The 55212-nt window shown below is 70.7% G+C and carries 56 protein-coding genes, 1 tRNA gene and 1 riboswitch (1 of these 58 cut by a window edge); of the genes, 27 read left to right on the forward strand and 30 right to left on the reverse strand.

Annotation, left to right across the window (positions count from 1 at the left end):
* The 9 genes from ACSHV8_RS34995 to ACSHV8_RS35035 form a co-directional block, all read right to left on the reverse strand.
* Positions 1–1240, reverse strand: the 5' portion of a protein-coding gene (locus ACSHV8_RS34995) for an ATP-dependent DNA ligase (protein WP_436522880.1). It extends 305 nt beyond the left edge of the window; only the first 1240 of its 1545 coding nucleotides appear in the window; the start codon lies at positions 1238–1240; the stop codon falls past the left edge of the window.
* An 890-nt stretch (positions 1241–2130) separates the two neighbouring features.
* A complete protein-coding gene (locus tag ACSHV8_RS35000; protein WP_436537056.1) occupies positions 2131–2328 on the reverse strand; it encodes a hypothetical protein in 198 nt (65 codons plus the stop codon).
* Positions 2329–2471: 143 nt separating this feature from the next.
* On the reverse strand, positions 2472–3950 hold the full coding sequence (locus ACSHV8_RS35005; protein ID WP_436522882.1) for an FAD-dependent monooxygenase: 1479 nt from the start codon (positions 3948–3950) through the stop codon (positions 2472–2474).
* 18 nt (positions 3951–3968) lie between these two features.
* Positions 3969–5315, reverse strand: coding sequence for a dipeptidase (locus ACSHV8_RS35010; protein ID WP_436537058.1), 1347 nt, complete (start codon positions 5313–5315; stop codon positions 3969–3971).
* Between the two features lie 19 nt (positions 5316–5334).
* Positions 5335–6414, reverse strand: a complete 1080-nt coding sequence (locus ACSHV8_RS35015; protein ID WP_436522884.1) for a M48 family metallopeptidase — start codon at positions 6412–6414, stop codon at positions 5335–5337.
* Positions 6415–6592: 178 nt separating this feature from the next.
* The gene (locus ACSHV8_RS35020; protein WP_436522886.1) at positions 6593–8119 is read right to left on the reverse strand and encodes a cobyric acid synthase; all 1527 of its coding nucleotides are present in this window, start codon (positions 8117–8119) and stop codon (positions 6593–6595) included.
* A 49-nt stretch (positions 8120–8168) separates the two neighbouring features.
* On the reverse strand, positions 8169–9155 hold the full coding sequence (locus ACSHV8_RS35025; protein ID WP_436522888.1) for a cobalamin biosynthesis protein: 987 nt from the start codon (positions 9153–9155) through the stop codon (positions 8169–8171).
* A gap of 5 nt (positions 9156–9160) precedes the next feature.
* A complete protein-coding gene (locus tag ACSHV8_RS35030; protein ID WP_436537060.1) occupies positions 9161–9619 on the reverse strand; it encodes a hypothetical protein in 459 nt (152 codons plus the stop codon).
* A gap of 317 nt (positions 9620–9936) precedes the next feature.
* Complete coding sequence (locus ACSHV8_RS35035; RefSeq protein WP_436537062.1) at positions 9937–10533, reverse strand: single-stranded DNA-binding protein; 597 nt, start codon at positions 10531–10533, stop codon at positions 9937–9939.
* Between the two features lie 222 nt (positions 10534–10755).
* Here ACSHV8_RS35035 and ACSHV8_RS35040 point away from each other — a divergent pair, with 222 nt between their 5' ends.
* The 4 genes from ACSHV8_RS35040 (at position 10756) to ACSHV8_RS35055 (ending at position 12724) form a co-directional block, all read left to right on the forward strand.
* Positions 10756–11835 carry an alpha/beta hydrolase gene (locus ACSHV8_RS35040; protein WP_436522890.1) on the forward strand — a complete coding sequence of 360 codons (1080 nt, stop codon included), beginning with the start codon at positions 10756–10758 and terminating at the stop codon, positions 11833–11835.
* A 13-nt stretch (positions 11836–11848) separates the two neighbouring features.
* Positions 11849–11924, forward strand: a tRNA-Arg gene (locus ACSHV8_RS35045).
* A gap of 114 nt (positions 11925–12038) precedes the next feature.
* Positions 12039–12413: a type II toxin-antitoxin system RelE/ParE family toxin gene (locus ACSHV8_RS35050; RefSeq protein WP_436522892.1), complete on the forward strand. Its 375-nt coding sequence runs from the start codon at positions 12039–12041 to the stop codon at positions 12411–12413.
* A gap of 20 nt (positions 12414–12433) precedes the next feature.
* The gene (locus tag ACSHV8_RS35055) at positions 12434–12724 is read left to right on the forward strand and encodes a helix-turn-helix domain-containing protein (protein ID WP_436522894.1); all 291 of its coding nucleotides are present in this window, start codon (positions 12434–12436) and stop codon (positions 12722–12724) included.
* Between the two features lie 74 nt (positions 12725–12798).
* On the opposite strand, the gene ACSHV8_RS35060 is transcribed toward ACSHV8_RS35055, so the two are convergent.
* The 5 genes from ACSHV8_RS35060 to ACSHV8_RS35080 are packed head-to-tail and all read right to left on the reverse strand — an operon-like array spanning position 12799 to position 16876.
* Complete coding sequence (locus tag ACSHV8_RS35060) at positions 12799–13992, reverse strand: ABC transporter permease (RefSeq protein WP_436522896.1); 1194 nt, start codon at positions 13990–13992, stop codon at positions 12799–12801.
* Position 13993: 1 nt separating this feature from the next.
* Positions 13994–14701: an ABC transporter ATP-binding protein gene (locus ACSHV8_RS35065; protein ID WP_436522899.1), complete on the reverse strand. Its 708-nt coding sequence runs from the start codon at positions 14699–14701 to the stop codon at positions 13994–13996.
* Positions 14698–15756 carry an efflux RND transporter periplasmic adaptor subunit gene (locus ACSHV8_RS35070; protein ID WP_436522901.1) on the reverse strand — a complete coding sequence of 353 codons (1059 nt, stop codon included), beginning with the start codon at positions 15754–15756 and terminating at the stop codon, positions 14698–14700. The genes ACSHV8_RS35065 and ACSHV8_RS35070 overlap by 4 nt, the downstream gene beginning before the upstream one ends.
* Entirely contained in the window at positions 15753–16316 is a 564-nt protein-coding gene (locus ACSHV8_RS35075) for a hypothetical protein (protein ID WP_436522903.1), read from the reverse strand. The genes ACSHV8_RS35070 and ACSHV8_RS35075 overlap by 4 nt, the downstream gene beginning before the upstream one ends.
* The gene (locus tag ACSHV8_RS35080; RefSeq protein ID WP_436522905.1) at positions 16313–16876 is read right to left on the reverse strand and encodes a hypothetical protein; all 564 of its coding nucleotides are present in this window, start codon (positions 16874–16876) and stop codon (positions 16313–16315) included. The genes ACSHV8_RS35075 and ACSHV8_RS35080 overlap by 4 nt, the downstream gene beginning before the upstream one ends.
* 125 nt (positions 16877–17001) lie before the next feature.
* Between ACSHV8_RS35080 and ACSHV8_RS35085 the strand changes: the two genes are divergently transcribed.
* Genes ACSHV8_RS35085 through ACSHV8_RS35095 form a run of 3 tightly spaced genes read left to right on the forward strand, consistent with a single transcriptional unit; the run spans position 17002 to position 19419 of the window.
* Complete coding sequence (locus tag ACSHV8_RS35085) at positions 17002–17658, forward strand: response regulator transcription factor (RefSeq protein WP_436522907.1); 657 nt, start codon at positions 17002–17004, stop codon at positions 17656–17658.
* A complete protein-coding gene (locus ACSHV8_RS35090) occupies positions 17655–18773 on the forward strand; it encodes a sensor histidine kinase (RefSeq protein WP_436522909.1) in 1119 nt (372 codons plus the stop codon). Before ACSHV8_RS35085 ends, ACSHV8_RS35090 begins: the two co-directional genes overlap by 4 nt.
* 10 nt (positions 18774–18783) lie before the next feature.
* A complete protein-coding gene (locus ACSHV8_RS35095; protein WP_436522911.1) occupies positions 18784–19419 on the forward strand; it encodes a dihydrofolate reductase family protein in 636 nt (211 codons plus the stop codon).
* Between the two features lie 174 nt (positions 19420–19593).
* Here the strand turns inward: ACSHV8_RS35095 and ACSHV8_RS35100 are convergent, their stop codons facing one another.
* Together ACSHV8_RS35100 and ACSHV8_RS35105 are read right to left on the reverse strand one after the other, a co-directional pair.
* Positions 19594–20475, reverse strand: coding sequence for a DMT family transporter (locus ACSHV8_RS35100; RefSeq protein WP_436522913.1), 882 nt, complete (start codon positions 20473–20475; stop codon positions 19594–19596).
* 83 nt (positions 20476–20558) lie between these two features.
* The gene (locus ACSHV8_RS35105) at positions 20559–20759 is read right to left on the reverse strand and encodes a hypothetical protein (protein ID WP_436522915.1); all 201 of its coding nucleotides are present in this window, start codon (positions 20757–20759) and stop codon (positions 20559–20561) included.
* Positions 20760–21296: 537 nt separating this feature from the next.
* Between ACSHV8_RS35105 and serA the strand changes: the two genes are divergently transcribed.
* Positions 21297–22514 (forward strand): phosphoglycerate dehydrogenase, encoded by a 1218-nt coding sequence (serA, locus tag ACSHV8_RS35110; protein ID WP_436522917.1) that lies wholly within the window; start codon positions 21297–21299, stop codon positions 22512–22514.
* Positions 22515–22554: 40 nt separating this feature from the next.
* On the opposite strand, the gene ACSHV8_RS35115 is transcribed toward serA, so the two are convergent.
* Positions 22555–23979, reverse strand: coding sequence for a hypothetical protein (locus tag ACSHV8_RS35115; RefSeq protein WP_436522919.1), 1425 nt, complete (start codon positions 23977–23979; stop codon positions 22555–22557).
* A 168-nt stretch (positions 23980–24147) separates the two neighbouring features.
* Positions 24148–24807, reverse strand: a complete 660-nt coding sequence (locus ACSHV8_RS35120) for a response regulator (protein ID WP_436522921.1) — start codon at positions 24805–24807, stop codon at positions 24148–24150.
* A 216-nt stretch (positions 24808–25023) separates the two neighbouring features.
* On the opposite strand from ACSHV8_RS35120, the gene ACSHV8_RS35125 reads away from it, so the two are divergent.
* The 5 genes from ACSHV8_RS35125 to ACSHV8_RS35145 all read left to right on the forward strand — a co-directional run bounded on the left by ACSHV8_RS35125 (position 25024) and on the right by ACSHV8_RS35145 (position 29310).
* The gene (locus ACSHV8_RS35125) at positions 25024–25512 is read left to right on the forward strand and encodes an AfsR/SARP family transcriptional regulator (protein WP_436522922.1); all 489 of its coding nucleotides are present in this window, start codon (positions 25024–25026) and stop codon (positions 25510–25512) included.
* 79 nt (positions 25513–25591) lie between these two features.
* Positions 25592–26191: a class I SAM-dependent methyltransferase gene (locus ACSHV8_RS35130; RefSeq protein ID WP_436522924.1), complete on the forward strand. Its 600-nt coding sequence runs from the start codon at positions 25592–25594 to the stop codon at positions 26189–26191.
* Between the two features lie 10 nt (positions 26192–26201).
* Positions 26202–26774: a MarR family winged helix-turn-helix transcriptional regulator gene (locus ACSHV8_RS35135; protein WP_436522926.1), complete on the forward strand. Its 573-nt coding sequence runs from the start codon at positions 26202–26204 to the stop codon at positions 26772–26774.
* Positions 26771–28468, forward strand: coding sequence for an MDR family MFS transporter (locus ACSHV8_RS35140; protein ID WP_436522928.1), 1698 nt, complete (start codon positions 26771–26773; stop codon positions 28466–28468). The genes ACSHV8_RS35135 and ACSHV8_RS35140 overlap by 4 nt, the downstream gene beginning before the upstream one ends.
* A gap of 539 nt (positions 28469–29007) precedes the next feature.
* On the forward strand, positions 29008–29310 hold the full coding sequence (locus ACSHV8_RS35145) for an antibiotic biosynthesis monooxygenase family protein (protein ID WP_203740019.1): 303 nt from the start codon (positions 29008–29010) through the stop codon (positions 29308–29310).
* 126 nt (positions 29311–29436) lie between these two features.
* Here the strand turns inward: ACSHV8_RS35145 and ACSHV8_RS35150 are convergent, their stop codons facing one another.
* The 3 genes from ACSHV8_RS35150 to ACSHV8_RS35160 all read right to left on the reverse strand — a co-directional run bounded on the left by ACSHV8_RS35150 (position 29437) and on the right by ACSHV8_RS35160 (position 31389).
* A complete protein-coding gene (locus tag ACSHV8_RS35150) occupies positions 29437–30276 on the reverse strand; it encodes an ANTAR domain-containing protein (protein ID WP_436522931.1) in 840 nt (279 codons plus the stop codon).
* 314 nt (positions 30277–30590) lie between these two features.
* Complete coding sequence (locus ACSHV8_RS35155) at positions 30591–31106, reverse strand: DUF1360 domain-containing protein (RefSeq protein ID WP_436522933.1); 516 nt, start codon at positions 31104–31106, stop codon at positions 30591–30593.
* A gap of 31 nt (positions 31107–31137) precedes the next feature.
* Complete coding sequence (locus tag ACSHV8_RS35160) at positions 31138–31389, reverse strand: DUF6158 family protein (RefSeq protein ID WP_436522935.1); 252 nt, start codon at positions 31387–31389, stop codon at positions 31138–31140.
* Positions 31390–31475: 86 nt separating this feature from the next.
* Here ACSHV8_RS35160 and ACSHV8_RS35165 point away from each other — a divergent pair, with 86 nt between their 5' ends.
* The 3 genes from ACSHV8_RS35165 to ACSHV8_RS35175 all read left to right on the forward strand — a co-directional run bounded on the left by ACSHV8_RS35165 (position 31476) and on the right by ACSHV8_RS35175 (position 33548).
* Positions 31476–31895: a hypothetical protein gene (locus ACSHV8_RS35165; protein ID WP_436522936.1), complete on the forward strand. Its 420-nt coding sequence runs from the start codon at positions 31476–31478 to the stop codon at positions 31893–31895.
* Between the two features lie 12 nt (positions 31896–31907).
* On the forward strand, positions 31908–32225 hold the full coding sequence (locus ACSHV8_RS35170) for a DUF3817 domain-containing protein (protein ID WP_436522938.1): 318 nt from the start codon (positions 31908–31910) through the stop codon (positions 32223–32225).
* A gap of 201 nt (positions 32226–32426) precedes the next feature.
* Positions 32427–32562: riboswitch (cyclic di-AMP (ydaO/yuaA leader) on the forward strand.
* Between the two features lie 14 nt (positions 32563–32576).
* On the forward strand, positions 32577–33548 hold the full coding sequence (locus ACSHV8_RS35175) for an NlpC/P60 family protein (protein WP_436522940.1): 972 nt from the start codon (positions 32577–32579) through the stop codon (positions 33546–33548).
* A gap of 85 nt (positions 33549–33633) precedes the next feature.
* Here ACSHV8_RS35175 and ACSHV8_RS35180 read toward each other — a convergent pair whose 3' ends face one another.
* A complete protein-coding gene (locus ACSHV8_RS35180) occupies positions 33634–34635 on the reverse strand; it encodes a sigma-70 family RNA polymerase sigma factor (RefSeq protein ID WP_436522942.1) in 1002 nt (333 codons plus the stop codon).
* 559 nt (positions 34636–35194) lie between these two features.
* Here ACSHV8_RS35180 and ACSHV8_RS35185 point away from each other — a divergent pair.
* On the forward strand, positions 35195–35878 hold the full coding sequence (locus ACSHV8_RS35185) for an SDR family NAD(P)-dependent oxidoreductase (protein WP_436522944.1): 684 nt from the start codon (positions 35195–35197) through the stop codon (positions 35876–35878).
* A 5-nt stretch (positions 35879–35883) separates the two neighbouring features.
* Here the strand turns inward: ACSHV8_RS35185 and ACSHV8_RS35190 are convergent, their stop codons facing one another.
* Positions 35884–36591 (reverse strand): dTMP kinase, encoded by a 708-nt coding sequence (locus ACSHV8_RS35190; RefSeq protein ID WP_436522946.1) that lies wholly within the window; start codon positions 36589–36591, stop codon positions 35884–35886.
* Positions 36592–36736: 145 nt separating this feature from the next.
* Here ACSHV8_RS35190 and ACSHV8_RS35195 point away from each other — a divergent pair, with 145 nt between their 5' ends.
* The 7 genes from ACSHV8_RS35195 (at position 36737) to ACSHV8_RS35225 (ending at position 42253) form a co-directional block, all read left to right on the forward strand.
* A complete protein-coding gene (locus tag ACSHV8_RS35195) occupies positions 36737–37306 on the forward strand; it encodes a nucleotidyltransferase (protein ID WP_436522948.1) in 570 nt (189 codons plus the stop codon).
* A 9-nt stretch (positions 37307–37315) separates the two neighbouring features.
* Positions 37316–37564, forward strand: a complete 249-nt coding sequence (locus ACSHV8_RS35200) for a hypothetical protein (RefSeq protein ID WP_436522950.1) — start codon at positions 37316–37318, stop codon at positions 37562–37564.
* Positions 37561–38313 carry a metallophosphoesterase family protein gene (locus tag ACSHV8_RS35205; protein WP_436522952.1) on the forward strand — a complete coding sequence of 251 codons (753 nt, stop codon included), beginning with the start codon at positions 37561–37563 and terminating at the stop codon, positions 38311–38313. The genes ACSHV8_RS35200 and ACSHV8_RS35205 overlap by 4 nt, the downstream gene beginning before the upstream one ends.
* Positions 38314–38360: 47 nt before the next feature.
* A complete protein-coding gene (locus ACSHV8_RS35210) occupies positions 38361–38504 on the forward strand; it encodes a GPGG-motif small membrane protein (protein ID WP_014688232.1) in 144 nt (47 codons plus the stop codon).
* Between the two features lie 173 nt (positions 38505–38677).
* Positions 38678–39859, forward strand: coding sequence for an MHYT domain-containing protein (locus ACSHV8_RS35215; protein ID WP_436522955.1), 1182 nt, complete (start codon positions 38678–38680; stop codon positions 39857–39859).
* Between the two features lie 42 nt (positions 39860–39901).
* Entirely contained in the window at positions 39902–40621 is a 720-nt protein-coding gene (locus tag ACSHV8_RS35220; protein ID WP_436522957.1) for an HD domain-containing protein, read from the forward strand.
* A 27-nt stretch (positions 40622–40648) separates the two neighbouring features.
* Positions 40649–42253 (forward strand): glycoside hydrolase family 13 protein, encoded by a 1605-nt coding sequence (locus ACSHV8_RS35225; RefSeq protein WP_436522959.1) that lies wholly within the window; start codon positions 40649–40651, stop codon positions 42251–42253.
* Here ACSHV8_RS35225 and ACSHV8_RS35230 read toward each other — a convergent pair.
* A complete protein-coding gene (locus tag ACSHV8_RS35230; RefSeq protein ID WP_436537064.1) occupies positions 42167–43627 on the reverse strand; it encodes an MFS transporter in 1461 nt (486 codons plus the stop codon). The genes ACSHV8_RS35225 and ACSHV8_RS35230 overlap by 87 nt on opposite strands.
* 83 nt (positions 43628–43710) lie before the next feature.
* Here ACSHV8_RS35230 and ACSHV8_RS35235 point away from each other — a divergent pair, with 83 nt between their 5' ends.
* Positions 43711–44865, forward strand: a complete 1155-nt coding sequence (locus ACSHV8_RS35235; RefSeq protein ID WP_436522961.1) for a glycosyltransferase — start codon at positions 43711–43713, stop codon at positions 44863–44865.
* Between the two features lie 70 nt (positions 44866–44935).
* On the opposite strand, the gene ACSHV8_RS35240 is transcribed toward ACSHV8_RS35235, so the two are convergent.
* The 4 genes from ACSHV8_RS35240 to xylA form a co-directional block, all read right to left on the reverse strand.
* Complete coding sequence (locus ACSHV8_RS35240; protein WP_436522963.1) at positions 44936–46375, reverse strand: RICIN domain-containing protein; 1440 nt, start codon at positions 46373–46375, stop codon at positions 44936–44938.
* A 3-nt stretch (positions 46376–46378) separates the two neighbouring features.
* Positions 46379–47794, reverse strand: coding sequence for a pectinesterase family protein (locus ACSHV8_RS35245; RefSeq protein ID WP_436522965.1), 1416 nt, complete (start codon positions 47792–47794; stop codon positions 46379–46381).
* Positions 47795–47939: 145 nt separating this feature from the next.
* Positions 47940–49340, reverse strand: a complete 1401-nt coding sequence (xylB, locus tag ACSHV8_RS35250) for a xylulokinase (RefSeq protein ID WP_436522967.1) — start codon at positions 49338–49340, stop codon at positions 47940–47942.
* A gap of 2 nt (positions 49341–49342) precedes the next feature.
* Positions 49343–50527, reverse strand: coding sequence for a xylose isomerase (xylA, locus tag ACSHV8_RS35255; protein WP_436522969.1), 1185 nt, complete (start codon positions 50525–50527; stop codon positions 49343–49345).
* A gap of 86 nt (positions 50528–50613) precedes the next feature.
* Here xylA and ACSHV8_RS35260 point away from each other — a divergent pair, with 86 nt between their 5' ends.
* Positions 50614–51732, forward strand: a complete 1119-nt coding sequence (locus ACSHV8_RS35260) for an ROK family protein (RefSeq protein WP_436522971.1) — start codon at positions 50614–50616, stop codon at positions 51730–51732.
* Positions 51733–51847: 115 nt separating this feature from the next.
* Here ACSHV8_RS35260 and ACSHV8_RS35265 read toward each other — a convergent pair whose 3' ends face one another.
* Both ACSHV8_RS35265 and ACSHV8_RS35270 read right to left on the reverse strand, forming a co-directional pair.
* On the reverse strand, positions 51848–53341 hold the full coding sequence (locus tag ACSHV8_RS35265; protein ID WP_436522973.1) for a VWA domain-containing protein: 1494 nt from the start codon (positions 53339–53341) through the stop codon (positions 51848–51850).
* Between the two features lie 467 nt (positions 53342–53808).
* Positions 53809–54867 carry a lactonase family protein gene (locus ACSHV8_RS35270; RefSeq protein ID WP_436522975.1) on the reverse strand — a complete coding sequence of 353 codons (1059 nt, stop codon included), beginning with the start codon at positions 54865–54867 and terminating at the stop codon, positions 53809–53811.
* A gap of 118 nt (positions 54868–54985) precedes the next feature.
* On the opposite strand from ACSHV8_RS35270, the gene ACSHV8_RS35275 reads away from it, so the two are divergent.
* Complete coding sequence (locus tag ACSHV8_RS35275) at positions 54986–55183, forward strand: hypothetical protein (RefSeq protein ID WP_436522977.1); 198 nt, start codon at positions 54986–54988, stop codon at positions 55181–55183.
* The last annotated feature ends 29 nt before the right edge of the window (positions 55184–55212 follow it).

Consider the following 55212-nt stretch of genomic DNA (forward strand, 5'->3'; position numbering starts at 1 on the left):
CCAGATGCAGGTTCGACAGCCAGCCGTGGCGCCGGCCGTGCCCCCACTCGACGGCCAGCACGACCAGGTCCAGGGTGTGGCGGGGTTTCACCTTGACCCAGGCCGAACCGCGACGGCCCACGTCGTACACCGCCTCGGGCGCCTTGATCACCACGCCCTCCTGCCCGGCGGCGATCGCGGCGGCGAACACCGCGGCGGCCTGCTCCTCGGTCTCCACCGTCTCGCGCCCGACGATCAGCCCGGACGGCAGCGCCTCGGCCAGGGCCGCCCAGCGCACCCGACCCGGTTCGTCGAGGAGATCCGTGCCGTCCAGATGAAGAAGATCGAAGAAGTACGGCACCAGGGCCGCCCGCTCGGCCTCCGGGCCCGCCTTCCCCCGCCCCGCCTTTCCGCGCGTCGCGGCCCGGCTCGACGTCTCCTGGAACGGGCGCGGCCGACCCCGCTCGTCCAACGCCATCGCCTCCCCGTCCAGCACCACCTCGCGCAGCGGCAGAGCCCGGACCGCGGCCACCACCCCGGGCAGCCGCTCGGTGATGTCGTCCAGACTCCGGGTGAAGACCGCCACCTCGTCCCCGGACCGGTGCACCTGGATCCGAATCCCGTCGAGCTTCGTGTCGACGACCGCGGGCGACCCGGTCGCCAGCAGCGCCGCACCGACATCGGGCGCGCTCTGCGCCAGCATCGGCGTCAACGGCGTACCCACCCTGAGATGGATCTCGGCCAGCGCCGCCGAGCCACCCCCGAGGGCGGCAACCGCCACCCGTTTCAGATCACCACAAAGAAGCAGAGCTCGGCGTACGGCCGTGACCGGCACCGCCGCAGCCACCGCCACCGCCTCGGCCAGCAGCCCGGCCTGCGCCCCCTGCCGCAACTCCCCGCCGAACAGCCCGACCAGCAGCCGCTGCTCCTCCGCGGTCGCCGCCCCGAACAGCGCCCCGAGCAACTCCCGCCGCCTCGCCTGCGACCCGGCCCCGGCCACCGCCGCGATCTCGGCGATCGCCGCATCCACCGCGCCCACCGTCAGCGTCGCCTCGGCCGCCGGCGCCGGCCGCGCCCGCAACCCGGCATAGCCCACCCCGGTCTGCCGCTGCCGCAACTCCCCGGCCAGGAACGCCGAACCGGCCGCGACCTCCCCCGGCTCAAGCCGCCTCAGCGCGTCGGCCAGCAGCTCGATCTTCGCCTTCCGCCCGCCGACGGCCCCGACCCCCGCCGAGGTAGCGGCAATCTCAACAAACCGCACCCCCACATCCTGACAGCCCTCCCCCACCCCCAGCAGCCCCCACGACCAGCCGCCCACCACCAGCTGGTGCTCACGGTCGCAAAACCCGCCCGCAACAGCCCCCACCACCAGCCGCCCACCACCAGCTGGTGCTCACGGTCGCAAAACCCGCCCGCAACAGCCCCCACCACCAGCCGCCCACCACCAGCTGGTGCTCACGGTCGCAAAACCCGCCCGCAACAGCACTCAGCACCAGCCGCCCACCACCAGCTGGTGCTCACGGTCGCAAAACCCGCCCGGAACAGCACTCAGCACCAGCCGCCCACCACCAGCTGGTGCTCACGGTCGCAAAACCCGCTCGGAACAGCACTCAGCACCAGCCGCCCACCACCAGCTGGTGCTCACGGTCGTAAAACGCGCTCGGAACAGCACTCAGCACCAGCTGGCGGCACGACGTACCGAACCGGCTGGGCGTCGATGATGACATCGCTCGGGCCGGCGCGTGCAGCGCTGGGTTCCGGCTGGTCCTGAGGGGTGCGTTGCCGGGCCCGAGGCATACCCCACCACCAGCTGCACGCTGTCGGCTGGCGTCCGGAGGTGCTCACGAGGGACGGGGCACACCCCACCACCGGCCGCGCGCGCGGCCGGCCGGCGGGCGGGTGGGGAGTTGGCGTGGTGGGAGGGCGGGGTGGGTGGGGGTTGGGGTGAGCGGGAGCAACGGCGGACGTCGCCCTGGAGGGGTGAGCGTTTTGGGCGCGCCAGCGCCCTGCTCAGCCCGGAAGGGTCCCCGCGGGAGCGACGATCTGGACCACGGCGGACATAGGCAATGAAGAATTTGATCTTGGGGTTGGTTGTGGTCGCTCCGCTGCGCGAAGCGGCCCTGATCGGGAGGAAGTAGGTCTACTTCCGGGCTAGGCGGCCAGCTGCTCGTCGATGCGGAAGCCGCGGGCTCGGACCGAGTCGGCGACGCGGGAGAGTTCGGCGTCGAGCCCGCACAGCGCCTGGGAGAGCTCGTCGAGATGGTCGGTGAGGGTGGCGTCGTCCCACCCGGAGACGTCGACGTCCCCCAGGGCTCGGACCGCGGCGCGCAGCCGTGCGATCGACTCGATCCGATCGCGTGTCCGAAGCCGATCCACGGTGGCGCGCGGCCCGGTGGACTTCACCAGGGCCACCGAGCTGTGCTGATTACCCCCACCGGTAGGAGCTGCCGTTGTCGAACGCATGTTCGAATCCTAACAGGATTGATCGTCGATCACACGGCCATCGCGTGTCGGAACTTCACCTCCGCGTCGGCCGGTTCGGCGCGCGAGGCGACGAAGCCGTCGGGGCGGACGAGATAGAAGAAACCGGGCTTGAGGTACGTCGTGGGCGCGGCCGGGAAGATGTGCACGGGCAGGCCGAGGTCGGGGGCGTCGGGGCCCTCCAGCCCGCCGTATCCGTGGATCTGCCAGTCGGCGGCACGCAGCACGCTGAAGTTTCCGCCGGTCCAGGGCAGGCGGCGGCCGACGACGGGGTCGCGACGGCCGTCCGGTGTCCGCGCGTCCGGGCCGATCGGGTAGTGGATGCGCACCTGGGACACGTATTGGAAGAGCCGTGAGCCGCCGGACGATCGGGGCAGAATCCGGGTCGCGATCGGCGCGATCACCGGGATCAGGGCGGTCCGCAGTGCCCGGGTGGTCCGTTTGTCGGTGGTGATCGCCTGGAAGAGGCGGTCGGTGGTGGCGACCAGCGTCTTCGCGACCGGGCGGCGTTCCGCCTCGTAGCGGTCCAGCCAGGAGTCGCGGCGGCGGCCGCGCAGCACGTCGGCGAGTTTGAAGGCCAGGTTGTGCGCGTCCTGCAGGCCGGTGTTCATGCCCTGCGCGCCGACCGGCGAGTGCACGTGGCCGGCGTCCCCGGCCAGGAAGAACGGGCCGTCGCGGAACGCCGCGGCGACCCGGTGATGCACCCGGTACGTCGCGAACCAGCGTGCCTCCGCGTAGGTCACCGCGAAGATCTGCCGGAGCCGCGCCCGCACCTCCTCCTCGTCGATCATGCCGTCGCCGTCCTCGTCGCGGACCAGGCCGATCAGCCGCCAGTTGCCGCGGCCGGACATCGGGAAGGCCAGCAGGAACTCGCGCCCACCGGGCCGCACGTTGACCGCGTCGGTGACCAGGCCGGCCGTCGCGGTCGCGTCGAGCACGTAGAACCGGTGCGCGTTGGTGCTGCCTTCGAAGGCGATCCGGCGGGCCTTGCGGACGGCCGAGTTCGCCCCGTCGCAGCCGACGCAGAACCGGGCGCGGACGGTGTGATTGCCGACCTTGGCCTCGATGCCCTCCTCGACCTGCGTCATCGCCGTGATCGGGGTCTCCCAGGCCACGTCGCCGCCGAGCTTGCGCAGATTGTCGTAGAGGATCTCCTCGTTGCGGCTCTGTTCGAGAACCTCCAGGAAGGGGTACGGCGTGACGCCCTTCCCGAGCGGCCCGAGCGGAACCCGGCCGAACACCCGGGCCCCGCTCCCGGGTGACATCGCCTCGGCCCGCCGGGCCGCGTCCAGCACCTCGTCGCCGATGCCGAGCTGGTCGTAGATCTCCAGGCTGCGCGCCTGCACGACCAGTGCCCGGGACTCGCGGGTCGGACCGTCCTTGCCGTCCACCACGAGCACCTGCACCCCGAGCCGGGTCAGCCAGTTGGCGAGCATCAGCCCGGTCGGGCCGGCGCCCACCACGAGGACCTCACACGTCAGCTCGGTCATCAGCGACTCCGTCCTACTTCACTTCGTCAAGGTCTCCGCAACGTTCTTGAGCAGCAGCGCCTCGGCGAGACAGACCCGCTCGAACTCGCCCAGGTGCAGGCTCTCGTTCGGGCCATGAGCGGCCGAGTGTGGGTCTTCGACACCGGTGACCAGGATCGTCGCACCGGGGAACAGTTCCTGGAAGGTGGCGATGAACGGAATTGATCCACCGACGCCCATGTCCACCGGTTCGGCCCCGTCCCAGGCCGACCGGAAAGCGGCCCGGGCGGCGTCGAAACCGGGGCCGGTGGCGTCGATCACCGACGGGTCGCCGTCGCTCTCCAGCGTCACCTCGACGTGCGCGCCCCACGGTGCGTGCTTCTCCAGGTGGGCCTTGGCCGCCGCGTAGACCGACTTCGGATCGTCGCCGGGCGCGACCCGGATGCTGACCTTGGCCTTGGCCGTGGCCTGCAGGGCGTTGGCCGCCTCCAGGGTGCGCGGCGCGTCGATGCCGAGCACCGCGATCGACGGCTTGGTCCAGATCCGGTCGGTGATCGTGCCGCGGCCGATCAGCGAGACACCGTCGAGCATCCCGGCCTCGAAACGGAACCGGTCCTCCGGGTAGTCGACGCTGGCGCCCTCGCGGCCGACCAGGCCGTCGACCGCGACCTCACCGTCGTCGTCGTGCAGCGTGCCGAGCAGCCGCACCAGGGCGGTCAGCGCGTCCGGCACCGGGCCGCCGAACATGCCGCTGTGCACGGCACTCTTCAGCACCTTGACCTCGACGAACAGGTTGACCAGGCCACGCAGCGAGGTGGTCAGCGCGGGCTGGCCGATGTCCCAGTTACCGGAGTCGGCGATGACGATCACGTCCGAGCGCAGCTCGTCCAGGTGCGCCTGGATGATCGCGTCGAGGGAGTCCGACCCGTACTCCTCCTCGCCCTCGACGAAGACGACCACGCCGACCGGGAGCTGGTCACCGAAGGCGCGCAGCGCGGCCACGTGGGCCATCACCCCGGCCTTGTCGTCGGCGGCGCCCCGGCCGTAGAGCCGGCCGTCCCGCTCGACCGGCTCGAACGGGTCGCTCTCCCACAGCGCCGGGTCGCCGGTCGGCTGCACGTCGTGGTGCGCGTAGAGCAGCACCGTCGGGGCGCCGGGCGGGGCGGGCTTGCGGCCGATCACGGCGGGCTGGCCGCCGTGCCGCACGACCTGCGTGTCGAGGCCACAGCCCCGCAGCAGCTCGGCGACGGCCTCGGCGGAACGCTCCACGTGCGAATGGTCGAAACCCTCGAAAGCGATGCCCGGAATCCGCACCAGCCGTTCCAGGTCGGCGCGGACACCGGGCATCTCCCGCGCGATCGTGTCGCGCAGCTCGGATTCAGTCAGGCTCATCGCCCGATCGTAATCAGCTCGCTTCGCCGTCGCCGCCGTTGCTGTCCCCGCGCGCCCGGCGCCGGGCGTCACTGGCCCAGTTCATCGCCCGGCCCGCCGCCGCGCCGGCCATGTCGGTCGCGCCGTCGCCGACCTTGCGCAGCAGTCCGACCAGCGGATCCTGCGAATTGGCGAAATCTTCCTTGTACGACTTGGCGGCCGCCTTGGCGTCCTCGGAGAACGACGAGTCGCCGTCCGAGTCGCGGTGCGGGTAGTCGCCGCCGAGAATCGCCGCGTACGCCCCCGAGTCGACCCATTTGCGCAGCTCGGCCGCGCGGGCGACCGGGAACGGGTGGGTGCTCCACGCGGTCATCCCGATCTTGTGAATGCTGTCGCGGATGTCGCCGCCGCCCTCATACTCCGCGGCCTGCTCCAGGAACGCGGTGGTGTCGATCTGCGACAGGTCGCCGCCACCGGCCAGCTTCATCAGCAGCCGCAGCGAGGCGGCCGGATCCTGACCGGCGAGCAGCCCGGCCCGGTCGGCCGACAACTCGGCCTTGCGCCACCACTCCAGCATCCCGGCGATGATCGCCCGCAGCGCGATCGCGCCGACCGGGATCCAGCTGATGTTCGCCGCCCAGCTGGTCAGGATCATCATGATCGTCTTGTAGACGGCGTGGCCGCTGCGCACGTGGCCCAGCTCGTGCCCGAGCACGGCCCGCAGCTCGTCGTCGTCGAGCTTCTCCACCGCACCCGTGGTGATCACGATGAACGGCTTGTCCAGGCCGATCGCCGAACCGTTGATGATCGGCGACTGGGTCACGTACAGCTCGGGCAGGTCGGCGATGTCCAGCGTGCTGGCCGCCTCGGTGAAACGCTGGTAGACCCGCGGGTACTGCCGGTGATCGACGCGGATCGAGCCGGCCAGGTAGCTCAGCCGGAAACCACGCTCGTTCCACATCCCGAAGAACGTCTTCACCACGTCGTCGAAACCGCGCAGCTCACGCAGCGCCGAGAGCGCGCCCCGATCGGCCGGGTGCTCCCAGGCCCGCGAGCTGATCCCGGTCAGCGTGACGCGGCGGCGTACCGGCCGGTTCTCGTCATCGGTCGTCATGGATCCCACCCCGTCTTTTGGGTACGGCGGTCTTTGGGCACGGCTTCAAAGCCCCATTCGGTACGGCCTTCCGCCGCGCCTCCTGGATGCGGCATCAACCGGGCCTTCTGGGTGCGGCTTCAGCCGCGCCGGACCCAACGTACGCCCGGAGTGCAACGCTGTCGTCAGGGTCGGACCCCTACGGGGCACCCGGGGGGACGAACGACATTCCTGGTGGCGGGCCGTTTTCGACCAGTCGCCGGAGCGCGGCGGTGTCCAGATGCTCGGCGACCAGATCGCCCAGAACATCCAGGGCCCGCTCGCGGATCGTCGCGTACCGGGTGTCCGGCGCGACCGTGAACCCGTGCCGCCCGGCCCGCGCGGCGACCGCGGTCAGGAAACGGCGGCGGAACTCGTCCGACTCGAACGCGCCGTGCCAGTGCGTGCCGTAGACGTTCCCGGCCACGGCACCCTCCGGGCGGCCGTCGGCATAGTGCAGAAACGGCTCCGGGGTGCCCGAGGAGACGTACCCGTGATGAATCTCGTAGCCATGCACCGGCGCGCCCAGCGCGGCGCCCTCGCTGCGGGCCAGCGTCTTACGCGCGGCGAACGTGACACCGATCGGCAGCAGGCCCAGCCCCGGCACCACGCCGTGACCACTCTCCACCTCGTCGTCGATCGTCTCGCCCAGCATCTGGAAGCCGCCGCACACCCCGACCAGCGGTTTCCCGGCAGCGGCATGGGCGCGGACCGCGTCGGCCAGCCCGGTCTCGCGCAGCCAGGCCAGATCGCTGACAGTCGCCTTCGAACCGGGCAGCATCACCAGATCGGCGTCGGCCACATCACCCGGCTCCACGGTCAGATGCACCCGCACCCCCGGCTCGGCAGCCAGCGCCTCGGCATCGGTGGCGTTCGAGATCCGGGGCAGGCGGACCACCGCGACCCGCAGCCACTCCCGGCCGCGCGGCGGACCCGGGCGGCCGAGCGTCGTCCCGTACGCCAGCGAATCCTCGGCGTCCAACCAGATGTCCCGGTGAAACGGGAGCACCCCGAGCACCGGACGCCCGGTGACCGCGGTGATCATGTCGTTGCCCGGCTGCAGAAGCCCCAGATCGCCGCGGAACTTGTTGGTCACGAAACCGGCCACCAGCGCCTGATCCTCGGCCGAGAGCAACGCCAGCGTGCCGAAGAACGCCGCGAAGACCCCGCCCCGGTCGATGTCGCCGACGATGATCGCCGGCAGGCCGAACCGGCGGGCCAGACCCATGTTGACGAAATCGCCCTCACGCAGGTTGATCTCGGCCGGGCTGCCCGCGCCCTCACAGATCACCGCGTCGAAATCACGACGCAGATCGGCGAGCGTGTCCCAGGCGACCTCGGCCAGCTTCGGACGCAACTGGCGGTAGTTGCCGGCGGTGACCGTGTCGACGGCCTCACCGAGCAGGACGACCTGGCTGGTGCGGTCGCTGGACGGCTTCAGGAGGACCGGGTTGAAACGCAGGTCCGGGGGGAGGCCGCACGCCTCGGCCTGCATGGCCTGGGCGCGGCCGATCTCGCCGCCGCGGCCGTCCGAGGAGAGGACGACGGCTGAATTGTTGGACATGTTCTGGGCTTTGAACGGGGCGACCCGGACGCCCTCGCGGTGCAGCCAGCGGCAGATTCCGGCGGTGAGGATGCTCTTGCCGGCGTCCGATGTGGTGCCGGCCACGAGGAGGCCGCCGGTCATGGTCTGCGGCCCTTCGGGCCCCGCCCCCGCCCCCGCCGCCACCACCAGATCATCGCGATCCGCCCTTTCCGCGACCACGCAGCACCGCACCGACCCCGCCCCGCACCAGCGCACCCCCGGCCGCCAGCACCAGCGCAGCCGCCCCGACGGCCCCCGACACCCGCGCCGCCCGTTTCAGGTGCACGGCCGACGGCCGCGGCCCGTCCCCGAGGAACGGCCGCGTCTCACTACGTCCGAAATAGACGTTTCGTCCGCCCAGGCGCACGCCCAGCGCCCCGGCCATCGCCGCCTCGCACTGCCCCGAGTTGGGCGACGGATGATCCCCGCGATCACGTCGCCACACCCTGGCGGTCTCCCGCGGCGACCCCCCGGCCACAGGCGCCACCGCGATCGTCAGCACTCCGGTCAGCCGAGAAGGCGCCAGATTGAGTACGTCGTCAAGCCGCGCCGAAGCCGTCCCGAACCGCGCGTATCGCGCCGATCGGTGCCCGACCATGGCGTCGAGCGTGTTGGCCGCCCGGTAGCCGAGCAGCCCGGCCGGTCCGAGCAGCGCCCCCCAGAACAGCGGGGCGACGACCGCGTCGGACGTGTTCTCGGCCACCGATTCGACCGTCGCCCGGGCGAGCTCCGGTTCGTCGAGGGCCGACGGATCCCGCCCGCAGAGGTGGTTGAGCCGCCCGCGGGCCGCCTCCAGGTCGCCGGACCCCAGGTGGCGGGCCATCACCCTGGACTCCTTGCGGAGGGTGCGGCCGCCCAGCACGGTCCAGGTCGCGGCCGTGGTGAGCGCGAACCGGGCGACCGGCACCCGTCGGGTGGCCCGGCCGGCGGCCAGGCCGGCGATCACCGGCACGCCGACCGCCACCGCGGTGAACAGGACACCGGCCCGGCGCCGGGGCTGGTAGACCCGGCGTTCCAAGGCGGTGGCGGCCGTGCCGAAGCCGGCGACCGGGTGGAAGCGGCGCGGGTCGCCGATCGCGGCGTCGAGCAGGTATCCGGCGATCAGCCCGGCCGCGTCCGCGGTCCACCGGTTCAGCACGCGGCTCAGCGCCCGAACGGCGTGAGGTCGAACGCCCACACGGCCATCGCCGCCGGCTCGGCCTCCGGGTAGGGCACCGGTTCGAGCGCACCCCACTGAATGGATCCGGGGGCCCGGTCCACGAGAAACTCGACCACGATGGCGTGCAGGTCGTCGGTCACCTGGTACGGAACCGGGAACACCAGGTCGCTGGGCTTGCGGGTGCAGGCCGAGCAGCGCAGCTGGCCGGCCTCCGGGTCGTGCCAGACATAGAACGTCGCGGTCCCTCGGTGGCCGGAGGTCGCCACCTGTTCCCTCAGGACGACCGCGGTCTCCTCGAACGCGGTCACCACCTCGTCGGCCGACATGCTTATGCGCTCGTGCGGGGGCGCACCGAACCAATTGGTGTTGGCGTGCTCGGCGTCCTGATCCTCCGGCGAGAGCACCATCGTCTCGTCGGCCATGGCACGGATGTCCTTCAGCATCACCGCTTCAGTCTGCCGGTTGCCGTTGTCCTGAGACCAATCGGGCGGCTCGGCCTGGCGGCCGGGAGAAGCGGCCCGATCGGCCCATCCCGATCGAGGGAATCGGATTTCGTCGACAAACCTGGCACAGATTCACTCTTTCGTCCGACAGCGGTGGCCCGGCCGGCCGGGCACCACTGCGTCATGACGTCGGCCGCCGGGCTTTCCGGCACCGGCGGCCCGGCCTGGGACCCCGACAAGGCCGGGCCGCCGGGCGCCACCCGCCCCGCGGTTCCGCAGGGAAGAGCCCCGCGGGGCGGCGGCTACCCGGAAAGGTCTCAGGCGGCGACGGGCTCCCGCCGCGACCGGCGGGACCGGCGGGTCTCGGTGGTGGCCTCGGGCTCGGGCTCGGCCGGGGGCTCCTTGTCGTCCGGCTCCTCCGGCGTCTCGGTCAGCCCGGCCACGACCCGGAGGAAGTCCGGCTCCATCTCGCCCGGGACCGGCTCGGGCAGACCGTCGCCGAACCCGACCGGGCCGTCGGTGACCGGTTCGGCCGTCTCGCCGCCGATCATCGAGTCGGCCTCGGCGTCCTCGACCGTGCTGACGCCGGTCGGCCTGCTCCGGGCGAACCGGGCCCGCCCGCGGGCCAGGTCGTGGCCGATCGCGTGCGCCTCCATCTCGTAGGCGACGCGGTGGTTGCCCTCCTCGTCCTCCCAGTCGCGGGTGTAGACACGGCCGTACGCGACGACCGGGTCACCGACGCTGATCGAGGAGACGACGCCCTCGGCCAGCCGGCGCCAGGCGGAAACCCGGATCCGCAGGGTGTTGCCATCCACCCAGCAGCGGTTCTCCCGGTCGTACCGGCGGGCCGTGGACGCGATCCGGAAGTTGGCCACGAGCTGGTTGGACTGCGTGGTGCGGCGCCACTCCGGCATGGTGAGCACGTTGCCGATGATGGTGACGTTGGTGTCGAACACTGGTTTCTCCTTGTCGTCGGATCCGGCCGACGAGATGCCGGCGCGGCGGACGGCTCAGAGAATGGCCCGGGCGGCGGCCCGGCGCCGGTCGCCCTGTGGACAGGCCAGGAATGTGGACAACGGCCCGGACCGTGGTCGATCTGATATGGCACACCGCGTACCGCTGGGTAACCTGTCGGGGTGGAGACCGACGTCCTGGGCTGGCCGTACGAACGGCACACCATCGAGCTGGGCACCGACGACGAGGGCCCGGTCGTGGCGACCCTCGTCCGGCGGCGCGCGGAGAAGCCGACCCGCCGGGCGGTGCTGCACGTCCACGGTTTCGTGGACTACTTCTTCCAGACCCACATGGCCGACTTCTTCGTCGAGCGTGGCTGGGATTTCTACGCGTTGGACCTTCGGAAGTACGGGCGGAGCCTGCTCCCCCACCAGACGCCGAACTTCGCCCGCAGCCTCACCGACTACTACCCGGAGCTGGACGAGTCGGCCCGGATCATCCGCGAGCAGGACGGTCACGACCAGCTGCTGGTCACCGGGCACTCGACGGGCGGGTTGATCACGTCGCTGTGGGCGCATTCACGCCGCGGGCAGGGCATCGTCGACGGGCTGTTCCTGAACAGTCCGTTCTTCGACTTCAACCTGCCCTGGGCCGTACGCCGCCCGGCCCTCTCGGTCGTCGTCGCGTTGAGCAGCCGCGCGCCGTACCGGATCCTGCCCACCGCCGGCCTCGGCCTGTACGGGCAGAGCCTGCACCAGGACTATCACGGCGAATGGGCCTACGACCTGGCGTGGAAGCCGATCCTCGGTTTCCCGATCCGGTTCGGGTGGCTCGCGGCGATCCGCCGTGGCCAGCAGCGCCTCCAGGCCGGCCTCGGTATCGACGCGCCGGTGCTGGTCGCCTGCTCGGACCGGACCTACCGGGGCAAGGCCTGGGCTGACGACGTACACGTGACTGATTCTGTTCTTGATGTCGAGCACATCGTCCGGTGGGCGCCCGGGCTCGGCCCGCGGGTGTCGATCGCCCAGTTCAACGGCGGTAAGCACGACCTGACGCTCTCCGGCAAGGAGGTCCGCGCCGAGGTCTTCCGCGAGGTGGGCCGCTGGGTCGACGCGTACCTGCCGGCGCCCGGCACCCCGGAGATCGAGATCCCGCCCGCACCGGAGGACCAGGGCGCCCGCGCCGCGGCGCTGGAGGCGGCCGAGGAGGCCGTCGAGACCGCCGTCGAGGAGGCGGACGACAAGTCCGGCACGACCGCCTAGTATGTGCTGGCCAGCGCTCGTAGCTCAGCGGATAGAGCACCGGACTTCTAATCCGATGGTCGCAGGTTCGAATCCTGCCGGGCGCGCCACTCCTCTCCCACCAGGACTTCACCACTTGACGGAGTCCGACCCGGCGGCCGTATCACCCTCACCCCCGATATACCTTTCTCGCCGATATACCAAGAAAGGTATATCGTTACCGAGTGGCTGGTCGCTATGACGTCGAGCTCGAACCCGAAGTCCGGGACTGGCTCGAGACCCTTTCTCTCAAGGACTATGTGAAGGTCGAGGCGATGGCCGACATCCTTGCGGATCGAGCCGAGACACTCGGCGAACCATATTCGAGACACCTCGGCGGAAAGACTCGTGAGCTGCGATTCCGCCTTGAACGTTCCGCCGTCCGGCTCAGTTACTGGCTAGCGCCTGGGGCCCGGGTGGTGCTGTTGACCGTGTTCCGCAAGACACGCCAGATCGAGCGTGCCGAGGTCGCTCGCGCGATCGCCGCTCAGCAGGTGTGCGAAGCCGGGCATGACGCGCATGCTCCGGCGGCTGAGGTCTACGAACGGAAATGGCGCTGAGGAACTAGGGGGACTGGACGATGACGACACGTCACACTCGCTGGGAGCGCACCGGCGCTGACGAACACGCCGCCGCTTACGAGGAGGCCCGTGCGGCCCTTCTGCTCGGGCAGATGGTTCACGACCGGCGTACCGAACTCGGATTGACCCAGGCCGACCTGGCCGAGCGGGCCGGAATGACACAACCGCAGCTCTCCCGTCTGGAATCGGGTGGGGCCACGCCGACGGTGCCGTTGCTGGTGCGCCTGGCCGCGGCATTGGACGCGGAACTCGATATCGCCTTCCGGCCGCACGCCTCGACCGCCGCTTGACCGGGGTCGGATGAGCCGCCGGGCCGGCACCGGGTCCACCCACCCGATGCCGGCTGGTTCGGCGCCCTGATCGCTCAGGCTGTGGCGAGGGCTTCGGTCGGGGAGAGGCGGGCGGCCCGCAGGGCCGGGTAGAGGCCGGCGACCGCGCCGATCAGGAGGGTGGCGGCGAGGCCGCCGAGGATCACCCAGTTCGGGACTACGGTGGGCCAGGACCGGGAGGTGGCGTAGAGCGCGGTGACCGCGAGGCCGCCGAGTACCCCGCCGACGCCGCCCAGGGCGGAGAGCAGCAGGGATTCGGCGACGAACTGGGTGCGGATGTTGCCGCGGGTGGCGCCGAGGGAGCGTCGGAGCCCGATTTCGGCTCGGCGTTCCAGGACCGAGATGACCATGGTGTTGGCGACGCCGATGCCGCCGACCAGCAGCGCGACGGCGCCGAGGCCGAGGAGCAGGGCGTTGTACGCCGTGGTGGCGGCTCGTTTCGGGGCGAGCGCCTCGGACGGTTTGGAGACTTTGACCTGGTCGGGGTTTTCCGGGTTGGCGGTGGCGGCCAGGACGGCCCGGACGTTTTCGACCTGGGATTCGATCGAGCGGGTGTAGACGGTGGTGGCGTGCCCGTCGAAGGCCAGGTATGTCTGGGCGGCCTTCCATCCGATCAGGACGGCGTTGTCGAGTTCGGGTGCGAGCGGCACCCGGTCGAGGACGCCGACGACCCGGTACCAGCGGCCGCCGATGTAGACGGACGGTACGTCGCCGAGCCGGCGAGCCGCGTCGGCGCCGAGGACGACCGCCGGGTATGCGGCGGTGGCCGCGTTCAGCCAGGTGCCGTGGGCGACGGTGGCGCCGACGGTCGTGAGCAGGTCGAGTTGGGCGGCTTGCAGGGACAGTCCGCCGGTCTCCCCGGCCGGGATCTTGTCGGAGCGGTAGACCGGGGTGTCGGAGATCGTGCCGACCGCGGTGGCGTCGGTGACCGGCCCGATCCGTTTGATCATCGGGAGGGCCTCGTCGGGCAGGGTCGCCGCGTCGCCGAACATGGTGTTGCCGGGTGAGACGGTGAGCATGTTGGTGCCGAGGGCGGCCAGGGCCCGGTCGAGGGCGGCCTGGCTGGAGGTGCCGATGCCGACCACGGAGACCATCGCGGCGATGCCGATCGCGATGCCCAGGGCGGAGAGCACGGCCCGCAGGGGCCGGGCGCGCAGGCCGGAGCCACCGAGGCGGAACAGGTCGGAGGAGCTGAGCCGGGCCGGGCGCAGGGACCGGGATCGGGGCATCTCACACCACCTGCCCGTCCCGCATCGGTACCTGGCGCGGCAGTGATGCGGCGATCTCGTGATCGTGGGTGATCACCAGCACGGTGGTGCCGGCCGCGTTCAGTTCGCGCAGCAGGTCGACGACGCCGGCGCCGGCGACCGAGTCCAGGTTTCCGGTGGGTTCGTCGGCCAGCAGGACTGCAGGGTCGCCGGCGACGGCTCGCGCGACCGCGACGCGCTGCCGTTCTCCTCCGGAGAGCTGGTGCGGGCGATGCCCGAGGCGATCTTCGAGGCCGACCCGGATCAGCGCGGCCCGGGCGAGCCGCTCACGCTCTTTTTTCGGTACGCCGGAGTAGAGCAGCCCGTCGGCGACGTTGGCGACCGCCGAGCGGCCGGGTGCCAGGTGGAACTGCTGGAAGACGAAGCCGATGGAGCGGGCCCGCAGGGCCGAGAGCTGCCGGTCGGTGAGGGCCGCGACGTCGTGCCCGTCGATGCGGATGGTGCCCGCGGTCGGCCGGTCCAGGGTGCCGATCATGTGCAGCATCGTCGACTTGCCGGAGCCGGACGGTCCGACGATGGCGATCAGTTCGCCGGCGAGCACGGTCAGGTCCACGTCGCGCAGCGCGGTGACCCCGCCCGGGTAGGTTTTGGTCACCCGGTTCAGTTCGATGACCGGGCCGGTGGCGGGCGCGGTCCGGGCCGGCTCGCTCAGTTCGATGACCGAGGTCATGCCGGGACACCCACCTTCGTACCCTCGGCGATGCCGTTGCCGGAGACCTCGACGCGCCCGTCGGCGAACAGGCCGGTCTCGACCGCCACGATGCTGGTGGTGTTCCCGTCGACGACCTGCAGGCCGTAGCCGCCCTCGGCGAGGGCGAGCAGTGCGTTGACCGGGACGGTCAGCACGTTCTCCCGCTGGGAGGCGACGAAGAGCACCGAGACCGAGGCCGCGTTCAGGCCGGCCGGTGCCTTGGCGAACCCGACCGTCACGTTGATCTTCGTCTCGTCCTGTCCGTTCGGTTCGTCGGACTGTTCGACGGTGGTCTCCACGTCGGCGATCCGGGCGGCGACGGTCGAGCCGTCCGGGAGGGTGACGTCGACCTTCGCGCCCTTCTTGGCCAGGCGCTGGTCGGCGACGTCGAGCTTGACGGTGGCGACCCGGCCGGTGCCGCTGGTCTGGAGGATCTCGGTGCCGGGCTGGGCGACCGCGCCGGGTTCGGCGGTGCGCGAGTCGATCCGTACGGCGGAAGGCTTGAAAACGACGCGTCCCAGATCGACCGTGCCGGTCTCGTCCAGCCCGAGATCCTCCTGCCAGTCCTCGACCGCGTCGGCGGTGGCCGCGGTGTAGGTGCTGTCGACGGTGAAGCCGCGGTAGCCGAGCGCCCACAGGTTCTGTTCGAGCTGCTTGACGTCGGTGCCCTTGTCCCCGCTGCTCAGGCTGCGGTAGGCGGGCAGCGTGCCGTACATCAGGACCACGGGCGTGCTGTCCACCTTGTACAGCGGTCGGCCTCGGCCGACGGTGGCGCCGGTGGCCGGCATCCAGGTGACGGTGCCGCTCAGCCGCGTGGCCAGGGCGCTCGTGTCGCCGTACCCCAAGCTTCCGTCGTGGCTCTCCTTGTCGACCAGGGTCGCCTTGGTGACGTCGGCGGTCGACGCCGGGAGATCACTGGCGCCGGCCTGTGCCGGTTCCTCAGCCTTCGGCAGACCCCCCAGCAGTACGTACATGGTCACGCCGGCCGCCACCAATGCCCCGGCGACCGCGGCGGTCGTCCACTTCCGGCTCATGCCCCGTCTCCGTCGGTTCCGGTGTTCTTGTGGGATCCGCCGGGTCCCGCCGGCATGTACTTCTCGCACTTCTGCTGTGCGGCCTTGAACGTCGGCGACTCCGGGTCGATGCCGAGGCCGGAGCCGAGTTCGATGCTTCCGTCGGCTTTCGGGTCGGGGAAGTTCGGGAGCCCGTTCTCGCGCATGCACTTGGCCATCTCGCGTTCCTTCGCGAGGTCCTCGGCGCTCGGTTTCGGGGCGTTGTCCCCGTTCGGCGCCCACTTGCGGCAGGCCTGCTGCGCCTTGTCGAAGTCTTCCTTCTTGACGCTGTCCGGGACGTGGACGGTCATTTTTCCGCCGCTCGGATCGGGGAACCAGGTCATGCCCTGCTCCCGCATGCATTTCGAGAACTTCAGCGGCGCGTCCGGGTCGGCACCCGTGGCTGCCGACGCGCTCGGATTCGCCGAGGCCGGCCCGCTCCGCGCGGTCGCCACGGCCGGGTCGCCCGCGGCCGGTTTGCCGCAGCCGGTCATCGTGGCGGCGAGCGTCAGGCCCGCCACCAGGATCGTCGTCTTCCTCATGCGCCCGCCTCCTTCGGCGTGGACTGTTCGTGTCTCGTTCCGGGCGGCTGGTACTGCGCGCAGGCCTTCTCGGCGTTGTCGAAGGTCGGATCGCCGGGGCCGGTGCCGAGCTTGTCGGCGTCGATGGAGATCCCGCCGTTCGGATCCGGGTCGGGGAAGCCGGGCACCCCGTTCGCCCGCATGCACTTGGCCATCTGCCGGGAACGTTCGATCTCCTCGGCGCTGGGCTTGTCCTCTTTGTCCCCGGCGGGCAGGTACTGCTTGCAGGCCGCCTCGGCCGCCTTGATGCTGCTGTCGGGCACGCCGGGCGGGTTCTGGACGACCAGGCCGCCGTCCGCGCCCGGGTCCGGGAACCAGTCCAGACCGTTGGCCCGCATGCACTTCGAGTACTTCAGCATCGCGTCCGGGTCGGGCCCGGACCGGCCCGAAGCGCTGCTGGACGGCTTCGGGCCGGCGCTCTGCGCGGTGGCCACCGCCGGGTCGCCCGTGGCCGGTTTCGCGCAGCTCGCCGACATCGCCGCGAGCAGTACGCCGAGCGTCAGGACCGCTCTGGTCCTCATCGTCGTCTCCTTCGCCGGCAGCCCGGCGGGCCGCCACGCACCGAAGTAGAGCGATGCGCGGGTTTCCCGGGCGTCAAGGAAAACGGTGACACCGAGTTGACACCGGTCCGGGCCACTATGGAGGCATGCGGATCCTGGTGGTCGAGGACGAACCGCTGCTGGCCGACGCGGTGGCGCAGGGCCTGCGGCACGAGGCGCACGCGGTGGACGTCGTCTACGACGGTGGTTCCGCCCTGGAACGCATCGATGTGAACGACTACGACGTGGTCGTGCTGGACCGGGACGTGCCGGTGGTGCACGGCGACAAGGTGTGCCAGGTGCTGGCCGAGCGCAACGCCGGCATCCGGGTGCTGATGTTGACCGCGGCGGCCGGGATCGACGACCGGGTTGCCGGCCTGGCCCTGGGCGCCGACGACTACCTGCCCAAGCCGTTCGCTTTCCGGGAATTGTCGGCGCGGGTCGCGGCGCTCGGGCGGCGGGCCCGCCCGGCCGCGCCGCCGGTGCTGCGCCGGGCCGGGATCAGCCTGGATCCGTACCGGCGCGAGGTCCACCGCGACGGGCGCTACGTTCCGCTCTCCCGCAAGGAGTTCGCCGTGCTGGCCGAGCTGCTGCGGGCCGACGGCACCGCCGTGTCGGCCGAGACGCTGCTGGAGAAGGCGTGGGACGAGAACGCCGACCCGTTCACCCACGCCGTCCGGATGACCATCCTCAAGCTGCGCCGCAAACTGGGCGGTCCGCCGGTGGTGCTGACCGAGCCCGGAGTGGGGTATCGGATCCGATGAATCTCGACCTGACCGTGCGGGCCCGCCTGTCCCTCGTCTACGGCGGCCTGTTCGTGCTGGCCGGGCTGGTCATGCTCGGCGCGACGTACGTGCTGGTCCAGCGGGACGGGATGACCGCCGGCAGCATGCAGAAGGCCAGCGAGGCGGTGATCGGGCCGGACGGGCAGCCGGCCATCAACACGATCATCCGGGACACCCGGGCCGACACCATGCACGCGCTGCTCACCCAGGGCCTGATCGCCCTGGTCGTGGTCAGCGTCGCGACCATCGCCCTGGGCTGGCTGATCACCGGGCGCATGCTGCAGCCGCTGCACCAGATCACCGCGACCGCGCGGCGGATCGCCGAGGCGCCGGCCGCCGACCGCGGCCTGCACGAACGGATCGGCATGAAAGGCCCCGACGACGAGGTGAAACAGCTCGCCGACACGTTCGACCTGATGCTGGCCCGGCTCGACCACTCCTTCGACGGGCAGCGCCGGTTCATCGCCAGCGCGTCGCACGAGCTCCGCACGCCGCTGACCCTCAACCGCACCCTGCTCGAAGTGGCTCTCACCCCGGAAACAGCCTCCCCTGAGGTACGGCAGTTGGGGACCACCCTGCTGGCGATCAACGATCGGCACAGCCGGCTCATCGACGGGCTGCTCCTGCTGGCCCGATCCGACCGGGAGGTCACCGAGAGGTCGTACGTCGACCTGGCCGACATCGTCGACCACGTGGCCGTGTCGGACACCGTCAAGGTCGTCGCCGAGCCGTTCGAGGCGGCCGTGCTCGGCGACCCGGTGCTGCTCGAACGCCTGGTGCAGAACCTGGTGGAGAACGGGGTGCGGCACAACGTCCCGGCCGACGGCTGGGTCAAGGTGACCACGCTGACCCGGGCGGACGGCTGGGTGGAGTTGCGCGTCGCCAACTCCGGGCCGGTCATCCCGAGGTATGAGGTGCCCGGCCTGTTCGAGCCGTTCCACCGCTACCGCAGCGAGCGGCTCGTCTCCCCCGGCGCCGGGCTGGGCCTGTCCATCGTCCGGGCGGTAGCCCGCGCCCACGGCGGTGAGGTCCGCGCCGACGCCCGTGAGGACGGCGGGCTCGACGTGGCCGTGCTGCTGCCCCGCGCCCCTTAAGGTCGGTGGCATGGCGAAACTGCGGGTACACAACATCTCGATGTCGCTCGACGGGTACACGGCCGGCCCCGATCAGGACGAGCAGAATCCGCTCGGGGTCGGCGCCGAGCCGCTGCACAACTGGTTCTGGCAGACCCGGACCGGCCGGGCCATGTTCGGGCAGACCGGCGGCACGGAAGGTGTCGACGACGGTTTCATCCGCGCCGGCGACGACAACATCGGCGCGACGGTCATGGGCCGCAACATGTTCGGCCCGGTCCGCGGCGGCTGGGGCGACGAGTCCTGGACCGGCTGGTGGGGCGACGAGCCGCCCTACCACCACGAGGTCTTCGTCCTCACCCACCATCCCCGCGCCGACCTGGTCCTCAAGGGCACCACCTTCCACTTCGTCACCGACGGGCCGGAATCCGCCCTGGCCCAGGCCGTCGCCGCCGCCGACGGCAAGGACGTCCGCCTGGGTGGCGGGGCCGCCACGGTCCGCGCCTACCTGAAGGCGGGCCTGGTCGACGAGATGCACGTGGCCCTCGTCCCGGTCCTGCTCGGCACCGGCGAACGCCTCCTCGACGCCGACGCCGCCACGTCCTACCGGATCACCGCCCGCACCCCCGGCGAGGAGGTCACCCACTTCCAGTTCACCTGCGCCTGACCCAGCCACCCACCACCCGCAAGCCCGCCGCCCCGACCCGCCACCCGCAAGCCCGCCGCCCCGACCCGCCACCCGCAAGCCCGCCGCCCCGGCCCGCCACCCGCAAGCCCGCCGCCTGCAAGCCTGCGGCCCGAGCACGAGTCGCCCGCAGCCCGAACCTGAGCCGCGCGCCGATCAGGCAGCGGCGGTGACCGCCTCGCCGGACGGGTCCACGCTGCGCCGCGCCAGCCCGATCACGCCCGCCGCCATCACCAGCGCCGCAAGCCCCGCCCCGGCCGCACCCACCGCCCCGAACCGCACCCCCTCGCCGAAGAAGACCATCCCCGCAACCGCCGCCACCAGCGGATTGGCCACGCTCACGGTGGCCAGTGGCGCGGCCAGCCCAGCACCCCGATAGGACAGCTGCCCCAGCAGGTAGCCACTGGCCGCGAACGCCACAACCATCCCGCCGGCCATCACCGACACCCGGCCCGCCCCGCCACCACCAGCGCCACCACCGAAACCAGCAGCAGCACCGGCACCGGCGGTGAACGCGGCCAGCACCGCCTTGGACAGCACCGACGCGATCCCGAAAGCCACCCCGGACGCCCCGGCCAGCAGCACCGCCCGCATCCGCGGCCCGGACCGCCACGCCCCGGCCGCGCACAGGAACACCACCCCGGCCGTGATCGACGACAGCACCCGGACCGCCCGCTCGGTGAGCAGCGCCGGATCCCCCGAGTCCACCGACAGGGCCAGGACCAGCGCGAGCCCAACTACGGTCAGCGCCGCGTCCCGCCAGGCGGCCGGGGTGACCCGGCTCCGATACCGCACGACGTGGATGGGCAGCGCGAACAGCAACGTCAGCGTGCCGAGCGCCTGCACCACGGCCACGGTCCCGAAGTTGAGCGCGACCACGTGCAGGGCCACCCCGGCCCCGGTGAGCAGCAACGACACCGCCCAGCCGGACCACCCGCGGTGGCCGTGCTCGGCGAGGCGCTCCTGAGCGACGGCCGCCGCCGCATAAGCCGCGGCGGACAGCACCGACAACCCGGCGGCCCACCCCAGTGATCCCATCGGCCCCACCTCGCCGGCGCTCGCGGACGCCTGCCTCGAAAATACCGAGCGAACGGCGCGGGATCACCTGAAAGTGGCACGAACTATTCCGGCGGGCGCGCTCGGGCACGCATCAGCCGGGCCGCGTGCCGCTCGACCAGGCCGTGTGCCCGGCGCTGGGCCGTCGCCCGGCGTTCGGCGGCCGCCGCCTCCCGCCGCCGGCGTGTCACGGCGGCCCGCGCGCGCAGCTCCGCCATCCAGTCTTCGCTGGTCAGATCGGTGTTCTCGATGCCTGATGTGGTCATGCCGAAATCCTGCCGCCGGGGTACGACACTTTCCCGTCCCCGCCGGGGCCGGCCCGCGATCCTGGCACACAAACCGACAAAAGCCCCATCCAGCCGCCGGGAAATCCGTTTCCCCCGCCCGGCCGCGCTGCCACGATCCGCGGTGAGGCGTTGCAAAGTAGAACGCTGCAAGGAAGGCCGTGTTGCATAGGAGGCGCCACCAAAAAAGCAAACCCAAAAGCAAGAAGCGAGGCAGACGGGCGGCCCACCGGAGACAACCGGACGCCCACCCGGAGAACACAGATCACGGCACCGGAAGCCCCGAAAACCCCCTGAACCACCCGAACCACCCGACCCGTAATCCAGCACGAGACCGCAACACACCGGAAACACCCCCGCGAGGCCCCGGCACCCGACCGACTGTTGGGACCTCACCCACACCGCACCGGTCCGCACCACCGAGGGGACTACCCTTGACGCCCTGTGAACTGGGCTTCGGTGCGGTGGCCCGGGCGGCCCGATCTAGGCCCGGCGGCCTACCGAAACATGGAACGGAAGATGATGATCGATCAGGCCAAGGTGCGAGTCCTGCTTTTGGAGAGCATCCACCCGGATGCGGTGTCGCGGCTCGAGGAGGACGGCTTCGCGGTCGAGTCCGTGTCCAGCGCGCTGGACGAGGCCGAGCTGATCGAGCGCATCTCCGGCGTGCACCTGCTGGGCATCCGCTCGAAGACGAAGGTCACGGCGAAGGTGCTGGAGGCGGCCGACAGCCTGGTGGCGATCGGCGCGTTCTGCATCGGCACCGACCAGATCGACCTGGCCACGGCCTCGTCGTCGGGTGTCGCGGTCTTCAACGCCCCGTTCTCCAACACCCGTTCGGTGGTGGAGCTGGCGATCGCCGAGATCATCGCGATGACCCGCCGGCTCACCGAGAAGAACGCGCTGATGCATCAGGGCGTGTGGGACAAGTCGGCCGACGGCGCGCACGAGATCCGCGGCCGCCGTCTCGGCATCATCGGGTACGGCAACATCGGCACCCAGCTGTCGGTCCTGGCCGAGAACCTGGGCATGTCGGTCTCGTTCTTCGACACCGCCGACAAGCTGGCGCTGAGCAACGCGCACCGCACGGCCAGCCTGGACGAGCTGCTGGAGACGAGCGACATCGTCACCCTGCACGTGGACGGCCGCCCGGGTAATGCCGGTTTCTTCGGCGCCGAGCAGTTCGCCCGGATGCGTCCGGGCAGCCTGTTCCTGAACCTGTCCCGCGGCATCGTGGTCGACCACCTGGCCCTGCGGGACGCGTTGAAGAGCGGTCACCTGGCCGGCGCCGCGGTCGACGTCTTCCCGACCGAGCCGAAGGGCCGGGGCGACGAGTTCCTCTCCGAGCTGCGCGGTCTGCCGAATGTGATTCTCACCCCGCACATCGGTGGTTCGACCGAGGAGGCGCAGTCGGACATCGGCGGCTTCGTGGCGACCAAGCTGGCCAAGTTCCTCGTCGACGGCAACACCACGCTGAGCGTGAACCTGCCCGGCGTGGTGCTGCCCGAGCAGCCCGGCCTGCACCGGATCGTGCACGTGCACGTCAACACCCCGGGTGTGCTGGCCCAGGTCAACCGCATCCTGGCCGAGCACAACGTGAACGTCGAGGGTCAGCTCCTGAGCACCCGCGGGGAGTACGGCTACCTGATCACCGATATCGGCAAGGGCTACAGCGACTCGGTGCTGGAGCAGTTGCGCTCCATGGAGCAGACGGTCCGCCTGCGCGTCCTGTCCTGACGACCGGCGACCCGGGTCTCCTCGACGGAGGAGGCCCGGGTCAGCCCGCCTCGACGCTCAGCAGCGTGATCTTCGACGCGGCCTCGACGTCGTACCGTCCGTTGGTGTTCCAGTCCTTGGGCGTCAGCGTCGACCCGGCCGCCACGTTCTTGAGGGTCCGCGATCCGGCCGTCACGGTCGTCGCGCCGCCGCCGACCTTGACCCGGATCGGGTTCCCGGCCGGCGCGCGCAGGGTCAGTTCGTCCACCCCGCCGGTGATCTTCACCGGCACGGTGGAGGACGCCTTGGACAGGTCGAGCACGGCCCGCCGGGTCCCGCCGACCACCTCGATGCCGTCGACCAGCCCGTCGCCGAGATCCACGTCACTTTCCGCGGCGTATCCGGAGAATCGCAGCGTCCATCGCACGCGCGCGGCCAGTACCACTTCCACGTCGCCGTCGGCGCCGGCGCCGTTCCGGTTGAGCTGCAGCCGGACCCCGGCCTCGGAGAGTTGCGGGCTGGGTCGCAGCGACGAGTCGTCCGGGGTGCTGATCCGGAACAGGTCGTCGCCGATGTCGGCGATCGACACCCGGATGCGGTCGCTGGCCGCCAGCATCTCGAACGATGCCTTGGTCCGGCCGTTGAGCGGGGCGGTGACCAGCCGGGAGTCGCTGATGCCGGGTTTGGCGCCGATGTTCAGCATCTCGTTGATCTTCGAGTCCGGCCCGGAGTAGAAGACGACTCCGGTGACGGCGATCACCAGGACGGCGATCGTGCCGAGCAGGGCCATGCCGGCGGTCACCACCCGGGATCGCCGCCGCACGAGGGGCACCACCCGCACCGGCGGCGTGCCGGGAGCGGCCGGGGCGGCACGCGGGACGTCGAGCGTGTCGGCCCAGGTCGTGCCCTCCCAGGAGGGGAATCCGCCGTCCATTCCGGACGCCGGCCGGGCCGGCGCCTCCGGCGCGGCCCAATCCGCTGCCGCCGGCGAGGTCGGCATCGCTTCAGGAGGATTTCGCCGTACGATCGGCAGCCCGCCCGACTCCGATTCCGCCACCGGGAAAGTGCCCGCGTCGTCGCGCCCGCCGAGCGGCCGGTTCCCGCTGATCGGCCCGGCGCTGAACCCGAACGACGCCCGCCCGGGCCCGCCCGGCGACGCGGGTCCGTATTCCGGCGGCGGCACCGGCGCGGCGGCCGGCGGTTCGTAGGAGTGCGCCCCGGAGGAGGACGCGGGCCGGAACGGCAGCGGGTCGACCGGCGACGGCGCAGGCGGTTCGGCGGGCGCGTCCGGGTCGTCGGCGTCGCCGAACCATCCACCGGCCGGCGGCTCCACCGGGCCCACCGCGGAGTTGCCGGTCGACCCCGGCTGCTGCCGGTAGATCCGGTCCCGTCCGCCCTTCTTGCGCTGCGGCAGCGCGGACGGCGACGACAGCTCGGAGGAGGCCGACGATCCCGATAAGGATGACGAGGACGACGAAGCCGACAAAGGTGACGATGACGGCGCTGGAGCTCCCGACTCCGGCGTCACGCCATCCATGACGATTCGGTCCACGGCCGATGTCCTCTCCCCTGCAGCGCCGTCACGTGGCGCCCGCAAGAGAACACGGATAGCAGCCGCCGGCGGATCAGTTGATCCGACAAGGAAACCGGGAATTCATCGGAGCTCCGGACGGACCAGTCCGCGCCTGGTCGCGATGGCCACCGCTTCGAGCTGACTGTGCGCGCCGAGCTTGGCCAGAACCGACTTCTGATAGCCCCGGCAGGTGTGCACGCTGATGCCCAGCCGGCGGGCCACCGCGCGAGCGTCCAGACCGGCCGCCATCAATTGCAGCACCTCGTCCTCGCGGGCCGTCAGACCACTCGGAGTCCTGGTCACGGTGGCCGGGCCGGTACTGCGCAACAGCCGGGCCATGATGTCGGTGGAGACGGTCATCCCGCCGCCGTGCGCGGTGCGCAGCGCGTTCAGCACGTCGGCGAGCGCGCCGTTCTTGGAGATGAAACCCGCGGCGCCGATCGCCGTCGCCCGGCCGATCTGCGTCGGGTCCTCCCGCGCAGTGAGGATCACCACACGGGTGTCCGGCTGGCGCACCAGGATCAGCTGAGCGATCGCCAGGCCGTCCGCATCGGACAGGTCGGGATCGAGCAGGATCACGTCCGGTGACAGCTCGGAAGCGAGGTGCAACGCCTCCTGACCGGTGCGCGCGTGGCCCACCCAGAGCAGGTCCGGCTGACCGGCCAGAGCGTGCCCGAGCAGCTCGGCAAAGGTCTGGTGACCGTCGACGACGAGCACTCGGATCGCCTCGTCGTTCCCCATGCGTACACCATCCTCTGTCCAGCGGGCACCCCCGGCAGGGCCCCGCGCAGTCTAAGGACTACCCACCACCGTGCCCGCCCTACCAATAGGCGAGCGTTGTGCCACGGCGACGTCAGGTTGCCATCCGAGCGGTCGTTATAACCAGTCTTTCGGCCGAGGGCACCCCCCGCATTGGGGCTTGCTGGTGCGTCGCGGCTGCGGACACGATTCTGAATCATGTACGACATCCAGCTCTTCGGCCGCATCGAGGTCCGCACCCGTGGCGTTCGCCTCGCGGGCGACGACCTCGGCGGCGACCGCCCGCGCCAGTTGCTGGCCCTTCTGGCGCTGCACGGCGAGCAGTCCCTTGTGGAGCTGTCCGACGTGATCGGCGCCCCGCCCGCCACGGTCAAGGCCGACCTGAAGGTGCTGCGCGACCGGCTGGAGCCGGGCGTCCGCGGCCGTGACTCGGTCGTGGTCGGCAACAGCGGGAGCTACCGGTTGGACACCGAGCGTGTCCGGGTCGACGCGACCACGTTCGACCAGCTGATCGCCGCGGCCCGGGGCCGTTCGCCGGAGCGCGCCGCCCGCCCGCTGACCGCCGCCGCTTTCCTGGCCAATCGCCCGCTGCTGGAGGACGAGGACACCCCCTGGGCGGCCGAGCTGCGGGAGAAGTACACGGCGAAACTGACCACCGCCCGGCCGGCGGTCAACTCCGCCATCTGAGAGAAGCGGCAAAACGCCGTACTGCAGCAAATCGCGAAAACCGGAGGCGCTCAGCGGACCCGGGGCGGAGAATCGCCGCGTGTTCGACGTCCCGATCGCGCTGTTGCCCGTGCCGCTGGCCCCGGAGATCTCGCTCCATCTGGTCGACGCGCCGCTCGGGCTCTTCGACCTGACCGGCGGCGAGTTCCACAGCGACACCCCGCCGCCGTTCTGGGCGTTCGTCTGGGCCGGCGGCCAGGCCCTGGCCCGGTACCTGCTCGATCATCCGGCCGAGGCGGCCGGGCGCCGGGTGCTGGACCTGGCCACGGGCTCCGGGGTCGCCGCGATCGCCGCCGCCCGCGCCGGAGCGGCCGAGGTCGCGGCCGACGACATCGACCCGGCCGCGGTGGCTGCCGCGCGCCGCAACGCCGCGGCCAACGACCTCACGCTGGCCGAGTCCGTGGAGCATCCGGAGCTCGTGCTGGCCGGTGACGTGTATTACAGCCCGACCGTCGCCCCGCAGATCACCACGCAATTGCGCGCGTTCCGCCGAAACGGGGCGTCCGTGCTGGTTGGCGACCCCGGACGGGGGTATTTCCCGGAACGGCTCTTCGAGCTGGTCACCGAATATGTCGTACCGGTGCCGGAGAGTCTGGAGGAGACGGGTGAGCTGCGGACCGGAGTCTGGCGCATGCGATGACCACGGCCGTGTGCTGACCACCGAAATGCGTTCACCACACAACAACTTGTACGCTACACGTATTGTCCCCGGCGCCCATGAGGACGGCAATCACGTGCCCGATGACCAGGAAGCCACGGCCGGAGTTCCACGGCTCTCCGACGAAATCATCCGATTGATCCGGATGGGGCCGCGGTTCAGAGGCATGCTCAAGACCGGGGATCTCGGCGCCGAGTTCTCCGCGTTGATGCTGCTGTTGCCGTTGCGCGCGATGGGCCCGATGCGGGTGACCGACCTCGCCGACCTGAAGCAGGCCGACCCTTCGACGATCAGTCGCCAGGTCGCCCAGCTGGTCAAGGCCGGTCTGGCCCGGCGGGAGGCCGATCCGGCGGACGGCCGGGCCTCCCGGCTGGCGGTGACCGACGCCGGTCACGACGCCTGCGAGCGTCTGGGCGCGGCCCGCATCGCTCTGCTGGAGCGGGCCCTGAGCGACTGGCCGGCCGACCGGGTCGACACTTTCGCCCGACTTTTCGAAGAATTCAATACCTCCGTCGAGGCGCTGCTCCGCACCGACCTCGGCGCACCACCACGGGAGAACGTGTGAGTCACCCCACCCCGGCGGTCGAGAAACCGGCCGCGGAATTCACCCACCGACAGATCCTCACGATCCTCGCCGGCCTGATGATGGGCATGTTCCTGGCCGCGCTGGACCAGACGATCATGGCCACGGCGACCCGGACCATCGCCGACGACCTGAACGGCTTCAACCTGCAGGCCTGGGCCACGACGGCGTTCCTCATCACGTCGACGATCTCGACCCCGCTGTACGGCAAGCTGTCCGACATCTACGGCCGACGGCCGTTCTTCCTGTTCGCCATCGGCATCTTCGTCGTCGGCTCGATGCTCTGCGGCCTGTCCCAGAACATGTACGAGCTGGCCGCGTTCCGCGCGATCCAGGGCATCGGCGCCGGCGGCCTGATGTCGCTGGCCCTGGCCATCATCGGCGACATCGTGCCGCCCCGCGAGCGCGCCAAGTACCAGGGCCTGTTCCTGGCCGTCTTCGGCACCGCGAGCGTGCTCGGCCCGATCCTGGGCGGCTTCTTCGCCGGCGCCGACCGCATCCTCTGGGTCGACGGCTGGCGCTGGGTGTTCTACCTGAACGTGCCGATCGGCATCGCCGCCATGGCCGTCGTCGCGCGCGTGCTGCACCTGCCGCACACCCGGGTCAACCACCGCATCGACTGGCCCGGCGCGGTCGCCCTGATCGTCGGCCTGGTGCCGCTGCTGACCGTCGCCGAGCAGGGCCGCGCCTGGGGCTGGGACTCCGGCCGCTCGATCCTCTGCTACGTGGTCGGCGTCGTCGGCCTGATCGGCTTCGTGCTGGCCGAACGCGCCTACAAGGAAGAGGCGCTGCTGCCGCTGCGCCTGTTCGGCAACCGGACGATCGCGGTCGGCACCGGCGCCAGCACCATCCTGGGCATCGCCATGTTCGGCGGCCTGATGACCGTCCCGCTGTACCTGCAGATCGTCAAGGGTTCCTCGGCCACCGCGGCCGGCCTGCAGATGATCCCGTTCGTGATCGGCATCATGTCCGGCTCGATCATCTCCGGACAGCTGATCTCCCGGACCGGCCGCTACCGGATCTTCCCGATCATCGGCAGCACCCTGATGGTCATCGCCCTGTTCCTGTTCTCGCTGATCGGCGCCGACACCCCGCTCTGGCGGACCATGCTGGTCATGGTGCTGATGGGCCTCGGCCTGGGCGGCAACATGCAGCCGATGATCACCGCCGTGCAGAACGCGGTCTCCCCGCGTGAGATCGGCGTCGCCACCGGCGCGGTCACGTTCTTCCGCTCGATGGGCGGCACGCTCGGCACCGCGGTCTTCCTGTCGGTGCTGTTCAACGTGCTCCCCGGCAAGATCAACGACGCGTACACGGACGCCGCCAAGGACCCGGAATTCCTCAAGGCCGCCTCCGACCCGGGCCAGCAGCAGCTGCTGGCGCAGGCCAAGGGCGGCGGCGGGCTCAGCGACACGTCGTTCATCAACAAGCTGACCGACGTCGTCGCCCACCCGTTCAAGGTCGGCTTCTCGGACAGCGTCCACGTCGTCTACCTGATGGCGTTCTTCATCATGCTCGTCGGCCTGGTCGCGGTCTTCTTCCTGCCGGAGATCCCGCTCTCCATGCGCTCCGCCCAGCAGCAGCGCGCCGACGACGCCGCCAAGGCCGAAAACGCCGCCGACGGCGGCGACAACCACGCGGGGGTCAAGGCCGCCAGCGAGGCTCCCGGTCACTGAAAAAAGACAATTGCGGGGGTACGGGCGCCTGCCCGTACCCCCGTCGTCTCAAGCCCTTCCCGTCCACCCACCCCAAGCCGCCCGCCGCCCGCCCACTCACCCACGCGCCACCCAAGCCGGCGCTGCCACCCCGCACCGCCGACGCCACAGGCCGGCCGCCGACCGTTGCCGCGCCCGCACCGCCGACGCCCCGGGCCGGCCGCCGACCGTTGCCGCCACACGCCGGCCGCCACTTCCCTGCCATCCGCGATTTCTCACCGCCGCACGCCACCGGCCCGACGCCAACGTCAACCACTAGCCGCGCGAGGCGAAACCGCGCGAGGCGCGTGAGCCCGGGGCGACACCGTGCGGTGCGACACCGTGCGGGGCGACACCGTGCGGGGCGAGTGGTCCCCCGGGGCGAAGCCGCGCGAGGCGAGTGCGCGCGAGGCCAAAGCGCAAGGCAAGAGCCCGCAAGGCACGAGCCCGCAAGGCCGAAGCGCGAGGCACGAGCCCGCGAGGCGAAACCGCGCGCCCCGGCCGTCTGGCACAGTGGGTTCATGGCTGTTGTGAAGATCAACGCGATTGAGGTCCCCGAAGGCGCCGGCCCCGAGCTGGAGAAGCGCTTCGCCGCCCGCCACGGCGCGGTCGAGAACGAGCCCGGCTTCCTCGCCTTCGAGCTGCTGCGCCCGGTCGCCGGCGACAACCGCTACTTCGTCTACACGAAGTGGGAGTCCGAGGAGGCCTTCCAGAACTGGTCCCAGGGCAGCGCCAAGGCCGCCCACTCCGGCGAGCGCGCCAAGCCGGTCGCCACCGGCGCCAGCCTCCTGGAGTTCGAGGTCATCCAAGAGGTCACGAAGTAACCCTCCCGAGGCCTCCCCCGAAAAAAATCAGCCCCCACCCTCCCGAGGGGGCAGCCCACGACCATTGTCCCGCCGACGGCCAAGATCATGTGGATGGCCTGTGGACAACCCGCTGGTGTGGATAACCTACGAACTCGTTTGACGGTCCCGGGCCGCTGCGGCGACCAGGCGTTCCGCGACCGTCATCCGGTCCAGGCCGAGCCGCTGGGCCGAGTCGTGCAGGATCCGGTAGGCCTCCTGCACGCCGCAGCCCCGCTGCGCGATGATCACGCCGACCGCCCGGTCGACGGCCGCGCCTTCGGTCAGGGCTTCGCGCCGGTGCAGTTCGCCGAGCAGCACTTCGGCCTGGCCGGCGATGGCCATGGCGGTGAGCAGCAGGTCCGGGCCGGCTTCGCCGCGCCGGCCCAGGCTGATGCTGAGCGCGCCGACCGCGTGCCGCCGGACGTCGAGCGGGACGGCGACGACTGCTCCGATCCCGTCGGCGCGGGCGGCCCGGGCCAGTTCCGGCCAGCGGTCGTCGGCGCCGAGGTCGGCCGATGTGATGAGGGTGCGGGTGCGGGCGGCTTCGAGGCCGGGGCCGTTGCCCTCGGCGTACTGCAAAGTGTCGGAGGTCTCGCCGGCGGTGCCGGCGGCGGCGACGGTGACCGGGCCACCTTCGGTGATCAGGGCGACCGTGCAGCGGACGGTGCCGGGCAGCGCGCCGGCGGCCAGCGCGGCGAGCCGGTCGAGGGCCTGGGCGACCGTGTCGGCGGTCAGGATCCGCACGGTGACCTCGTGCAGCAGCCCGGCCAGTTCGACCGGGTGGGGCCCGTGGACGCCGAGCAGGGCGGCGCTGGTGTGCCGGGGGCGGCCCGCGGCGACGAGCCGGCGGGCCTGGCCGGGGGCGGTCACCCCACCGGAGGTGGTGCGACGGCGGATCCGGGTGCCGCGCTGCGCGGCCGGTACGCGACGTTGCGGTACTGACACCCGACGGATACTGCCATGTCGATCCGGAGACGGCTCGGTTCGGTGCCCCGATCGGGGGGTGTTGTCCGTTTAAACCCGATCGGCGCCTGAATACAGTTTCGGCCCCCGGGAGTTCCCGGGGGCCGAACGAAGTAGATGCCGGTGTGCAGGTCGCCTCGCGGCGAGTGGCTCAGCATGGCTCCAGCCGAACGGTATTCCATGCAGGCGATGGGTGAGGCCCGGGGACACTGGGCACACCGGCATCCGTAGATAACCTTCGGCACCCGCCCCTGATTCCGGCAGTGATTGTGACCTGACTAACAGTCAAACGCTCGTCACTCGGCCTTCTCCTTCGCTATGGAGTAGGCCATCTGCAGGAAGTCCGAGGCGGCGGTGGCGGTCAGCGCGGTGGCCACCAGCCGGGTCAGCCGGGGGGCCAGCACGAGCCCGCCGGTGAGCCCGGTGGCCACCCACGCGGCCAGGCAGAACGGGCAGGTGATGAGTTCGCCGATGCCGTGCTTGAGGCCGCTGCCGGAGTCCCTGACCTCCTCGTTGAGCTCGGCCGCCCCGGCCGGCTCGGTGTAGCGGGTGAACGGCGCCCGCAGCGGGCTGGTCACCGAGTCCTTGGCGATCAGGCGGCTGAGCTTGTGGGTGGCCAGGGAGATCAGCACCACGTCGGCGACGGCCGGGCGTTCGGGGACGGGCCGGCCGGTGAGCCGGGCGGCCGCGGCCAGGCTGGCCGCGAGTGCGCCGAACGCCCCCATCGCGGCCAGGTAGCCGCCGAGCGGCCGGTGGTCGTGGGGCGCGTAGGCGCGGGCCACCGCGGCGGCCTTCTCCTGCAGGGTGGACATGTGTGGGGGGGTCCCTTCGGCGAGGCGAGGGTCAGAACGCCTGGGTGAGCCTTTCCGGGTCGACCTCGCGCCCGGGGAAGCGGGCCATGTACTCGGTCTCCAGTTCCGCGGTGCGCCGGAAGTGGTTCTCCAGCGCCGCGTCCGGCCCGTGGCGCAGCGTCTCCAGCCGGGTTCGATGCAGGCTGGCCAGTTCGCGGAACAGGTCGTCGTCGGCCAGTACCGCGGGGTCGACGCCGGTGCCGAAGTCGGCTGTCGCGCCGGTCGAGGATCGAGCGTCCGCCATGGTGCGCCTCCGCTTGCGATTCGAGGTCCGTGTGTTGACGCTTGCCCGTGCGGGCGATCACCAAACCCGCCGGTAGTCTCGTGGGCATGAAAGGGCTGTGGACTCCGGCGTGGATCGCCCGGCACGTCCTGGCGCTGGTGCTGACCGCGGGTTGTCTGGGGCTCGGGTGGTGGCAGTTCAGCCGGGCGACCGGGGGCAACTCCCTCAGCTGGGGTTACATGTTCGAGTGGCCGGTCTTCGCCGGTTTCGTGGTGTTCATCTGGATCCGGGAGATCCAGCTGTTCCGCCGCAAGTCCGACCCGGCGGGCGAGGAGCCCGCCGTCGAGGAGCCCGTGGTCCACGATCCGCAGGCGCCGGTCACCCTGGGCCGCCCGGTCCGGGTCGCCGTGCGGCCGGCCGCGTCGGCCGAGTCCGACTCCGAGCTTCAGGCCTACAACGACTATCTGGCCTGGCTGGCCGAGCACCCCGGCGCCCGCCCGGCCGATTACCGCACCGCCAAGAAATAAGGAGATCCCCCCGTGCAGGGCGCCCTCACCCGCTATCGGATCATCGCCTGGATCGTCGGCGTGTTCCTGGTCGTTCTCGTGCTGGTCGGCATGCCGCTGAAGTACATCGGCGACAACGACACGGTGGTCGCGGTGATCGGCCCGCTGCACGGCTTCCTCTACATGATCTATCTGCTCCTCACGTTCGACCTGTCGCGCCGGGCGCGCTGGCCGTTCCGCCGGATGATCATCGTGATGCTCGCGGGCACCATTCCGTTCTTCTCGTTCTGGGCCGAGCGCCGGGTCACGCGCCGCTGGGTTCCGAATGCGGAACTCGCCGCCGCCCGCTGAAAAGCTCATCTAAATAACGCTCAGCGCGGGCCGAATGACAGCCGGTTATCGGGATTAAGTTCGCAAGACCGACTATTGCCAAATTTCACTCGGCCAGTACTTGATTTTGTTTTCTACCCCGATAAGTTGATGCGGTTGGTTCGGTCCGCAGCCACAAACCTGCCGTGGCGCCGGCCAACGCCGCCGAATCATGGGCGGCGCTCGGCCCATCCCCCGGGCCGGTGCCGCCGCGAACCGGGGAACCACTTCCTGGGGTGAATCCGCGTTGTGAGCGGTAGGGCCAGTCTTCCGAGCCCGAACCCGTCAGCTAACCCGGTAGGCGGCCAGAAGCGGAAGAAGGGCCCCTGACCAGTGCCACACCCCCGTACCAGGCTCCGGGCGCTGGTGGTCGCGCTGACCGCGTTGGCGATCACCACGTCGGGAGCTACCGCCGCGCACGCGGCCCCGTCCAAGGCCGAGCTGGAGAAGCAGATCACCACCGCTTCCAACAAGCTCGAGGACGTCACCGAGGCATACAACAACAGCAAGATCGCCCTGAAGAAGACCCAGGGCGACATCACCAAGCTGAACGCCTCGCTGAAGCCCGCCCAGGCGGCGCTCACCCAGGCCTCCGCCCGCATGCAGAAGATCGCCACCTCGTCGTACATGACGGGACCGGTCGGGCCGGCGGAGATCCTGCTCAGCAGCAACCAGAAGGATCTCCTGCAGCGGATGAGCTACCTCGAGCAGCTCAGCCGGTCGAACCAGCAGGACATCGACGCCTTCACCGAGACCACGCAGACCTTCACGGACCGGCAGACGGCTCTCAAGACGCAGCAGACCAAGCAGACGCTGCAGTCCAAGGAGCTGGACGCCCAGACCACGAAGATCAAGAAGGACCTCAAGAAGCTGTACGACATGCGTGAGGACCTCTACGGCAGCGCCACCGAGAACTCGGGGTCCTACACCGGTCCCATCCCCACCATCTCGGGTGACGCCGGTGTCGCGGTGACCTTCGCGTTCAAGCAGATCGGCAAGCCGTACGGTTTCGGCGACGCCGGCCCGAACTCGTACGACTGCTCGGGTCTGACCATGGCCGCGTGGGCCAAGGCCGGCCACACGCTGCCGCACAGCGCCGCGCAGCAGAAGAACAAACCGTACGCCCAGTTCTTCACCGACAAGAGCAAGCTCCAGCCCGGTGACCTGGTGTACTACCGCAGCGGCGGGCACGTGGCGATCTACGTCGGCGACGGCATGATCATCGACGCGCCGTCGGCCGGGCGGGACGTCCTGCATCGCAGCATCAACATCATGACCCCGGACGGATACGGCCGGGTTCTGTAACACCGCGGACAAGCAGAAGGCCGGTGCCCCTCGGGGGTACCGGCCTTCTTCGTGCTGTCGGTCGATCAGAAGTTCTGTCGGTGGATCAGGCGGCCTGCAGGCCCTCGGCCCGGGCCAGCTCACGCAGCCGGCCCAGCGCCTGGATCTCCAGCTGGCGGATCCGCTCCCGGCTGAGCGAGAAGCGCGAGGCCACCTCGGTCAGCGAGTGCTCGCGGCCGTCCTCCAGGCCGTACCGCGCCCGCATGATGCCGGCCGAGCGGTCGTCCAGGTGGTTCAGCAGGCCCTCGATGCGCTGGCGCTCCAGTGCGCTCAGCACGATCTCCTCGGGCGACGGGGCGTCGCTGTCGGCGACCAGGTCACCGAGGTTGGTGTCGCCGTCGTCGCCGACCGGGGTGTCCAGGGACACGGTGTCCTGGGCCCAGCGGGTCAGCTCGTTGACCCGCTCCACGGTCACGCCCAGGGCGGCCGCGATCTGCTCCGGCTCCGGGTCGCCGCCGAGCTCGCGGACGAGCTGGCGGGTGACGTTACGCATCCGGTTGACGTCCTCGACCAGGTGCACGGGGAGGCGCACGGTGCGCTCCTGCTGGGCGATCGCCCGGCTGATGGCCTGGCGGACCCACCACGTCGCGTACGTCGAGAACTTGTAGCCGCGCTCGTAGTCGAACTTCTCGACGGCGCGGACCAGGCCGGTGTTGCCCTCCTGGATCAGGTCGAGCATCGGCATGCCGGAGCGCACGTAGCGGCGGGCGATGGAGACGACCAGCCGAAGGTTGGCCCGGATGAACAGGTCTTTTGCCTTGCTGCCCTCGGCGACGATCCGCTCGAGCTCTTCCCGGCTGATGCCACGACGCGCCTCGCCCTGCTCGAGCAGGTGCTCGGCGTAGAGGCCCGCCTCGATCGACTTGGAGAGCTCGACCTCACGCGCGGCGTCCAACAGCGGCGTCCGGGAGATTTCGTGCAGGTAGACTCCGACGAGGTCGCGCTCCTCGGCAACCTGGTCGGTACGCATCACGGTGTTCTTCTCCACGTTGCCCACGGTCCCCTCATTGCCGTCACTAACCCTGTTACGGGCAATACCTGCGTCCATCAGCCCTCTCCCGTAACGTCCGCAGCTCGTGCATTGCGGTTGCTGACATCTACACAACAAATGGCTGCCTGCGCTGATTCCTGCCGGCTGATCGAAAGTGTCACGAATGCCTGGGTCTTACCTGAGAGCCCAGTGCGCGGTAGCTGAGCGCGATCTCTCTGCGACCGTCTTGCGGATAGACGGATACCCGTACCGCGCCTCATAACACCATCGGCCTCTCATCGTCCACAGCGACGGGCATCACCTGGGCGCCGCGATGCTCGTCACCCTGGTGCGGACACCCGGTATTACGGCTTGTTCGCCCTTGGGGTTCACGTGCAGCATCGACCGGTCGCCGACAGGCCTGAAACAAACGCGAACATCGAATTGATCGCGTCCGACCCGGCCGCGCCGGCCGAACGGGACCATCGGCCACACTGCGGCACGCCACGCCTCTTTTCACTCGCCCGCACGGGTGACGTTCCCCGATGCGGTGACATTCCCCGTGAGGGCCGCTGGGGGGCGTGGTAGTGAGGAAAAGCACACCCACGGCCGGGTGACAACCTGTTCGGATCTCCCCATGACCAACACTGCTCTTGTGACGGGCGGCACCGGCGGGCTCGGCTCCGCCACCATCGCGGCGTTCCTGGCCGCGGGGTGGCGGGTGGTGGCCCCGGCCCGTCCCGGCTCCGTCGACCGGCTGCCGGCCGGTGTCGTCGCCGTTCCGGCCGACCTGACCGACCCGGCCGGTGCCGCCGCTGCCGCGACGGCCGCCGCCGGCGATCCCGAGGCCCCGCTAACGGCGGTGGTCAATCTCGTCGGTGGGTACGGCGGTGGCGGCCTGATCGCCGACACGCCGGTCGAGGAGTTCGAGGCGATGTTCACCGCCAACCTGCGTCCCACCTACCTGACCACCGCGGCCGCGCTGCCGCACCTGGTCGCGGCCGGTGGCGGCTCGGTGGTCTGCGTCTCGTCCCGGGCCGCGCTCGCGCCCTTCCCCGGCGCGGCCGGGTACATCGCGTCCAAGGCGGCGGTGCTCGCGTTCGCCGACACGGTGGCTGCCGAATACAAGAAGCAGCACGTGCGCTGCAACACGGTGCTGCCCAGCGTGATCGACACGCCGACCAACCGGGTGTCCATGGCGGACGCCGACCAGAGCCGCTGGGTGAGCCCGGCCACGATCGCGCAGACGATCCTGTTCCTGGCCTCGGACGCCTCCGGGCCGATCAGCGGGGCCCGGATCCCCGTTTACGGCCAGGCCTGACCCGCTCAGAGAGACTCAGCGAGTTGCCAGCCGAGAACCGCGGCTCCGGCAACCACCGGCACGCCGGCCAGCACCAGGGTTCGCACGCGGACCCGGCGCTGAGCCGGCACGGCCGCCTGGGTGAGGGCGGCGCCGATCGCGGACCGGATCTCCTCCGGTGAGCGATTCGCGTCGATGACGACAAAGTTCGAGAACTCCGGCATCGACCGGTACGCGCGGTCGGCCGCGGTCAGGTACTCCATCGACTCGTGGTCGGTGCCGCGGCGGACGATCCGCTGCTGGGCCACCGCCGGGTCGACGGCCAGGAAGAACGTCACGTCCGGGCGCGGGAAGAAGCGGTAGGCGAGCCGGGCGCGCCGCTCGGCGGCCGGGCCGGCCCCGTGGGCGCGCAGACTCGCGTACTGGCACACCGCGAAGCGGTCCATGACCGCGACCTCCCGGCGGACCGCGCGCCGCAGCAGCGTCCGGGCGATGGCGAGCCAGCGCAGCAGGGACTCGGTCAGGAGCATGAGCCGGCGGCCGAGCAGGTCCTCGGCGTCACGGCGGCCGAACCGGACGGCCAGCCGGCCGAACCAGGCCCGCCCGCCCGCGTTCTGCCGGTAGCGCGCCGGGCGGCCGGCCGCGGCGAGGCTCTCGGCCAGCAGGCGGGCCTGCGTGGTCTTGCCGGAGCCGTCGATGCCGACCAGGGCGATGGTGCGCACGGGAGAGGACATACCAACCGACGGTAGCCGGGCCTCGCACGCTGCGTTCCTCCTCGTAATGCCGTCGAAGCGGGCCAGAATGATCACCGAGGGGGTTCAAGGTGCGGCTACCCGGGGTAGTCGTCATCAATTGGACAGGCGAGCACAGGAGGGCACCATGCCGCACCGCGTCGACGAGGGGCTGGCCGGCACGATGAAGCGTGTCGCCGCGGCCCTGAAGACGGCGGAGATCCCCTTCGCGCTGGGCGGCAGCTTCGCCGTGTACGCCCACGGAGGGCACTCCAGCGATCACGACGTGGACTTCCTCATCCGCGAGCAGGACAAGGAACGGGCTCTGCAGGAGCTGGCCGGGGTCGGCTTCGAGACCGAGGAACCGCCGGAGGACTGGCTGGTCAAGGTCTTCGAGGAGGGCCGGATGGTGGATCTGATCTTCCGTCCGGTGGAGACGCCGGTCACCGACGAGACCCTGGCCGACACCGAGCGGATCTCGGTCGAGGCGATCTACATGCCGGTGCTGTCGGCCACCCAACTCATGATCCACAAGCTGCTCGCGTACAGCCAGCACCACTGCGATTTCGCGCAGGGGCTGCCCGTGGCCCGGTCGCTGCGCGAGCAGATCGACTGGGAGCGGGTGCGACGCGAGACGGCGACATCGCCGTACGCGGAAGCCTTTCTGGTTTTGCTCGATCGCCTTGACGTCGTGCCATTTCCGCCAGAGGAGGGGTAGGGGCCTGAGATGACCAAACAGATCGATCTGGAAGCCGAGATCCAGCGGCTGCTGACCGAGCACGACCGGATCGCCGAGCAGGGTGTCACCGTGCAACGCCGGGAGAACGTGCTGGTGCTGGGCGGTGAGGTGGAGAGCGCGCAGCGGCGGGACGAGATCTGCCGGCAGATCACCGCGCGCTACCCGGACCTGGAGATCGCCTGCGACATCGGCATCACCCGGACCCAGGCGCCGGCCGAGGTGGAGGAGATCTCATGATCCGGATCGCCGCCGTGGGCGACGTCCACGTGGACAAGGACGTGGTCGGCCGGTACCGGCCGGCCCTGGAGGAACTGCCCGATCGGGCCGACGCGCTGCTGATCGCCGGCGACCTGACCCGGCACGGCACGGTCGACGAGGCCAAGTGCTTCGCCACCGAGTTCGGCGGGCTGGGCGTGCCGGTCGTGGTGGTGCTCGGCAACCACGATCATCAGAGCGACAGGCAGGACGAGGTGACCGAGGTGCTCACCGACTCCGGGATCACCGTCCTGGAGGGCACGGCGACCGTGCTGGAGCTGCACGGGCACCGGCTCGGCATCGCCGGGACCAAGGGGTTCGGCGGCGGCTTCAAGGGCGCCTGCGCCAGCAACTTCGGCGAGCGCGAGATGAAGGACTTCGTCGGCACGGCCGAACGTTACGCCGACGCCCTGCGCGACGCGCTGCGCTCGGTCGAGGTGGACGCCCTGGTCGCGCTGACCCACTACGCCCCGGTCCCGGAGACGCTGGCCGGGGAGCCGCTGGAGATCTTCGCGTTCCTCGGCTGCTACCAGCTCGGCCAGGCGATCGACGACGCGCCGACCGCGCTGGCCCTGCACGGGCACGCGCACCACGGCTCGGAGCGGGGGCGCACGCCCGGCGGGGTGCCGGTACGCAACGTCGCGCACCCGGTCATCAAGCAGGCGTACAACGTGTATCAGCTGCTCAGCGACACTGTGGACGCGAAGGACACACAACTCGTGAACGTGTGATCCGGGAGCAGGTTTCCGATTTTCGGACACCGGGTACCAGCAGTGACATGGACCTACTGCTCTGGATTCTCGCCGTTATCCTCGTGGTCGCCGGCATCCTCGCGCTGTTCCGGCGGCAGATCCTCTGGGGCGTCGTGCTGATCATCGTCGGCCTGCTCGTCGGCCCCGGTGGCGTCAGCATCTTCACCTGATCCGCCACCCCCGCACCCCACAATCCCGTCGGTATCGGTACCGGGATCGTTCCCAGAAACGGAACGGTCCCGGTTCTCTTTGGTGCACCGACGCACACCACGTGCGTTGAACGGCAGCTGATTTCTGACTCACTACCCCGCGGACGATCGCCGACGTTTCGCGAGGTAAAGCAGTGTCTGCTCACGTTCACCACTTCACCTATGGCGCCTTCAATCCGATAGCCGCGACCCTGCTGGCGTACCTCGGATCCTTTCTCGGTCTGCTCTGCACCGAGCGGGCGCGCGGTGTGCACAGCCGCAGCCGGCGCAACCGGTGGCTGGTGATCGCCGCGTTCTCGATCGGCGGATGCGGCATCTGGCTGATGCACTTCTCGGCGATGCTCGGCTTCGACGTCCCGGACAGCCCGGTCCGCTACGACCTCCCGGTCACCCTGCTCAGCATGCTGTTCTCGGTCGCCACGGTCGGGATCGGGCTGATGGTGGTCGGCCACGGCTCGCCCAGCCCGGCCAAGACGGTCGCCGCCGGCCTGCTCACTGGTGGCGGGGTGCTGGCCATGCACTACACCGGCATGGAGGGCATGCGGCTGACCGGCGCGGTCCTGCACTACGACCCGATGCTGGTGGCCGCGTCGGCTGTGATCGCGATCGTGGCCTGCACCACGGCGCTGTGGTTCGCGGTCTCGGTGCGTGGGCTGCGGCCGATCGCCGGCGCCGCCGGGGTGATGGCCGTCGCGGTCTGCGGCATGCACTACACCGGCATGGCCGCCCTCTCGGTCGAGCTGGTCCCGTCGGCCGAGCAGCCCACCGGCGGGATCCGGCCGCTGGCCCTGATCGTGCCGATCACCGTGCTGACCGCGGCGACCATCGTCGGGGTGGCGCTGAGCGCGCTGCAGGCGATGACCGACGAGGAGTTCACCGACGGGGCCGGCACCCCGAAGCGCGGCGCGCACGCCGAGACCCCGCAGCCCTGGACGCTGCGGCAGGCCTCGCAGTTCGGGGCGGCGGCGATCCGGCTCTCCCCGGCCGCCCGCGCGGTGGCCTCCGGACGGGCCGCCGGGTCGGGCCGCCCGTCGCCGGCCCCGCGGCCGGCGCCGCGCCCGCCGACCTTCGACCCGTCGGTGGCCGGTGCGCCGCCGCTCGTCCCGATGCCGACGATCCCGCCCGAGGAGCCGGCGCCGCCCGCCGTGCCACCGACCGTGCAGGTCTTCTCCGGGTTCGGGGCCGAGCCGACCGTGCCGGTGTCCCCGGTCGGTCCGTTGACCCCGATGGCGCCGGCCGACACGCCCGGCCCGATTCCCGATCCGGGCGGCGGGACGCGGGGCCCGGTGGTGGGTCCGGCCACATCCGGCACATGATCGATCCCCGTCGCGGCCGATGATCAGGTATATCTGATCCGCATGGCGCCAAGGATGCTGCTCTCGATGCCGCTGCACGCGATCACCGAGGTGTACGGCGAGGCCGGCCTGCGGCAACGGTTCGAGCTGGAGCTGGAGTCGTTCCCGGCCGCCGAGCGCGAGCGTCTGACCGAGGCGCTGGACCTGGCCGCCACCCTGCACGCGACCGACCGGCGGGTCCGCGAGCCGTACCTGAACCATCTGCTGCGGGTGGCCATCCGGATCATCCGGTACTACCAGATCCGGGACGTGGACGTGCTCGTCGCGGCGTTGCTGCACGACGCGGTGGAGGATCACCCGGCGGAGCTGGCCGGGGTCGCGCCGGACACGCCGTACGGGAAAAGCACCGAAGCGGCCTTGGCCGCTCTTGCTCTTCGCTTCAATCCTCGGGTCGCCGATCTGGTCCGGTCGGTGACCAATCCGGCCTACGACCCGGGGCGTGATCGGCACGAGCAGTACCGGGAGCATGTCGCCGACAGTCTGGAGCGCGATCCGTGGGCGCGGATCATCAAGATCTCGGACTTCACCGACAACGGTGTCGGCGTGATCCACACCACGCTCGACAAGGCCCACCGGTCGGCGACCAAGTACCGCCCGCTGGTGCCGAAGCTGCGCGAGCTGATCGGGCGGCCCGACACCCCGCTCTCCACCCAGGCCAAGGAGCACATCCTGGACCAGCTGGACCTGGCCGAGGAGCGATTCGCGGCCATCCTCGACGGCTGACGAAAGCATCCGCCTACGCTGGGGTTCATGCCCTCCACTGACGCCTGGTGGCGCGACGCCGTCATCTACCAGATCTACCCACGCTCGTTCGCCGACGGGAACGGCGACGGCATGGGCGACCTGCCCGGCATCACCGCGCGCCTGCCCCGCCTCCGTGAGCTCGGCATCGACGCCGTCTGGCTCTCCCCGTTCTACGTCAGTCCGCAGCACGACGCCGGTTACGACGTCGCCGACTACCGCGACGTCGACCCGCGCCTCGGCGGCCTGGGCGACGCCGACAAGCTGATCGCCACCGCCCACGACCTGGGCCTCAAGATCATCGTGGATCTGGTGCCCAACCACACGTCGAGCGAGCACGCCTGGTTCAAGGCCGCGCTGGCCGCCGGACCGGGCAGCCCCGAGCGGGAGCGCTACATCTTCCACGACGAGCCGCCGAACAACTGGCAGAGCGTCTTCGGCGGCCCGGCCTGGCACCGGGTCGACGACGGTCAGTGGTACCTGCACCTGTTCGACGTCTCCCAGCCCGACCTGAACTGGGATCACCCCGAGGTCCGGGCCGAGTTCCTCGACATCCTGCGGTTCTGGCTGGACCGCGGCGTCGACGGCTTCCGCGTCGATGTGGCCCACGGCCTGGTCAAGGACGCCAAGCTGGCCGACTGGACGCAGCCGTCGGTGGTGCTCGGCGGCCTGGAGCCGGCCGGTCCCCCGCCGCCCATGTGGGACCAGGAGGGCGTGCACGAGATCTACCGGCAGTGGCGGACCGTGCTGGACGAGTACACCCCGGCCCGGATCATGGTGGCCGAGGCCTGGGTGCAGCCCGAGGAGCGGCTGGCCCGGTACGTGCGGCCGGACGAGATGCACCAGGCGTTCAACTTCCCGTACCTGGAGGCGCCCTGGAAGCCGGCCGAGCTGCGTGAGGTGATCGACTCCTCGCTCGCGGCCACCGGCTCGGTCGGCGCGACCACCACCTGGGTGCTCTCCAACCACGACGTGGTCCGGCACGCGTCCCGGCTCGGCTTCCCGGCCGGCACCGGGCGCAAACCGGGCATCGGCCCGGGCGACCCGCAGCCGGACACCGGGCTGGGCCTGCGCCGGGCCCGGGCGGCCACGCTGCTGATGCTCGGGCTGCCCGGCTCGGCCTACCTGTACCAGGGCGAGGAACTGGGGCTGCCCGAGCACACGACGCTGGCCGACGAGTTCCGGCAGGACCCGGCCTGGGAGCGGTCCGGGCACACCGAACGCGGCCGGGACGGGTGCCGGGTGCCGATCCCGTGGGAGGCCGACGCCCCGTCCTACGGCTTCGGGCCGGGCGACGACAGCTGGCTGCCGCAGCCGGCCAGCTGGGCCGAGTACGCGCTGGACCGCCAGGTCGACGTGGCCGGCTCGACCTACGAGCTGTACCGCTCGGCGCTGGCCGCCCGGCGCGCGCAGGACCTCGGCAACGGTTCGCTGACCTGGGCGTCCTCGGAGGGTGACGTGCTGGCGTTCCGCAACGGCGGGATCCTGGTGCTCACCAACTTCGGCGCCGAGCCGGCCGGGCTGCCGTCAGACGCCCGGGTCCTGCTGAGCAGTGAACCGCTCGACGGCGACGGGCGGGTCCCCACCGACGTCACCGTCTGGGCCGCGGTCTGACGATTTCGAGAGCGCCAGCAGGGCGGCGTGCGTGGCGGCCATGTCGTCGGCCACCGTCCTGCTGGCCATCCAGTACATGATCCCGGTCGGGATGAAGAAGAACTGGAACGAGGCCAGCCCGACCGCGTAGTTCAACGGCGGCGGGAACGCGCCGGCCAGCCGCTGGAAGGCCACCCCGACCAGCGCGTTGCCGCCCGCCCGGCCGAACCCGTTGACCAGGTTGCCCAGGCTGTAGACGGTGCCCCGATGCTCCGGCGGGTTCACGTCGGCGATCATCGCGAACCAGTTCGGCGAGTTGGCCGACGTCAGCATCAGCGCGAACACGGCGATGGCCAGGCAGACCGCCACCGTCGGCTCGGTGACCACGTTGTCCAGCACCCCGCGGATCACGTCGGCGGTGCCGGCCCCGTCCGGCACGGTGATCCGCATCGGCACGAAGAACAACACCACATAGAAAGGTACGGCGGCGAGCACGCCCACGGCCGCGACCAGCGCCCGCCCCCGCGGCGTCCGCCGCTGCAACCGGTCACCGGCCAGTCCCCCGAGGATCGACAGCGCCGCCCCGAGCTGGAAGATCGTCGCGAACACGCTGCCGACCAGCACCGCCGTCCCGGGCGAGTAGCCCTGGTCCTCGGCCCGGGCCCGGAACAGCACCGGCAGCCAGACCAGCGAGCCGAACGCGATCTGGGCCGTGCCGCCCTGCAGGATCAGCCAGATGTTGGTCCGCCGGCCCAGGATGATCGGCAGGTGGTCGTGGTGGATCCGCTCGTCGTAGTCGATCCCGGCCAGCTCCGGCTGGCTGTCCCCGCGCGGCACGTTGTAGGTGAACACGTACAGCAGCGTGGCCGCGCACCCGGCGACCGCGGTGACCAGGAACGGCTGCCGCCAGTCGGCGTGACCGAGGATGCCGCCGACCAGGGTGCCGGCCAGCGTGCCGACGCCCTGCGACAGGCCCCAGAAGCTCATCACCAGGCCCCGGCGGCGCGGCGAGATCAGATCGCTGACCACCGAGAAGCTGACCGAGGCGACCGCGCCCAGCCCGAACGCGGCCAGCACCTGGGCGAGCAGGAACGACACGTACCCCGCGGACAGACCCGACCAGGCGGTGCCGGCGATCCAGATCACCGTGCCGAGGATCAGGACCGGTTTGCGGTCGGTGCGGTCGCCCGCGTACGCCCACCCGATCGCGGCGACCGCGCTGATCAGGAACATGATCGTGGTGGCCAGCGCGATGTGGCCCTCGCCGACCCCGAAGTCGTCGCCGATGCTCCCGTACAGCGGTGGGACGATGCCGATGGCGACGTTGTCCAGTGACGCCAGGATCACGAAAACGACCACGCTGTAAACGCGGTGCACGGTGCCGCCCCTGAGCATCACGGGGTAGAGGTTAGCGAGAGTTCGGCCTGCGGACAGGGCGGCGTTGCCCCCAGTACCACGGTTTTCGATGATCTGGACGCATGCTGATCGTGCGGATCGCCAACTTCGTCCACTCGACCTCCGGCGGCCTCCGCACGGCGCTGCGAGAGCTCGGCCAGGGATATCAGGCGGCGGGACATCAAGCCGTGCTGATCACTCCCGGTCCGCGGGCCACCGAGGAGGAGACGCCGTACGGCCGTCTCATCACCCGGCCCGGCCCGGTCGTCCCCGGGCTCGGCGGATACCGCGTCCTGCTCAACCGGGGTGCGATCACCAAACTGCTCGACCGGCTGCGCCCCGACCGGATCGAGGTGCACGACCGGTCGACGCTGCGCTGGCTCGGCGCCTGGGCGCGGCGGGCCGAGGTGCCGTCGATGATGGTGTCCCACGAAAGCCTGGACGGGCTGCTGCGGCTCTTCGGCCCGGGCCGGTCCCTGGGCCTGCGCGCGGCCGACCGGCTCAACGCGCGCACGGTCGGCGCCTTCGACGCGGTGGTCTGCACCACCGGCTGGGCCGAACGGGAGTTCGTCCGGCTCGGGGCGACCCCGATCCGGGTGCCGCTCGGGGTCGACCTGGCCCGGTTCACGCCGGCCAACCAGGACCCTTCGGTGCGCGGCCGATTCGCCCGGCCCGACCAGGTGCTGCTGCTGCACTGCGGGCGCATGTCGGCCGAGAAGGAGCCCCGGCTGTCGCTGGCCGCGCTGGCCGAACTGCGCTCGGCCGGGGTCGACGCGATCCTGGTCGTGGCCGGGGACGGTCCGCTGCGGGTCGCCCTGGAGCAGGAGGCCCTCGACCGGCAGCTGCCGGCCACGTTCCTGGGCCACGTCACCGACAAAGCGCTGCTCAACGCGCTGCTGGCGAGCGCCGACGTCGGCGTGGCGCCCGGGCCGATCGAGACGTTCGGGCTGGCCGCGCTCGAAACCCTGGCCAGCGGGACCCCCGTGGTGGCGCGGTCGTCGAGCGCGCTGCCCGAGGTGATCGGGGCGGCCGGGGTCGCGGCCGACGGGACCGGGTCGGCCTACGCGGCGGCGATCCGGGAACTGCTGGACCGGCCGGAGACCGCCCGCCGGGGTGCGGCCCGCGCCCAGGCCGAGCGTTTTCCCTGGTCGGGCGCGGTCGACGGCTTCCTGGCGGTGCACGGCCGGACCCGCGTCCCGAACGGCCGGGCCCACGACGTGGACCCGGCCGTCGCCTGACCGACGGTCACCGACGGGAACGGCCCGGGACTGCTCCCACGGTCCCGGGCCGCATCCCTCCCGTCGGAGGTCAGTTGCCGATCGTGGCCTGCGGGCCGGCGTACTGCTTGAGCAGCGCCGGCACGTCGGCCGCGGCGTCCAGGGTGTACGCGTAGTAGCTGGACGGCGTGAACGCCGACCCGTTGGTCACCTGCTTGCCGGACGAGTTGACCACGATGCTGCCGCTCTGCCTGAGCTGCCCCTTGGTCAGGTCGTCGACGTTGTACGGGTTGGCCACGTTGTCGAAGTAGCTGTTCTCCAGGACCAGCTTCGTCGAGCCGCGCGAGAGGTTCCCGTACGAGGTGATGTTCTGCATGTAGTTGTTGTAGAGGTGCGCCAGCGCGACGTTGTCGACGCTCGGGTTGCGCTGGTTGGTGTCGTGGATCCAGTTGTGGTGGATCGTCATCCGCGCGGTCACGTTGTCGGTCCAGCCGATGCCGAACGCCTTGTTCTCGTTCGACAGCTCGTTCCAGGAGACGGTCAGGTACGACGTGTCCTTGCGGCTGTCGATCAGGCCGTCGTTCATGTTGGTGATCCGGTTGTGGTCGATCCACACGTGGTCGGCGGTGTCCATCTGGATGCCGTCGTAGTCGTAGACCTTGTCGTCCGGGTCGTCCTCGGGCATCGCGGCGTCCTTGATGGTCAGGTTCCGGATGATCACGTTCTTGATCCCGGTACCGAGGAAGAAGCCGCCCTGGAGGATCTGGCCGCTGGTGCCGACCCCGACGATGGTCTTGTCGGACTGGACCTTGAGCTCGGTGCCCTTGGGGGTGACGGTGATCGCCGAGGCCACCCTGATCACGTACGGTTCGGTCGCCGTGACGTACTTCTGCAGGTCGGCCAGGGTGGTGACGGTAACCGTGGCCCCGGCCGCGCCGCCGGTCGTGCCCCCGCCGGTGGAGGCGAAGCCGTCGGCGGTGTTCGACCAGGTCCGGCCGGTGCTGACCGGGGTGAACGCCCACTGCTTGTTCGAGTTGGCGGTGCACGTCTCCTGGATGATCGCCGCGCCCGAGGCGGTCGACGCCCCCTGGTCGGAGATGCAGAGTCCGTTACCGACGTTGACGATCTGGTACGAATCGGTCCCGCTGGCGACGAGTTTCCACTGCTGGTTGGTCTGGGAGCCGACGCAACCCCACTGCTGCAGCCGGGTCCCGGACGTCGCCGAGGCGGCCGGCACGTCGACGCACTTGCCGCTGTTCACGTTCTGCAACAGGTAGTTCGCACCGGAGGCGACCAGCTTGAACTGCTGCCAGGCGGCGCCCGCGGTGCAGCCCCACTGCTGCAGCAGCGCGCCGTTGTCCTTCGACGCGGCCGGCACGTCGAGGCACAGGCCGCTCTTCTTCACGGCCAAGGTGTAGGTGGCACCGGCCGCGGGCACGGTCGCGGCCTCGGACGGCAGCACCGCCCAGCCGACGATCGCGGTCGGGACGGCCAGGACGGCCGCGGTCAGGAAGATCCGCTTTTTACGCATGCGTCAGCCCACCGGGTTCCAGTTGTCGGTACCCGCCAGGTACTTCTGCGGGGTGTAACTCGCGGCCTGCGCGTCACTGAGCTGCGGCCGGTTGCTGTTGGTGGTCGCGCCCGAGCCGGTGTTCCGGTACTCCAGGAAACGCGCGTTCTGCCAGACATTTCCCGACATGTCGATCCAGGGCTGGGCGGTCTTGATCGTGGCGCTCAACGAGGACTCCCGGAACAGCACCTGCGCGTCCGCACCCCACGGCCGGCCCAGCTGGGTCACGTTGTTCGCCGCGCCGGTCACCGTGGACTTGTAGAACAGGAATCCGTACGCGGTGGCCGCATCCGTCCGCGCCGCGGTGATCGGTCCGCCGCTGGTCCGCTTCTGGTAGACCTTCGTGGCGTCGAAGACCGCGGTGCCACCACCGAAGATGAAGTCGACAGTGCCTTCGACATAGGAATTCTTGACGTACGTCCGTCCGCTGTTGACCAGCAGCGTGTCCTGCGCGCCCAGGAACCGGACGTTGTCGAAGACCAGCCGGTCGGCGTTCAGGTTCGCGGCCACCGCCTGACTGCCCTCGCCGTAGTCGTTGGCGATCGTCAGGTTCGTGGCGTTGAACTCCTTCGCGTTGGCGAAGAGGGTGGCGCTGCCCGACGTGCCGTACCCGCCGGCCGAGCTGTGGTTGCCGACGATCACCACGTCGTCGGCCGAGTCACCGCCGCCCAGCAGCGTGACGTACGGCTTGGTGGCCGGAACGGTCACGGTCTCCCGGTAGGTGCCCGGCTTGACGGTGATCGTCTTCCGGCTGCTGTTCCCGGTCCCGACCGCGTCGATCGCCGCCTGCACGGTCGTGTACGTCCCGGTCCCGTCGGCCGCCACGGTGAACGGGCCGGTGCTGCCGACATCGGTGAACGCCCACTGCTTGTTCGAGTTGGCGGTGCACGTCTCCTGGATGATCGCCGCGCCCGAGGCGGTCGAGGCGCCCTGGTCGGAGACGCACAGGCCGTTGCCGACGTTGATGATCTGGTAGGTGCCGGTGCCGCTGGCGGCGAGTCTCCACTGCTGGTTGGTCTGGGAGCCGACACAACCCCACTGCTGCAGCCGGGTCCCGGACGTCGCCGAGGCGCCGGGGACGTCGACGCACTTGCCGCTGTTCACGTTCTGCAGCAGGTAGTTCGTACCGGAGGCGACCAGCTTGAACTGCTGCCAGGTCGCGCCGGACGTGCAGCCCCACTGCTGCAGCAGGGCGCCGTTCTCCTTCGACGCGGCCGGCACGTCGAGGCACAGGCCGCTCTTCTTCACCGCCAGGGTGTACGTGCCGCCGGCCACCGGGGCGGTCGCGGCCTCCGAGGGCAGCACCGCCCACCCGATCAGGCCGGCCGGGACGGCGAGGACGGCCGCCGCTCCGAACAGTTTCCGCTTGCGAGTTGCCACCGCGGATCCTTTCTACGCACGGGGATGACCGCCGGGGATGCGGCCGATACGTAGATGCCGAGGAGCCAGGGCGACAACAAAAAACCTTCAAGAAAAAAAATTGCGGGGGTACGGCATGAGCGCCGCACCCCCGCAACGGGGTCGTTCAGCGGGTCCGGTCCAGCACGGCGTGCTGGGCGGCCGCGTACTGCTCGCGGATCAACGGGACGGGGTCGTCCTCGTACACCGAAGGGGGTTCGGCCGACCAGGCCGGCGGGGTGTCGCCGCCCGTGGCCACCCAGGCCGCCTGCCGGGCCGCACCGTCGGCCACGTACTCACCCGGCGGCGGGACCAGCACCGGCTTGCCGAACAGCGCGGGCGCGACCCGGCGGACCGCCTCGCTGCGCGCCCCACCGCCGACCAGCACGATCCGGTTGGCCTGGGCACCCTGACCGACCAGGGCGTCCAGCCCGTCGGCGAGCGCGCAGAGCATCCCCTCGACGGCGGCCCGGGCCAGGTGCGCCGGGTCGGACGTCCGCAGGGTCAGCCCGTGGATCGCGCCGGTGGCGTCCGGCCGGTTCGGGGTCCGTTCGCCTTCGAGGTACGGCACCAGGACCAGGCCATCGGCCCCGGCCGGAGCCGAGAGCGCCAGCCGGGACAACTCGTCGTGCGAGACGCCGAGCAGTTTGGCCGCCGCGTCCAGGACCCGGGCCGCGTTGAGCGTGACCACGATCGGCAGGAACCGCCCGGTGGTGTCGGCGAAACCGGCCACCGTGCCGCTCGGGTCGATCGGCGCCGCGTCCGAGGAGACGAAGACCGTGCCCGACGTGCCGATCGAGACGATCACGTCGCCGGGCAGCGCGCCGGTGCCGAGGGCGGCCGCCGCGTTGTCCCCGGCGCCCGGGCCCAGCGGGGCGCCGTTGGGCAGGTGCCCGGCGATCCCGGTCGGGCCGAGCACCTCGGGCAGGACGAGGTCCCGCCCGAAGCCGAGCTCCAGCAGGTCGCGCCGGTACTCATTGGTCTTGGCCGACCAGTAGAGCGTGCCGCTGGCGTCGCTGCGGTCGGTCCGGAGATCGGCGAGATCGGTCGACCCGGACAGCTTCCAGGTCAGCCAGTCGTGCGGCAGGCAGACCGCGGCGACCCGGGCCGCGTTCGCCGGCTCGTTGCGGGCCAGCCAGCGCAGCTTGGTGAGCGTGAAGCTGGCGACCGGCACGATGCCGACCGCTTCGGCCCACTTGTCGCCGCCGCCCAGCTCCTGGATCAGGTCGGTGGCGGCGCCGGCGCTGCGCGTGTCGTTCCACAGCAGCGCCGGGCGGACCACCTCACCGTTCTCGTCCAGCACGACCATGCCGTGCTGCTGGCCGGCCACCGAGGCGGCGGCGACGTCGTCCAGACCGCCCGCCGCCTCGATCGCCTGCTGGAGCGCGGCCCACCACGCGTCCGGATGCACCTCGGTGCCGTCCGGATGCGCGGCGCGGCCCTCCCGGACCAGTTTCCCGGTCTCGGCGTCGCGGATGACGACCTTGACCGACTGCGTGGAGCTGTCGATCCCGGCTACCAAGCTCATGGTCAGCGAGCCCCGAGCAGGTGCTCGATCGCGAGCTGGTTCAGCTTGACGAAACCGTAGCCCTGGGCGCCGGCGGCGTCGGCGTCGTACTCCTCGAAGGCGGCGCGGTCGGCGATCAGGTCGGCGTAGGTCTCGCCGGCGTTCAGGGTCGGCGTGGAGAGCTCGGCGACCTTGGAGGCGGCCAGCGCGGCCTGCACCTCGGGGTCGGCCCGGAACGCCTTGGCCCGCTCCTTGAGCAGCAGGTACATCCGGATGTTGGCCTTGGCCGACTCCCAGACGCCGTCGTAGTCCTCGGTGCGGGAGGGCTTGTAGTCGAAGTGGCGCGGGCCGTCGTAGGCCGGGCCGCCGTCGGCACCGTTCTCCAGCAGGTCGACCAGGGAGAACGCGTTGAGCAGGTCGCCGTGACCGAAGACCAGGTCCTGGTCGTACTTCGGGCCGTGCTGGCCGTTCAGGTCGATGTGGAACAGCTTCTTGTGCCACAGGGCCTGGGCGATGCCCTGGGTGAAGTTCAGGTTCGACATCTGCTCGTGCCCGACCTCGGGGTTGATGCCGAAGAACTCGGGGTGCTCCAGCTCCTGCACGAACGCGATGGCGTGGCCGGCGGTCGGGAGCAGGATGTCGCCGCGGGGCTCGTTCGGCTTCGGCTCGATGGCGAAACGGAAACCGTAGCCCTTGTCGGCCGAATACTGCTGGAGGAGGTTGAGGGCCTCACGGTAACGGTCGAGGGCGGCCTTGACGTCCTTGGCCGAGTCGTACTCCGCGCCCTCGCGGCCGCCCCACAGGACCAGCGTCTTGGCCCCCAGCTCGGCGCCGAGGTCCATCTGGCGCAGCACCTTGCGCAGCGCGTAACGCCGGACCGAGCGGTCGTTGCTGGTGAAGCCGCCGTCCTTGAACACCGGGTGGGTGAACAGGTTGGTGGTGACCATCGGGACGATCAGGCCGGTCTCGTCGAGGGCCTTCTTGAACCCGGCGATCAGGCCGTCGCGGGTCGCGGCGTCGGTGCCGAACGGCACCAGGTCGTCGTCGTGGAACGTGATGCCGTAGGCGCCGATCTCGGCGAGCTTGTGCACCGCCTCGATCGGGTCGAGGGCCTCGCGGGTCGCGTCACCGAACGGGTCGCGAGCCTGCCAGCCGACGGTCCAGAGACCGAAGGAGAACTTGTCTTCGGGTGTGGCCTGGAGCGACACGGTTACCTCCGGGAAACGCGCTCGATTTGTTTATTGGTTGAATTATTTGGTCGGGGTGTGGCATTGTCAAGGGCGTGCCGGCCCGGATGACGACGAGTTCCAGCGCCCCCGTCCGCCAGTCGAGCGTCCGAGCCCATAATCTCGCGCTGGTCCTGAACACCGTGGCCAACAGCGCCGATCCGCCCTCCCGGGCCTCGGTCGCGGCGGCCACCGGGCTCACCCGGGCCACCGTCTCGGCCCTGGTCGACGACCTGATCGCCGGCGTGCTGCTGACCGAGCTCGACCCGCCGCCGCGGACCGGCGCCGGTCGTCCCGCGGCCGGCCTGGCGCTCACCGCGACCGGCCCGGCCGGGCTCGGCCTGGAGATCAACGTCGACTACCTGGCGGCCTGCGTGGTCGACCTGACCGGCGCGGTCCGCCACCGTTTCACCGAGCACGCCGACCAGCGTCCGGCCGGGCCGGCCGAGGCCCTGGCCGCGCTGGGCCGGCTGGGCGCCCGGGCCCGGCTCGCGGCCGAGGCCGAGGGCCTGGTCATCGCCGGCGCCGCACTGGCCGTGCCCGGCCTGGTCTCCGGCGATCTGGTCCGGGTCGCGCCCAACCTCGGCTGGCTCAACGTGGACGCCGCGGCCCTGCTGCGCGACGTGCCCGAGCTGGCCGGCCTGCCGGTCGGGGTCGACAACGAGGCCAACCTGGCCGCTCTCGGTGAGCTGCGGGTCGCCGGGGCCAACCCCGATTTTCTGTACGTGAGTGGCGAGGTCGGCATCGGCGCCGGGCTGGTCATCGGCGGCGAGCTGTATCGCGGCGTGCGCGGCTGGAGCGGCGAGATCGGGCACGTCACCGTCTACCCCGACGGGCGGCCCTGCCGGTGCGGGGCCAACGGCTGCCTGGAGCAGTATGCCGGGCAGGAGGCGCTCGCGGCCGACGAGCCGCTGGCCGCGGCCGCGCTCGGGATCGCGCTGTCCGCGGTGGTCAACCTGCTGGACGTGCCGGTGATCGTGCTCGGCGGGGCCTACGTCCCGCACTTCGCCCGGCTGCGCGAGGGGATCGAGGCCGAGTTGCGGCGGCGGGTGCTGACCTCGGGGCTGGCGCCGGTCGTCCTGCGGGCGGCGAGTCTGGGCGCCGAGGCCGCGGTGCGCGGCGCGGCCGATGCCGTGATCCGGGAAGTTCGCGAGGATCCGGCCGGCTGGCTCCGGCGTACGCCGTAATTGCCGATCTTGAATTTGATTTTTGCATTGGCCGTCGCGATTTTGCGAAAACCTGCCGGAAATGAAGCGGCCGCCATCCCCGGGGGAATGGCGGCCGCGTAGGTCGGTGACCGGCTTACTCGACGCCGGTGCGCGAGCCGATCGCCTGCAGGAAGATGTCGGTGATCTTGGTCGGGTCCTCGGCGATGAACACGCCGCTGCCCTTGACGGTCTTGGAGATCGTCTGGAGCTCGCCCTTGTCGACCTCGTTACCGATACCGATCAGCACGAGGCGGACGAACTTGTTCGGGTCCTGGGCGGCCTTGAGCTTGGCGATCAGGACGTCCTGCTTGAGACCGTCGGAGTTGTCGTTCTGCCCGTCGGTGAACAGGATGACCGAGTTCGCCTTGCCGGCCTTCCAGCCCGCCTTGGCCGCGTTGTACGCGTCCAGGACGGTGTCGTACAGACCGGTGTTGCCGTCCGGGTTCGGGTTCAGCTGCGGGATGGTGGCCGCGACGGCCTCCCGCCCGGTGGACAGCGGGGTGACCGGGATGAGCTGCTTCCACGGCTTCTTGCCGTTCATGTTGGTGGAGAACGCCCACACGCCGACCGCCCACTCGTCGCTGAACAGCGACAGACCGGTTCCGGCGGCGGCCTGGGTGACCACGGCCTTGCTCTTGTTACCGGCCGTCGGCACCGGGTCGCCCATCGAACCGGAGACGTCGAACACGGCCAGCACGCGGCCCGCCTGCGTGGTCGCGTTCCAGGTACCGACCACCTTGCTGACCGAGGCCGCGTCGATCCCGGCCGCCGCCGAACCACCGGAGGCGTCGCCGCCACCGGCCGCGGCGGTGATCGCCGGAGAGGCCTGCGGGGCGCCGATCGGGGCCTCGAAGCCCGAACCGTACGTCCCGTCCGGGGCCCGCAGGCCGGCGGAGGCCAGCGAGTCCTTGAACGAGCCCGAGCCCAGCTGGGTCAGCAGAGCCTGCGCGGCGTCGATCTTGTCACCGTCGACGACCTGCGGAAGCACCGTGTACGGATAGTCCAGCGGAACGTTCGCCCCGCTCAGGTACACCGCGCTGAGCTCGACCGGCGGTCGCTGCGCGTTGTACGAGATCACGTCCTCCTCCGACAGCGGCGCCGCACCGAGGCTCTCGGCGAGGGTGGCCGGGTCGGTCGCCTTCGGGAACTGTTCGAGCAGCTCGTCCCGCAGGTCCGACTTGTTCTTGGCGAGGTAGGTGAGCGCCTGCACCTGCTTCTTGACCGCGTCCGCCCCGGCGCCGACGGCTTGACCGATCGACATCAGGGCGATCAGGCCGGAAGCGTCCTTGCCCGGGTTGACGATGCCGAACTTCGGCGCGTCGGCCGAACCCAGCTGCTGGCCGAGCAGGCTCGCCAGCGGCACCTTCTTGCCCTCCAGCTTCTTCGCCTGCGCGATCGGCTGTGGCATGGCGACGACGAGTGGGCTCTGCGCCACCGAGGTGACCTTGGACGGCTGGAAGCCGGAGGCCTCGTTGCGCAGGCGCAGCTGCCAGGTCGTCGAGTCCGGGATCCAGACGTCGGGCACCTGAACCGTGCCCTTGGCCTGGCCCACGTTGGCCAGGGTGACACCGTGGTCACGGGCGATCACGCTCGCCACGTCGCTCGGCGAGACAGGCGACACCGCAACCGAGACACAGGTGCCGTGAACGTTCCCCCCGTCCTTCGACCAGGCGTTGGCAGCATCCGTCACAGCGGGTGCTATTTCCGGGGCGGCGGAGACGTTGAGCCGGACGGAGCCGGTGCACTTGGAATCAGCCAGCTGGCTGTATCCAAACCACGTCCCCGCGACAACGACGACTATCGCCATTGCGCCTCCGACGACGGTCGCCCCTTTTAAGTTGAAGTTTCTACGATGGCGGCCAGACACGCGCTCCATACTGCGCATCCCAAGACCTGAATGCCATATACGTTCGGTCGAAAGTTACTCAGATTGGCGCTTGCCGATCTAGAAAACACCGAGAGTGATGACGCCGTCTCGATCAGTATCAAGTTCGGGCACCCGGGCGTCGGCTTTGACCGCAAAGGTCGCGGATGTGCACGGGTGCCCGATGTCGCCTATGGCCTGATCATCGGCGGGTTCCAGCGAAGCAGACAGGTGGGGCTCGGCTCGGCGGTCGGTTCACCTTGCGGGACGGGAATTCCGGAGTCCGGATCGACCCGGAAAACCGTCACGTTGTGTGAACGTTCATTGGCCACGTAGAGGTGATCGCCAATCAAGATCATGTGCCGGGGCCAAGCGCCGCCGGTCGATGTCTCATCGACCACCGAAGCGCTCTCGCCGTCCCAGGCGAACGTCGTCACCGTGTCCGGCCCACGGTTGGCCAGGTAGACGAAACGGCCGTCCCGCCCAGCGGCCACCTCGGACGGGTAGACCGCCCCGGCCGCCTTGCTCGACTCGGCCTCGCCCCGCCGCTCCAGCGTCGGGCCGCCGGCCGCCCGGTACCAGCTCAACGTCCCGCTCAGCTCGCCGGCCAGGAACAGCGCGCCGTCGGCCGACCGGGTCAGGTGCCGCGGCCCGGTGCCCGGCTCGGCCTCCACCGCCGGCTCGGGCGCCCCGAGCCGCCCGGAGACCGGATCCAGCCGCGACCGCCACACCCGGTCCGACCCGAGGTCGGAGATCAGCACGTCGGGACCGTTCCGATCGGGCGCCACCATGTGCGCGTGCGGGCTCGACTGGCGCTCCGCGACCGGCCCGGAGCCGCTCAGAGTGAGAAGGTCGGTGCGCTCCCCCGGCGCGCCTTCGGCATCCAGCGGATGTACGGACACCGACCCGCTCCCGTAGTTGGCCACCACCAGGTGCCGGCCGTCCGCGGTGACCGCGAGGTGGCACGGATCGACCCCACCGGTCGGGCGCGTGGCGAGCGGGACCAGCGCGCAGTCGGGGGCGACCGAGAAGGCGGAGACCGCGCCCTCGTCCAGCTCGTTGACGGAGTAGAGGACCGGAAGGGTCGGGTGCTGGGCCAGGAAGGACGGAGAGGGGGTACGCGCGGCCAGCCCCAGCCGGGTCAACTCCCCGGTCGCGGGGTCCCGCCGTAGCAGCGTGATGCCGTCACCCTCGCCCCCCTTGTCACCCGTGTAGCAACCGACGAAGACGTACTCAGCGTTCGCGCCCATGCCCACGATCCCATCACAGACGGGTGGGGAAACTTGGCAGGCTCCTCTTCTTGACCGGTACAGATGACGCGGCTTACTGTACCGGTACAGAAAACGTCGTCGTTAATTTGGAGGCGTCATGGAACTGCCCACCGCCTACCTCCGGGGACTGAACGACCTGAACCGATCGGTGCTCAGCGCGCGGCCGGACGCGCCCGTGGTGCCCGAACCCGCCCGGCGGGAGCCGCACCTGCGGAAGACGCTGGCCCGGGCGATCTACAAGGTGTCGGTGGCGGTCGCGCCCGCCGGACACCGCCCTGAGGCTCTCATCCGGTAATCGCGGCGCGCCCCCGGCCACCGTCCGGC

It is taken from the genome of Actinoplanes sp. HUAS TT8 (genome assembly GCF_051380535.1).
Lineage (GTDB): Bacteria > Actinomycetota > Actinomycetes > Mycobacteriales > Micromonosporaceae > Actinoplanes.

What these genes read in the sequence shown, in the direction of transcription:
- ACSHV8_RS35005 (WP_436522882.1), bottom strand. Translation starts at nt 3,950, where the DNA reads ATGACCGAGCTGACGTGTGAGGTCCTCGTGGTGGGCGCCGGCCCGACC.
- ACSHV8_RS35015 (WP_436522884.1), bottom strand. Translation starts at nt 6,414, where the DNA reads ATGACGACCGATGACGAGAACCGGCCGGTACGCCGCCGCGTCACGCTG.
- ACSHV8_RS35020 (WP_436522886.1), bottom strand. Translation starts at nt 8,119, where the DNA reads ATGACCGGCGGCCTCCTCGTGGCCGGCACCACATCGGACGCCGGCAAG.
- ACSHV8_RS35030 (WP_436537060.1), bottom strand. Translation starts at nt 9,619, where the DNA reads ATGCTGAAGGACATCCGTGCCATGGCCGACGAGACGATGGTGCTCTCG.
- ACSHV8_RS35035 (WP_436537062.1), bottom strand. Translation starts at nt 10,533, where the DNA reads ATGCCGGAGTGGCGCCGCACCACGCAGTCCAACCAGCTCGTGGCCAAC.
- ACSHV8_RS35055 (WP_436522894.1), top strand. Translation starts at nt 12,434, where the DNA reads ATGACGACACGTCACACTCGCTGGGAGCGCACCGGCGCTGACGAACAC.
- ACSHV8_RS35060 (WP_436522896.1), bottom strand. Translation starts at nt 13,992, where the DNA reads ATGCCCCGATCCCGGTCCCTGCGCCCGGCCCGGCTCAGCTCCTCCGAC.
- ACSHV8_RS35065 (WP_436522899.1), bottom strand. Translation starts at nt 14,701, where the DNA reads ATGACCTCGGTCATCGAACTGAGCGAGCCGGCCCGGACCGCGCCCGCC.
- ACSHV8_RS35070 (WP_436522901.1), bottom strand. Translation starts at nt 15,756, where the DNA reads ATGAGCCGGAAGTGGACGACCGCCGCGGTCGCCGGGGCATTGGTGGCG.
- ACSHV8_RS35075 (WP_436522903.1), bottom strand. Translation starts at nt 16,316, where the DNA reads ATGAGGAAGACGACGATCCTGGTGGCGGGCCTGACGCTCGCCGCCACG.
- ACSHV8_RS35080 (WP_436522905.1), bottom strand. Translation starts at nt 16,876, where the DNA reads ATGAGGACCAGAGCGGTCCTGACGCTCGGCGTACTGCTCGCGGCGATG.
- ACSHV8_RS35085 (WP_436522907.1), top strand. Translation starts at nt 17,002, where the DNA reads ATGCGGATCCTGGTGGTCGAGGACGAACCGCTGCTGGCCGACGCGGTG.
- ACSHV8_RS35090 (WP_436522909.1), top strand. Translation starts at nt 17,655, where the DNA reads ATGAATCTCGACCTGACCGTGCGGGCCCGCCTGTCCCTCGTCTACGGC.
- ACSHV8_RS35095 (WP_436522911.1), top strand. Translation starts at nt 18,784, where the DNA reads ATGGCGAAACTGCGGGTACACAACATCTCGATGTCGCTCGACGGGTAC.
- ACSHV8_RS35100 (WP_436522913.1), bottom strand. Translation starts at nt 20,475, where the DNA reads ATGGGATCACTGGGGTGGGCCGCCGGGTTGTCGGTGCTGTCCGCCGCG.
- ACSHV8_RS35105 (WP_436522915.1), bottom strand. Translation starts at nt 20,759, where the DNA reads ATGACCACATCAGGCATCGAGAACACCGATCTGACCAGCGAAGACTGG.
- serA (WP_436522917.1), top strand. Translation starts at nt 21,297, where the DNA reads ATGATGATCGATCAGGCCAAGGTGCGAGTCCTGCTTTTGGAGAGCATC.
- ACSHV8_RS35120 (WP_436522921.1), bottom strand. Translation starts at nt 24,807, where the DNA reads ATGGGGAACGACGAGGCGATCCGAGTGCTCGTCGTCGACGGTCACCAG.
- ACSHV8_RS35125 (WP_436522922.1), top strand. Translation starts at nt 25,024, where the DNA reads ATGTACGACATCCAGCTCTTCGGCCGCATCGAGGTCCGCACCCGTGGC.
- ACSHV8_RS35145 (WP_203740019.1), top strand. Translation starts at nt 29,008, where the DNA reads ATGGCTGTTGTGAAGATCAACGCGATTGAGGTCCCCGAAGGCGCCGGC.
- ACSHV8_RS35155 (WP_436522933.1), bottom strand. Translation starts at nt 31,106, where the DNA reads ATGTCCACCCTGCAGGAGAAGGCCGCCGCGGTGGCCCGCGCCTACGCG.
- ACSHV8_RS35160 (WP_436522935.1), bottom strand. Translation starts at nt 31,389, where the DNA reads ATGGCGGACGCTCGATCCTCGACCGGCGCGACAGCCGACTTCGGCACC.
- ACSHV8_RS35165 (WP_436522936.1), top strand. Translation starts at nt 31,476, where the DNA reads ATGAAAGGGCTGTGGACTCCGGCGTGGATCGCCCGGCACGTCCTGGCG.
- ACSHV8_RS35180 (WP_436522942.1), bottom strand. Translation starts at nt 34,635, where the DNA reads ATGGACGCAGGTATTGCCCGTAACAGGGTTAGTGACGGCAATGAGGGG.
- ACSHV8_RS35185 (WP_436522944.1), top strand. Translation starts at nt 35,195, where the DNA reads ATGACCAACACTGCTCTTGTGACGGGCGGCACCGGCGGGCTCGGCTCC.
- ACSHV8_RS35190 (WP_436522946.1), bottom strand. Translation starts at nt 36,591, where the DNA reads ATGTCCTCTCCCGTGCGCACCATCGCCCTGGTCGGCATCGACGGCTCC.
- ACSHV8_RS35195 (WP_436522948.1), top strand. Translation starts at nt 36,737, where the DNA reads ATGCCGCACCGCGTCGACGAGGGGCTGGCCGGCACGATGAAGCGTGTC.
- ACSHV8_RS35200 (WP_436522950.1), top strand. Translation starts at nt 37,316, where the DNA reads ATGACCAAACAGATCGATCTGGAAGCCGAGATCCAGCGGCTGCTGACC.
- ACSHV8_RS35205 (WP_436522952.1), top strand. Translation starts at nt 37,561, where the DNA reads ATGATCCGGATCGCCGCCGTGGGCGACGTCCACGTGGACAAGGACGTG.
- ACSHV8_RS35210 (WP_014688232.1), top strand. Translation starts at nt 38,361, where the DNA reads ATGGACCTACTGCTCTGGATTCTCGCCGTTATCCTCGTGGTCGCCGGC.
- ACSHV8_RS35220 (WP_436522957.1), top strand. Translation starts at nt 39,902, where the DNA reads ATGGCGCCAAGGATGCTGCTCTCGATGCCGCTGCACGCGATCACCGAG.
- ACSHV8_RS35225 (WP_436522959.1), top strand. Translation starts at nt 40,649, where the DNA reads ATGCCCTCCACTGACGCCTGGTGGCGCGACGCCGTCATCTACCAGATC.
- ACSHV8_RS35230 (WP_436537064.1), bottom strand. Translation starts at nt 43,627, where the DNA reads ATGCTCAGGGGCGGCACCGTGCACCGCGTTTACAGCGTGGTCGTTTTC.
- ACSHV8_RS35235 (WP_436522961.1), top strand. Translation starts at nt 43,711, where the DNA reads ATGCTGATCGTGCGGATCGCCAACTTCGTCCACTCGACCTCCGGCGGC.
- ACSHV8_RS35240 (WP_436522963.1), bottom strand. Translation starts at nt 46,375, where the DNA reads ATGCGTAAAAAGCGGATCTTCCTGACCGCGGCCGTCCTGGCCGTCCCG.
- xylB (WP_436522967.1), bottom strand. Translation starts at nt 49,340, where the DNA reads ATGAGCTTGGTAGCCGGGATCGACAGCTCCACGCAGTCGGTCAAGGTC.
- ACSHV8_RS35260 (WP_436522971.1), top strand. Translation starts at nt 50,614, where the DNA reads ATGACGACGAGTTCCAGCGCCCCCGTCCGCCAGTCGAGCGTCCGAGCC.
- ACSHV8_RS35270 (WP_436522975.1), bottom strand. Translation starts at nt 54,867, where the DNA reads ATGGGCGCGAACGCTGAGTACGTCTTCGTCGGTTGCTACACGGGTGAC.
- ACSHV8_RS35275 (WP_436522977.1), top strand. Translation starts at nt 54,986, where the DNA reads ATGGAACTGCCCACCGCCTACCTCCGGGGACTGAACGACCTGAACCGA.